Source organism: Burkholderia sp. SRS-W-2-2016 (genome assembly GCF_001931485.1).
In the GTDB taxonomy this organism is placed as follows: Bacteria; Pseudomonadota; Gammaproteobacteria; order Burkholderiales; family Burkholderiaceae; genus Paraburkholderia.
In genome coordinates this window covers 1-57,327 of the sequence record NZ_MSDV01000012.1, presented here as the reverse complement: position 1 = coordinate 57,327, position 57,327 = coordinate 1, and the positions used below count along the sequence as shown (strand labels likewise).

Genomic DNA, 57,327 nt, shown 5'->3' with positions numbered 1-57,327 from the left:
GGCAATTCGGATTCGGTCAACAGGCTGCAGGTGACCGCGAGGCGTTCGTGCAGCAGAAAACTCGACGGCGTAATGCCCATTTCCATCTTGAAGCGGCGCAGGAAGTTGCGCTCGCTCATCGCCGCGAACTGCGCGGCGTCGGCAATCGAAATCGACTGCTGGCAGTTTTCCTGCAGCCAGCGCGCGGCCGCGCGCACCTTGTCTCCGGGACTCATCGCGCCGTCCTCGCCGAGCAGCGGCGCGAGGTTCGTGCACGAGTCCGCCAGCAGCCGCTCGGCCGCCATTCGCGCGGTCGCGTTGCCGAGATCGCGCTTGATCATCGCGAGCGCGCTGCGCATCGATTCGAGACGGTCGCCGAGTTCCGTGAAGCCGTGCTCGGGAGCGCGCGCGCCGTTTGCTACACCGCTTGTTACACCGTTGCCTGCGTGATTCGCTGCGTGATTCGCTGCATGAGTCACTGCATGATTCGCCGCGCTCGCGCCGTGCGCAGGTTGCTCCAGTTCCGCGTCATCCCTGCCGTCGGACAGGTAAGCCGCGTCGAGCACCGTGCGTCCTTCGGCGATCGGCCGGATCATCGCGGTATTGCGGCGAACCCGCCGCAGCCAGCCGATCAGCCGCTCGTCGCGCGCCGCCAGCGCCGCGCCCTTGCCGCCGGCGACATACAACGCGTCGAAGCCGCCGTAATGACGCGCGTCGAGCCCATCGGTCCACACCCGCAAACCGGACGACGAACCGACCATGCCGCCATCGACCGACAGAAACGACACGTCGTAAAGCCACGCGCCCGAGCCCGAGGTGGCGAGTTCGTTCGCGGCCTGAAACACTTCGGCGATCACGCCCGCGCTCTGCAGCGAGCAGTCGTTGAACAGCACAATTGCAATGCGGCGCACGCCTTTGTTCGGCGCATGCACCCAGCGCAGCATTGCGGACTCGAGACTCGCGCAGGTCATAGCCATCCTCTCAACGGAACACGATCGACTTCATCTTCTCCGGCCTCAGGGCGTACCGACTCGGTGCACTGGATCATAGCGACGGCTTCCAGCATTTAGCCGCCATGTCCGAAAGTGCGGACATGTTGACGCTTTATTGGGTGGCCGTTCAGTGCAATTCCGCACCTTGGCGAAGCGATCGCCATATCAATGAATTAATGCGAAATTCCGCATATGACTGAATATGCATTCGCGAATGTTAAGGCAATTTAAAAATTGATTGCGTACGCCAGCGCACACTGCGCACCGACTCGAAAAGTGCGCAGCGTAATTCGATCGAACCTTGAATAGGCCTATTTTAAGTGAATCCTTTCCGACGTGAGCGCATCACGAGAGATAGTCTCTCTGGCCGGCTTTTCGCTCGGCGTCCGGTCGCGGCCCGTGCGGTTCTCCTGACGATACCGGCACGGCCCACGGATCAGGGCAATTCCTCATCCAATATAAACACATTGGCAGGTGAATAGATTATTTAATTAGCCGCTATTGAAAACCGCGCAAAATAAAAACGACGATTAATGTTTCAGAGTTGAAACATCGGGGATCAAGCGGTTTTGCTTATCCACCGGCGACGGACCAATGGCGGAATGTGTGGGTAAGAACCAGGTTCGATTCCGCCACCGCGCTGCTGAAATCGACTAGCCGCAAGCGCCGCCTCGCGGCGCACATCGAGGCGCCATGCGATGCTTCGGAATCCAGAACCTCGCGAGCCGCGTCGATAACACGGGCACACGGTTCAATGCTTCGTGCCACCCGCTGGCACGATGTGACGATAGTTCGGCGTGCGCCGACAGCTTTCCGGCGTGCAAGCGCACATAAACTTCAGGCCAGTACGGGTTACGATGCCGCACAAACGCGCTGGAGCCAAACAGATGAACGGGGTTGCTTGGATCATGCTGATACTGGCTGCGTTGATTGGCGCGTTCCTGTTCGCGACGATCAGCGCGGTCCTGCTTACGTTGCTGCTCGCAAACGTATCGGAGCGGCTCGAGCGCACCGACGAAGCGCGGCGCGAACCGTAGCGAACCGTAGCGCCCCGTAGCGACCCGCCGCTCTTCATGGCGGCTCGCCGAAGCGCCGCGCGCCCTTGCCGGCGAATTTCGGCGTGGCTATGCTGGCGTCTCGCGCGAGCACGGGCGCTCCCGCGGCCGATCGATCCTTCGATCCGGCCACGGCCACCCGACCACCCCGCTCACGCGCCGCGCGATCGGCGGGATACCAGCACGTTGCTCCCCGCCGTCGCGCGAGCCGCCGAGGCCGCCGCATCCCGCAGGCCATCGCTTCTAACCAGAACAAGCACCGAGACCCTGCTCATGTCGACCACCAGTCTGTTTTTCACCGCCGCCGGCGTCGGCCTCGCGATCGCCGCGCCGATCGGCCCGATGGGCATGTTGTGCATTCGCCGCACGCTGACCGGCGGCCCCGCCGCCGGGCTCGCGATCGGCTTCGGCATCGCCAGCGGCGACGCCGCCTACGGGCTGATCGCGGCGCTCGGCCTCGTCGGCATTTCGCAGTTCATGCTCGCGTACGACCGGCCGCTGCATCTGCTCGCGGGTCTGTTCCTGCTCTACCTCGGCGTGCGCACGCTGCTGCAGAAGCCGGCCGCCGAACCCGCCGACGGCGCGAACGGCAACGGCGACGGCAAGCTCGCGCGGATCGGCCGCGCCGGCGCGCTGCGCGCGTATGCGAGCGCATTGCTGCTGACGCTGACCAACCCGCAGACCGTGATCATGTTCGCCGCGCTGTTTACGACGCTCGCGCCGCGCGGCGCGTTCTCGCCGGCGATCGCGCTGACCACCGTCGGCGGCGTGTTCGCCGGCTCGATCGCGTGGTGGTGCGTGCTGGTGACCGTGGTGTCGCTCGCGCGCCATGCGATCGGCAGCAAACTGCGCGTCGCGATCGACCGGGTGGTCGGCCTCACGCTTGCCGCGTTCGGCGCCGTCGAGATCCGCCGCGCGCTTTGAAGCGTGCTTTGAAACGTGCTCTGAAGCGCGCGTTGCAGCGCGCGCCAAAGTCCTCCTCAGCCCCGCTCTCGCGGCCTCGCCAGGGCCGCGCTGAACGCCGCGCACACGCTGCGGCGGCAGTTTTGCGACAATAGCGCCTTTCGCCGCGCGGGCGGCGGCCGGATCGGCGTACGGTTGGCGGCGGCGGCAATGCCCGGGGCGGCCGCGCGAGCGCCGTCCCGTCTACGCCGCGGCCCGCCCCGGCGCCCTCGCGCCGGCTTTGCCGGCGTCACCGCGGCCCACCACTTTCACCTGCGCTCCGTCAGCTGTCCGCTCAATGGCACTTCCCCATATCGATCTGCTGTACTCCGTCTCCGGCCTGTTCGTCGGCTTTCTGGTCGGGCTGACGGGCGTCGGCGGCGGCTCGCTGATGACGCCGATCCTCGTCCTGCTGTTCAACGTGCACCCGGCCACCGCGGTCGGCACCGACCTGCTGTACGCGGCCGCCACCAAGGCGACCGGCACGCTGGTACATGGACTGAAGGGCTCGGTCGACTGGCAGATCACGCTGCGCCTGGCAGCCGGCAGCGTGCCGGCCGCGACCGTCACGCTGATCCTGCTGCACCGCTACGGGATGGATACGCCGGGCGCGAGCCGGCTGATTCAGGTCGTGCTCGGCGTCGCGCTGCTGATTACCGCGATCGCGCTGATCTTCCGGCCGCAGCTCACGGCGTTCGCCGCCCGCAAGCAACGCGCGCCGCGCCAGGGGCGCACGCTCGCGCTGACGATGCTGACCGGCGCGATCCTCGGCGTGCTGGTATCGCTGACCTCGGTGGGCGCGGGCGCGATCGGCGTGACGGTGTTGCTGCTGTTGTATCCGCTGCTGCCGACCACCCGCATCGTCGGTTCCGACATCGCGCACGCGGTGCCGCTGACGCTGCTCGCGGGCGCCGGGCACTGGCTGCTGGGTTCGGTCGACTGGTCGTTGCTGGCGTCGCTGCTGGTGGGCTCGCTGCCGGGCATCGCGATCGGCAGCTATCTGTCGACGCGCGCGCCCGATGCGCTGCTGCGCAACCTGCTCGCCGCCACGCTGACGCTGGTGGGCATCAAGCTGGTGATGTCGTAACGCGCGTTATTTGAAGAACCGGCAGGTCAGATCGGCCTCGAACTGACGGATCCACTGCCCGCGGCCGTCCTGATACGACTGGGTCCAGCCGCCGCGCCGCACCGTGACGACGCGTTCATGCTCGGGCTCGCCGGCCGGCGCGCTCGCGCTGATGTCGAAATGCACCGGCGCGAAGCCGTGGCGCGCGCAGACCAGCTCGAAGGCCGCGCGATCGCCGATCGGCAGATCGATATAGCGAAACTGCGTAATTCCCATGATGTAGGCTCCAGATCCTTGTCATCACGGTACGCCTCGCCCCGCGCCGGCTCTGTGCCGCAACGCACAAACGCACGGCGACGCCCGCCGGCGGCCGCCACCACTGCATGCCGACCGCAGCACGCCGCCGATTCGCGGCGAAAAAAAAGCCCCGGCGCAATGCCGGAGCTTCGGGTGATGCGGCTCGGTAGCGCGACGACACCGGCCAGCCGGCGCCGCGCGCGACGCGATGCTTACTGCTGCACGACCGTCAGTTTGTTCGACACCGACGACACGCCGGCGACGCCCTTCGCGGCTTCGCCAGCCGCGTCGACCTGACCCTGGCTCGGCACCGAACCGGTCAGCGTCACCGCGCCGCCGCGTGCGCGCACCGCGATGTTCGACACGTCCAGACCCTGGGTCTTGGTGAGCGCGGCGCGGACCTTGCGGCCGAGTTCGTGATTCGCGCGCTTGCCGGCCTTGACGTTGGCGGCAGTCGACGGCGCGGCGGTCGCCGCATCGCTTGCCTGCGCGTACACGTTGCACGCCGCCACCATCGCCACCACCACGCCCAGCGCTTTCAGATAACCGACCGTCTTCATAGCTCTCTTCTCCTTGGTTTCACATTGGACCGCACATTCAGGCGGTTTCGTTACGACTACGGGCGGCCATTGCATCGCGGGCGCGAACGCGCGCGGCTGCAACGGCCGGCTACGGCTGTGACACGCTGTGCAAGAAGCTGGAGAGGCTGACTGCCGGAGCTCCCGTCGGGGTAGCGTCGCAACGACGCCACGCCGGGCGGCTCGGCCGGCACACCGCGAAGTCGGTCGACGCCCCCCGGTCTTGTCCACCCTGCCGGGGTCGCGCCGCGCAAACGTTGGATCGCGGTAGCGATGCACAATTTAATCTAGCGCGCGCAGAATCGCAAAGGGTTTAGCGCAACGCGTGGCGCGCCGACAGCGTTCACTGGCGGCGCTCACCCGGGCATTCACCCGCGGCGCTGACTTAGGTGCTCACCCAGGTGCTCACCCAGACGCTCACGATTTGTTACGGGTTTGTCGACGCAGCGCCCGGCCGCGCGGTTCGCCGTCACGCGAATCTCGGTTACCATCGGGCGCGGCGCGTACCGCCGCGCGGCCGCCGCCCGCCGCGCCCGCGCGCTTCCCGCGCTTTCGCTCACCCTTTGCCCGCCCGACCGTCCCCGTCAGTCAATCCGATGAAGCCAGCCACCGGCCGCCGCCGCACTCCTCACCTCGTCGCCCGTTTCGTCGCGATCTCGTGGCGCGACCTCGCGGTCTCGTTCGGCCCGCTCGTGCTGCTGTGCATCGTCGCGATCTGGGCCGCGGTGCGGCTGATCCAGCCGGCGCCGCCGAGCACACTGACGATCAGCGCCGGCCCGGTCGGCAGCACGTTCTGGAACGCCGCGCAGAAGTACAAGACGATCCTCGCGCGCAACCGCATCACGCTGAACGTGCTGAGCTCGCAGGGTTCGCAGGAGAACCTCAAACGCCTGACCGACCGCCAGACCGATGTCGACGTCGGCTTCGTGCAAAGCGGGATCGCGCCGAACGCGGCCGATAAGGACAAGGGCTTGATGTCGCTCGGCAGCGTCGCGTACGTGCCGCTCGCGGTCTTCTATCACGGCGCGCCGGTCCAGTGGCTGTCGGAATTCAAGGGTCAGCGCCTCGCGATCGGCGCCGAAGGCAGCGGCACCCGCGAACTCGCGCTCTCGCTCTTGAAGTCGAACGGCATCGTGCCGGGCGGGCCGACCAAACTGCTGCCGCTGTCGGGCGACGAAGCCGCCGACGCGCTGATCGACGGCCGCATCGACGCGGCCTTCCTCGCCGGCGATTCGGCCCAGCCGGCGGTGATGGGCAAGCTGTATCGCACGCAGAACATCCGCTTTTACGACTTCACCCAGGCCGAAGCGTACACGCGGCGCTTTCCGTATCTGACCAGGCTGACGATCCCGATGGGCTCGCTCGACCTCGGCAAGAATCTGCCGGCAACGTCGGTGAGCATCGTCGCGCCGACCGCCGAACTGGTCGCGCGCGACTCGCTGCATCCGGCGCTGTCGGACCTGTTGATCGAAGCGGCGCGCGAGGTGCACGGCGGCGCGACGGTGATGCAGCGGGCCGGCGAATTCCCGGCGCCGACCGCGCACGACTTCCCGTTGAGCGACGACGCCGCGCGCTACTACAAGTCGGGCAAGAGCTTCCTGTACCGGATCCTGCCGTTCTGGGTCGCGAGTCTCGCCGACCGGCTGCTGGTGATCGTGGTGCCGCTGATCGTGCTGCTGGTGCCGGCGCTGCGGATCGTGCCGGGGCTCTACGCGTGGCGGGTCAAGTCGCGGATCTATCGCTGGTACGGCTCGCTGATCGCGATCGAGCGCAGCGCGCTCGGCGAGCATTCGGCGGCCGAACGGGCATCGCTGATCGAGCGGCTCGACGCGATCGAGGACTCGGTCAATGGGCTGAAAATGCCGCTCGCATATGCGGACCAGTTTTATGTGCTGCGCGAACACATCGGCTTCGTGCGGCGACGGCTCACCGAAGACCGCGAGCTGCAGGAGCGCGATGAGGCGGACGAGCCGGCGCGCGAGCCCGCCGATGCCGGTGCCGGTGCCGGTGCCGGTGCCGGTGCCGATGCCGATGCCGGTGCCGATGCCGACACGGGCGCGGGCGCCGCCGCCAAACCCTGACGCGCCGGCCCGCGCGGGCGCCCTAAAACCCGCGCCCGCCGCACCGCCACCAGGGGATTCCGACCGGTGCAAGCAGGAGCCGCACCGCGTAAGATCATGACAATTTTGATGGGATCGCGGACGCACCGTCCGCGCTCCGCAACGGGTACTCGGGAGACATTCATGACCGTTGGCATCGACGCCAAACAGCCGCTGTGGTTTTACGACTTCGTCTCGCCGTTCACCTATCTGTTGCTCGAGCAACACGACAAATGGCCCGGCTTCGATTTCGCGTTCACGCCGGTCGTGCTGAGCGAGCTGTATCGCTACTGGGGCCAGCGCTCCGCGTACAGCGTGCCGTCCAAGCGCGCGTTCATGTACCGGCACGCGCTGTTTCGCGCGGAACAACTCGGCATTCCGTACAAGATGCCGCCCGCGCATCCGTTCGACTCGACCAAGCCGCTGCTGCTCGCGACCGCCGCGAACGGCGACGTGCAGTTCGTGCGCGAGATTTTCCGCTTCATCTGGCGCGAGGGGCGCGACCCGTCGAGCGATGAAGCGTTCGCCGAGCTGTGCGAACGGGTCGGCAAACCGGACGGGCCGGAGCTGATCGAGCGCCCGGAAGTGAAGGCGCAACTGCAGCGCAATACCGAAGACGCGGCCGACCTCGGCGTGTACGGGGTGCCGACGTTCCGTCTGAACGACCAGCTGTTCTGGGGCGAGGACGCACTGCCGATGGTGCTGTACTGCGCGCGCACGCCGAACTGGCTGGAGTCGCGCGAAGTGAAGCGGATCAGCTCGCTGCCGTGGGGTCTGGACAAGCCCGCTGAAAAGCCCTGAAGCGCGGCAACGCGCGGCGCGTCGACGCACGCCGCGCGCCGCTCGCGCTGGCGCTGATCCCCGCCATACCGCCCACGCTATGCCGCTCGCCGGCAAACCGGCCTAAGGTTATAACTTCGCATCCCCGCGCGCGGACCCCGCGCCGGACGGCCATTGCCGTTCGCGCCGCCGCGCTTCGATCATGGACGACACCGCCGCCTCCCTCGATATCTGGCTCGTGCGCGTGCTGCGCACGCTGCTGGTCGAGCGCAGCGTCACGCAGACCGCATTGCGGCTGAACCAGACCCAGCCGGCAATCAGCACCGCGCTGCGCAAGCTGCGCGAAACGCTCGGCGATCCGATCCTCGTGCGCGGCAAAGCGGGCATGGTGCCGACCGAATACGGCGAGTCGCTGCTGGCGGCTGCGCAACGGGTGCTGCGCGACGTCGATTTCGTCGCGACGCCGCACGGCGATTTCGATCCGGGCCGCTCGCGCCGCACCTTCCGGGTCGCCGCGCCCGATTATCTGAACGACTTCTTCATGCCGACCGTGATCGCGCGCTTTCGCGAGGCGGCGCCGCATGCGCGGCTCGAAATCGAATCGCTCGGGCCATTGCTCGATCATTCGGCCGCGCTGGAAGCGGGCGAACTCGACCTCGTGATCGGCAACTGGCCGAAGCCCGATCCGCGTTTCGAGCGCAGCGATCTGTTCGCCGATACCGTCGTGTGCATGATGCGCGCCGATCATCCGCTCGCGCAGGCGCCGCTGACCCGCGACGCGTATCTGGCCGCGCCGCATCTGGCGCCGGCTCACTACAGCGGTGCGCGCGGCGGTGCGATCGATACCGGTTTCGCGCGCGCGCACGCGGCCCGGCGGATCGTCGCGACGCTGCCGTATTTCGGGCTGGTCGCGCAGACGCTGCTGCAAACCGACCTGATCTTCACGACCACGCGCCGCTTCGCGCTGCACTACGCGAGCATGCTGCCGCTCGCGGTGGTCGAGGCGCCGATCGCGTTTCCGCGTATCAAGTGCTATCAGATGTGGCATCCGCAGCCGGACCGGCCGAGCGATATCGGCTGGCTGCGCGCGTTGATGGCGGGTGTGTCGGGGGAATTGGTGGCGCGCAAGGCGCCGCGGGGGAAGGCGCGCCGACCTGGACGCTAGACGGTCACCTGCTCGATCACGCGTGGCGCCCCCGCCTGCCGCGCGGACCGCAGCCGCAACAACTGCGCGCACACCGCAATCGCAATCGCCGCGGGCGCCTTATCGACGATCCCTTCGACGCCGATCGGACACGTCATCTCCGCGAGCCGCTCCGGCGCCACCCCGCGATCGACCAGGCGCCGCTCGAACTTCACCCGCTTGGTCTTCGAGCCGATCATCCCGAAGTAGCTGAAATCGCGCCGCCGCATGATGCGCGCGGCCAGCGAAAAATCGAGCGCGTGGTTGTGCGTCATCACCAGAAACCATGCGCCGGGCGGCGCCGCGTCGACGATCGCGTCGGGCGTGTCGGTCGCTTCGACCTGCACGTTCGGCGGGGTTTCGTCGGGGAACAGCTCGTCGCGCTCGTCGACCCACTGGACCACGCACGGCAGGCTGCCGAGCAGTTGCACCAGCGCATGGCCGACGTGACCCGCGCCGAACAGCACGATATGCATCGGCGCCGCGCGCGGCGGCTCGACCGCGCTGCGCCGGCCGATCCGCACCGGTAAGCCGTGGTCGTCGAGGCGGCCGGTGCCGCCGGAACAATCATTCACGCGTGCCTGCATGCTTCACCCCTGTCCGTTCGGCGCGTGCCGTCAAACCCGCGCCGCGGCCACAGCCGCGCTCGCGGAGCGCACCGCGCCGACCGCCTTGAGAATTTCCTCGCTGGTCGCCGGCGCATTGAGCGGCGGATTGAGCTTGTGCCCGCCGACCGCCGACACCGCGTCGCGCACCGCGAAAAACACCGAGAACGGCAGCAACAGCGGCGGCTCGCCGGTCGCCTTCGAGCGATGGATGCTGTCCTCGACGTTGCGGTTCTTGAACAGCTTCACGTTGAAGACCGGCGGCACGTCGTTGACGGTCGGAATCTTGTAGGTGGACGGCGCGTGCGTCATCAGCTTGCCGCCCGCGTTCCACCACAGCTCCTCGGTGGTCAGCCAGCCCATTCCCTGGATGAACGCGCCCTCGACCTGGCCGACATCGAGCGCGGGATTGAGCGACGCGCCGACGTCGTGCAGCGCATCGGCGCGCAGCACGCGCATTTCGCCGGTCAGCGTATCGATCACGACTTCCGACACCGCCGCCCCATACGAGTAGTAATAGAACGGCCGCCCTTGCAGCTTCGACTGATCCCAGTACAGCTTCGGCGTCGCGTAGAAGCCGTCGGACCACAGCTGCACCCGCGCGAGATACGCCTTCGCGATCACTTCGCCGAACGGCACGACCGCCTCGCCGACGATCACCCGGTCATGCGCGAAACGCACGTCGCGCGCATTCACGCGGCCGTCGCCGAACTTCTCGGCGGCGAACGCGGCGAGCCGTTCGCGCAACTGCCGCGCGGCATCCTGCGCGGCCTTGCCGTTCAGATCGGAACCGGTCGACGCCGCGGTCGCCGACGTATTGGCGACCTTGCTGGTATCGGTCGCGGTCACGCGGATGCGGTTAAAGCCGACGCCCAGCTCATGCGCGACGACCTGCGCGACCTTGGTGTTCAGCCCCTGGCCCATTTCGGTGCCGCCGTGATTCACCAGCACCGAGCCGTCGGTGTAGATATGCACGAGCGCGCCGGCCTGGTTGAAGTGCGTGACGTTGAACGCGATGCCGAACTTCACCGGCGTCAGCGCGAGCCCCTTCTTCAGGACCTCGTTGTTCGCGTTGAATTCGTCGATTTCCTTGCGGCGCGCGCGGTAGTCGCTGGTCGCTTCGAGCTCGTCGATCAGTTCGTGAATCACGTTGTCCTCGACCACCTGACCATACGGCGTCTGGTTGCGCTCGGTCTTGCCGTACAGATTGCGACGGCGCACGTCGAGCGAATCCATCCCGACCGAACGCGCGACGTTGTCGATGATGTATTCCATCGCGAACGCGCCCTGCGGGCCGCCGAAGCCGCGAAACGCGGTGTTCGACTGCGTGTTGGTCTTGCCGCAGAAACCGTCGATCGATACGTCGGAGAGCCAGTACGCGTTGTCGAAGTGGCACAGCGCGCGGGTCATCACCGGGCCCGACAGGTCGGCGGAAAAACCGCAGCGCGAGGTCATGTCGACCGCGACGCCTTCGATCGTGCCGGCGTCGTCGTAGCCGACTTCGTACGTGTAGTGAAAATCGTGGCGCTTGCCGGTGACCATCATGTCGTCGTCGCGGTCCGGGCGCAGCTTGACCGGGCACAGCAGCTTCCACGCGGCGAGCGCCGCGCAGCACGCGAACAGCGCCGACTGCGATTCCTTGCCGCCGAAGCCGCCGCCCATCCGCCGGCATTCGATCAATACGTTATGCGAAGCGACGCCGAGCGTGTGCGCAACGAGGTGCTGCATTTCGGTCGGATGCTGGGTCGAGCAGTACACGTGCATGCCGTCGTCGTCCTTCGGCACCGCGTACGAGATCTGCCCTTCCAGATAGAACTGTTCCTGGCCGCCGAGCAGCATTTCGCCGGCCTCGCGATGCACCGCGCGCGCGATCTTCGTGCCGGCGTCGCCGCGCGCGAGCTTCATCGGCGGCAGCACGTACTGGTTCGCGGCGCGCGCCTGCTGCGCGGTCAGCACCGCCGGCAGTTCCTCGTAGACCACCTCGCCGCGCCGCGCGCCGAGCCGCGCCGCCTCGTGCGAGCTGGCGACCACGATGAAGATCGGCTGGCCGACGTACTGGACCACGCCGTCGGCAAGAATCGGATCGTCGCCGTGGACGATCGGGCCGACGTCGTTCGCGCCCGGGATGTCGTCGGCGGTGAATACCGCGACCACGCCCGGCGTCGCGCGCACCTTGTCGAGCGAGATCGACACGAGCTTCGCGTGCGCCTTCGCCGACAGCCCGAGCGCCGCGTGCAGCGTGCCGGCCACTTCGGGGATGTCGTCGGTGTAAGTGGCGCGGCCGCTCACGTGCAGATGCGCGGACTCGTGCGGACGCGACACGTGCACCTGGGTGAAAACATCGAGGTCCTGAACTTCTTTCAGGAACGGTTCGGCTTGCTGGTTCATCGTTCGGTTCTCCGTATCCTCGTTGGCCCGCTCAAACGCTCGCGCCGGCCGGCTCGACCGCGCGCACGTCGAGCAGGTTCTTCGGCAGCGGATTGTGCGGGCGCGTTTCGAGCCAGAAGCGGTACAGCGTGTTCTTCGCGGCTTCGAGCCGGTAGTCGCTGGTCGCGCGCATGTCGCTAAGCGGCGCGTAGTCGTTGCCGAGCGCGAGCATCGCGGCCTGCGCGGTCGCCTCGTGCCATTCGGCGTCGCGCAGCACCGCTTCCGCCTGCGGCGCGCGCTTCGGCGTCGCGGCCATTCCGCCGAACGCGATGCGCGGCTCGCGGATCGCGGCGCCGTCGGCGATATAGGAGAACGCCGCGCACACCGCCGAGATATCCGAGTCGAAGCGCTTCGACAGCTTGTAGGTGCGAAAGCGCAGATTCGCGCGCGCGCCGGTTCGGGTGGGCACCTTCAGTCCGACCACGAACTCGTGCTCGGCCATGTCCTTCTTCTGATACGCGAGATACAGGTCTTCGAGCGGCAGTTCGCGCTCGATCTCGCCGCCGCGCACGATCACGCGCGCGCCGAGCGCGATCAGCCCCGGCATCGAATCGCCGATCGGCGAACCGTTCGCGATGTTGCCGCCGAGCGTGCCGGCGTTGCGGATCGGCAGCGACGCGAAGCGCTGCCACATTTCGGTGAGCTCAGGATATTGCTTCGCGATCTCCGCATAGGCTTTCTCGACGCTGACGCCTGCGCCGATCTCGATCCAGTCGTCGTTGGTTGCGAGCTTCTGCAACTCGGCGATCTGGCCGACGTAGACGACGTTGCCCAGTTCGCGCATCTGCTTGGTGACCCACAGCCCGATATCGGTACTGCCGGCGAGAATCCGCGCGGCCGGCTCGGCCTGTTTCAGCCCGGCGAGCGCGGCGACCGTGCGCGGCGCGGCGAAGCGCTGGCCCTTGTGTTCGTAGTGGAAGGTGTCGCCGCGCTCCAGCGTAGCGAGCTTATCGGCCAGCGCCTGCACGTCGAGCGGCGCGACCGGCGCGGGCGCGTCGAACATTTTTTCGGCCGCCTCCACGATCGGCCGGTAGCCGGTGCAGCGGCACAGGTTGCCGGTCAGCGCGTTATTGATCGTGTCGCGCGACGGCACCGTGCGGTTCGCGCAGCTATGCTCGTGGCCGTGCTTTTCGTACAGCGCCCACATCGACATCACGAAACCGGGCGTGCAGAAGCCGCACTGCGAGCCGTGGCAATCGACCATCGCCTGTTGCACCGGATGCAGCGAGCCGTCCGGCTGGCGCAGGTCCTCGACCGTGAACAGCGCGCGGCCGTCGAGCGTCGGCAGAAACTGGATGCACGCGTTGACCGCCTTGAAGTCGACGCCGCCCGCCGCGTTGCGCTCGCCGATCACCACCGTGCAGGCGCCGCAATCGCCTTCGGCGCAGCCTTCCTTGGTGCCGGTGCAATGCGCGTCCTCGCGCAGGTACTGCAACACGGTGCGGGTGACGGGCGCGTCCTCGATTTCGCGGATCGCGTTGCGGTGATAGAAGCGGATCGGCTCGGTCATGTCTCGTTGCTCTCGGCTGTTCTGGGGTCACGCGGAACACGCCGCGTCGATGGTTTGAAAGCTATCACCGTCAATAAACGCAACCCATAGCGCGACTCGCATGCGGGACATATTCGCCAAACGATATATGGGTCGATTTACGGGTCGCCGCGCTTATGTTGCCAAGGAATTTTTGCCGCTTTTAATTGTTTTGTGCGGAATAAAAGCCACGCTCGATGCTGCCGCACGACAGCCCGCCGCCGTCAAGCACGTCAAAAAAGCGGGTCCCGGTGCTGGCCGCGCTCACCCGCGCCCAATAAAAAAGCGCTGAGCGGCGCCAGTAGCGGCTTAAATGCCGTTAAGCCGCCTATTAAATCGGCCAGAAAGTGTCTCCAATCCGACTAATAATTAAGCGAGTCCTGCATCGGAATCGGTTCCATGTGACAATCACGCACTCCTGCCGATTTCAAGTCTCGTTTTCCCGATGTCCACCGACTCCGCGCCTTCCCGCAGCGAATTTGCGACGACCCTGCAGATCATTCCCGTCGTCTTTTTCACCTTTATCTGTTACCTGACGATCGGCATTCCGCTCGCGGTGCTGCCCGGTTACGTGCACGACGACCTCGGCTATAGCGCGGTGCTGGCCGGCGCGGCGATCAGCGTGCAGTACCTCGCGACGCTCGCATCGCGCCCGCTCGCCGGCCGCGCGGCCGACACGCTCGGGCCGAAGCGCACGGTGTCGATCGGCTTGCTCGGTTGCGGCGTGAGCGGCGTGCTGTTGCTGCTCGCCGCGCTGACCGGCCACTGGCCGGTGCTCAGTCTCGTGCTGCTGGTGTGCAGCCGCCTCGTGCTCGGCTGCGGCGAAAGCCTGTGCGGCACCGGCGCGATTCTGTGGGGGATCGGCCGGGTCGGCACCTCCAACAACGCGCGGGTGATTTCGTGGAACGGCATCGCGACGTACGGCGCGCTGGCGATCGGCGCGCCGCTCGGCGTCGCGATTGCGCGTTCGATCGGCTTTACCGCGCTCGGCATTCTGGTGGTCGCGCTGGCCGGGCTCGGCTACTACCTCGCGCGCCTGATCGCGCCGGTGCCGCTGGTGCACGGCGAACGGATGTCGTACCGCAGCGTGTTCACCCGCGTGCTGCCGCACGGGATCGGCCTTGCGCTCGGCTCGGCCGGCTTCGGTTCGATCGCGACCTTCATCACGCTGTTCTATGCGGCCAAACACTGGCCGAATGCGGCGCTGTCGCTGACGGTGTTCGGCACGCTGTTCATCGGCTCGCGTCTGCTGTTCGCGAACACGATCAAGACTTATGGCGGCTTTCGCGTCGCGATCGCGTCGTTCGCATTCGAGTGCGTGGGTCTGCTGATGCTGTGGCTCGCGCCCGAGCCGCATATCGCGCTGGCCGGCGCGGCGCTGACCGGCTTCGGCTTCGCGCTGGTGTTCCCGGCGCTCGGCGTCGAGGCGGTCGGGCTGGTGCCGCCCGCGAGCCGCGGCGCGGCGCTGTCCGCGTATTCGGTGTTTCTGGATCTGTCGCTCGGCATTACCGGGCCGCTGGCCGGCTGGATCGCCGGCGAGTTCGGCTACGCTTCGGTGTTCCTGTTCGCCGCGCTCGCGGCGGCCGCGGCGGTCGTGCTGTCGACCGTGCTGTATCTGCGCAATGCGAAGCCGAGCGGGCTGTCCGCCGCGCAGTAAGCCTGCAATAAGCCGCGCAGTGACTCGCGCACTGGGTCACGCAATAAGCCGCGCACTGAGCCGCGCACTGAGCCACGCACTGAGCCACGCAATAAGCCGCGCCTGAGCCGCGCGAGTCGCGAAGCGTTACGACGCTCCCCCGCCCGCGCTGAACGCAGGCCTCGCCAGTCGGCTTCCTCCTCGAAAAGCAGCAACGCGCGCGATGTTTCCATCGCGCGCGCCGCTCCCTCCCTTTCCGCCCCTCCCGCCTGTTCCAGCCTGTTCCAGCCGGCTAATCCTGTTCAGCCGCCGCCAGGTCCTGCTTGAGCGAGGTCTGCGCGCGCACCGCGATCTGGCCGTGATTGATCCGGCTCGACAGGTTGTACACGCCGATCAGCATGAACAGTTCGGTCGCCGCGACCGAGCACGCGGTGCCCACGCCGCCCCAGAAGTAGATGCTGATCGGTGCCTGCACCAGATGGAACAGCGCGCCGTACAGATAGATGCGCTTGAGCAGCGACTGGTTGCCCGACGCGATCACGGTCAGCATCACGTGGGTCGTCGTCATCCCGACGATCGCCGGCACGAACACGAGAATGCGCAGAATCCGGAACGTCTCGCCGAACGCCTCGCCGAGAAAGCGGCCGACGAACCATTCGCCGAGCACCGTGAAGCCGACCAGCAGCAGCACCGCCGACGCCGCGAACGCGACCATGAAGCCGCGATTGACCTTGTGGATATACGGGAAGTCGTGCCGTTCGTAAGCGACGCAGATCTTCGGAAAGAACGCCTGAATAGCCGGCGCGGTGCACGCGCGCAGCGCATTGGTGAGCCGCTCGGCCGCCACGTAATAGCCGACCGCGCCCGGGCCGCTGATCATCCGCAGCAGGATCACGTTCGCGTACATATAGACCGACGTGAGCGCCGAGCCGAGAAAGATGTGATACGCCTCTTTCGCCTCGTCCATCACGTCGGACCAGCCGACCCGCACGTTGAGCAGAATTTCGCGCTTCCAGATCAGCACGCCCATCAGGATCGCGCCGCACACGAAGGTCGGCGCGAATTGCAGCGCGGACGCGAGCATCACGTCGTCGTGGTCCTTCACGAGCAGGAACAGCGGAATCAGCAGAGCGACGCGCGTCGCGAGCAGCGTGCCGGCCAGCACCGGCAGGCGCTGCGTGCCTTCGTAGAAGCAGCCGGGCGTGAGCACGCCGCCCCAGATCACCAGCGCGCCGAGCAGCGTCGCGCCGCGTTCCTGCGGCGACATATGGGCGGCGAACGCCCACACGATCAGCACCAGCGAACAGCCGACCGCGAGAATCGCGCGGCCGACCGTGGTCGCCCAGTAAATACGGTTGACCTTGATCGGATCGGAGATATGCACCGCGACCTTGCGCGCGCTCGACAGCCCGAAGCCGAAGTCGACGATCACCAGCAGAATGTTCGAAATGGACTGCGCGTAGCCGATCACGCCGAGCCCCGCCGGCCCGAGCACATGGGATAGATAGGGCAGCGTAACGAGCGGCAATACGTAGTTGAGCGCGTACACCGAATACAGCGCAATGATGACGTTTCTCGTCGACACAAATCCGTCCTGTTCGCAGTACGCGGTTGAAAATCAGGTCGAAAAAACAGAATACGACACGAAACACGGTTCGCTTAGTGCGATATCGATCCTGTTGTAGCGATCATCCGAGTTATTTGCCGCCAATACCGCGCTCTTGACCGCATTGCCGATCAGATTGCTGACCACGGTTTTGTAACCGCTGTCGGCCGCGTCGGTTGCGAACAGGATTTCGGCGAGCAGCGCATTGCCGCGCGTCGCCGCGCGCAGCACCACGCGGCCCGAGGTCGAGCGCAACACGTTGATCGAGACCCGCGTGGTCTCCGCCGACACCGTCTGGTCGCCGCAATGCAGCGCGCTCGCAATCCCGCCGCGCTCGTAGCCGACGCCGAGGTTCAGCGCGCGCGCGAGGTTGCTGTCCTTGCCGCCCGCGAGCGCGCCGCCGCCCGGATAGGCCTTGTTGAAGCCCGGCACCGAATCGTGCGCGCGGTCGCCGAAATTGCCCTGAATCGTGATGCCGTCGAGCGGCGTGCTGCCCGACGCGGTCGTGCTGCCATACACGAACTGCGGACCGTTGCAGCCGCCGTCCTCGTCGTCCTGACCGTGCCGGTAGCGGTTGCCGACGATCGTCGCGGCCTGCTGGTAATCGATCTGGATGTGACAGCTCTGCCCCGGCGGCACCTCGAGATACGACGGATGCCCGCGCGTCGAAAACGTCCAGCGGCCGAGTTTGCCGTCGCCGGCCGCGCCGTTGCGCGAGAAGTAGTTGCCGTTCACCACCTTGCCCCAGTTGCCGTTCTTCATATACACACCGGCAAAACCGTTGCGATCGAACACCGTGCCGACAATCACCGACTCCGCGCCGAGAATCACGCCGTAGCGCGCATTCCACTCGTAGCGTCCGCCGATCACCTGCCAGTAGTTCGACACCAGATCGGCGCCGGCCGTATGACAGAACATGCCGATGCAATTGAGCAGCGAGCCGTCGGTGTGCTCGATTGCGTAGAAGCCGCGATCGCACATGTACGCGTAGCAGCGATCGAGCGTCGACGTGGTGCCCAGTTCGAAGCCCGCGCGCGAGAAGCCGACCGCGGTGCAGCGGCGCGCGCCGGCCGACGTATCGAAACGGATGCCGATCGAGGTGTTGCCGGTGCGCGCCGGATAGTTGGCGAGGTAATAGATCACCTGCTCGAAGTGCGCGGGCCGCACCTGCACGTGCTCGATGAACGACGACACGCCGAGCGACAGCGCCGCCGAAGTCGGCCCGCCCGCGTCCTGACGTTCGAGGATCGTCGAGCCCGACGCGGCGTCGCTGATCACGATGTATTCGCCGCCGCCGTCGCCGCGGATCCGCGTGCCGGTCGCGGTGGTCAGCTCGCCGGTGTAGCGCCAGATGCCGCGCGGCAGATAAAGTCCGCGCGCGCCGCTCGTGAGCGCCGCGCGCAGATCGTTGCCGCAGTCGTAGCCGGACGCGCCGCGCTGGATCGCCGCGAACTTGCGCGGCTCGACGAAGCGCGCGGCGCTCACCTCCATGCCCGCGACGATGTCGCTGAGCGTCTTCAGATAATTCGGCGCGACCGCCTCGGCCGCGCCGCCACGTTCGGGCACGCTCGCGGCGACCCGCATCACGCCGCCGGCGCCCGGGTCCGCAGCCGCGCCGGAACCCGCGAGCGGGTCCCGCTCCCGCAGTGCGTGCCCCGCCGCGCGCGCGAAGCCCAGCTCGGCCGTGCTCGCGCCGGCCCCGGCCAGGCTGCCGAGCAGGAACGTCTTGAGCGCCTGTCGTCGGCTCTTCATCTACCCCACCCCCATCGCGTCACTCCGTTCTTGTGATGAGCGCCACCGCGAGTTACATCACTCGACGGTTTGCGCTCGCTCAGCCGCCGGGCGTGCCGCCCCGACGCCGACCGGAACCGCCACCGGCACCGGGACCTGCAGCCCCACTGTCGGCGCTCGCGCTTTCGCGCCGCGCATCAGGCCCTGCACGCCGGGCGGTGTGAACAGCGGCACCCGGTACTTGCGGCTGAAGCGCCACAAGCTGTTCATATGCCGTCGTCCCGCCTTGCTCAGAAAGCCCGCCGCCGACGCGCGCTGATGCTCGTGCGTGAGCCGCGCGCCAGGCACGCACAGCACCCGGTAGCCCGCCTGCCAGATGCGCGCGCAGAAATCGACGTCTTCCATATAGAGAAAGAAATGCTCGTCCATTCCGCCGAGCTCGCCGAACAGCGAGCGGCGCACGATAAAGCCCGTGCCCAGCACCCATTCGGCTTCGAACGGCAAGCCCGCGCCCCACGCCTCGCGCATCATGTGGTTATCGATGCGGCGCTTGAACGCATCGAGCCGCCCGAGCGGCGAACGCCGGCCGAGAATATCGAGCAGCGAATAGAAACGCCGCGCGGAAAACTGCCGCTCGCCGTCCGGGTACATCAGGTCGAGACCGACGAGACCGACGTCCGTCTGGTTTCTGAACAGCGTCACCGCGTTTTCGAGCGATGCATCGACGAAATAGGTATCCGGATTCAGCACGAGCACGAGTTCGCGCATGCACCCCACCATCCCAAAGTTCACGCCCGCGGCGAAACCCCGATTAATAGACGTCCTGACGAGCCGGACACCCGTCGGCAAAGTCTCTTTCAGATAGGAAAACGAATTGTCGGTGGACGCGTTATCCACGACGACGATATCTTCCTTATCCGCAATCGAAAGTTCGAGTACGGAACGCACACAATTGCCTACCAGTTTTGGCGTGTTGTAATTGACGATTACCACGCTAAACGTTCCCATCAGGTTCATCCCCACCTCCTGCTTTACATCAGGTGTTCGTGGAAACCCCCAGATACTGATTCTTGTTGTTTGCCCCGCCGACTACTCACTACCGCACTGCCTCACTACGGCGCGCGCAACGCGCGCGCTTCCCCGCCCCGTTTGCCCTTGCAAACGATCTGACATGCACTGCCCGGCTGTTCGCGACGTGCTTAACTGCGACGCGGTCCGCCCACGTAATCGAACACCGGCAATGTCATCAGGATGAAAACAAACGGCACCACCTCTATCGACTGATAGAACAGGGTTTGAAATAAAGCCGCCCATACGCACAGCGAAATCCGGCTGTCGCGACCGATCAGTTTCGTAATCGAAAACAGCACGCCGTAATAAAACAGCGCGCCCATCAGGCCGACGTTGAGAATCTGTTGCAGCACGCTCGATTCGACGATGCCGAATTCCTGCTTGACCGCATCGGGCGCGGAATTGGTGACCAGCCCGAAATACGAACCGGCGATCAGGTTGACCGGCTGCGCGAGCATCACGGCCTTGTCCCACGCTTCGGTGCGGCCTTCGTTGCCGTCCGACTGCAGGTTGGTCGCGCCCATCATCCGTTCGGTGCCGACGTTCACGACACTGTCGTTGTGACTGCTGAGCGCGCCGCCGAACACCATGATCGCCAGCGTTGCGAAGGTGCCGGCAATGATCAGCTTGCCGTTCCTGACGATGAAGCGGACCGGCCCTTGCAGGAACGCGAGCCCGAACGTGCCGAGGATGATCAGCATGCCGCTGCGCGACAGCGCCGAGAAAATCGCGAAGCTCAGCAGCGCACACGCAAGGCCCGACAGCACGCTCTTGCGCACCAGATAATCGACGCCGCACAACGACGCGACGATCGCGACGAACAGCGGGTAATGCAGATAGCTGCCGGTCAGCGACGGCGCGCGCAGATTGTCGAAGCCGTAGGTCGCGCCGGGCAGGTCGATCGGGAACACGTTCTGCTGCTGCGCGAGCGCGACACCCGCCTCGATCAGCGCGATCAGCACGACGCCCCAGTAGGCGAAGCGCGGCCGGATAAAGCGCTTCTGATAGTTCGAGATCGCGTAGAAATAGACGAACAGCGTGAAGATAAACACGAACAGATAGGACAGCCCGAGCTGGCCGGTCTGCGCGAGCGTCATCACGATCGACAGCAGCACCGAGAACAGCGTGCCGAGCACCAGCGCGAGCGAGCGGCGCCCTTCGCTGCCGAAATACGCGGCGATCGCCGACGGCGACACGTACCACACCAGCAGGCCGACGATGCCGCCGACCTGCACCAGATACGCGGCCTCCTTGCCGATCAGGAATTCGAGCACGCCGCGGGTCGCGCACAGCGCGACGGCAAGCAGAAAGGCGAGGGTCGCAATCATCGCATCACGCCTGGTAAGCCATCGACGGCGCGCTCACGCTCGCCGGACCGCCGCGGTAGAGCCGCTCGATCACGTCGGCGAACGCGTCGATCTCGCAGACGTTCAGCAGGTTGCCGTCGTATTCGACGCCTTCCGCGCCGAGCGGAGTCGACACGACCGGCACTTTGGCCGCGAGCATTTCGAGCGTCTTCAGCTTCACGCCGGCGCCGGACAGAAGCGGCACCACGCCGATGTCGGCGGACTCGAAATACTTGCCGGGGTTCTCGACGAAACCGGTCACGCAGATATCGTCGCCATGCAGGCGTTTGACCCGCTCGCCCGGATCGGAGCCGACCACGAACAGCTTCAGTTCCAGCCCGCGGCGGCGCAGCGGCAGAAAGGTCGAGTCGACGAAATGCAGCAACGCCTCTTCGTTCTCGCGGCGCTGCATCGCGCCCCAGAACAGGATGTTGCCTTTCTTCACGGTCTCGGCGGAGCGCCGCACGTCTTTCAGGAAACCCGGCAGCGGAATCGGCACCACCTGCACGTTGCCGATCCCCGGATAGAGGCCGTTGATCAGCTGCGCGTCCTTGTGCGACAGCACCAGCACCTTGTCGGCGAGCTTGAGCAGGCGCTGCTCAAGCGCGAAGGTCTGCCGCGTGAACAGCCAGCCTTCGATGCTCTTGATCCGCAGCACCACCTGCAGCTGCACGTCGTGCACGCCCATCACGATCTTCAGCCGATCGCCGAAGCGTTCGCGCAATCCCGGCGCATACGGAAAGCACTGCGAAAATTCGAGCCGCACCGTGCTGTAGCGATTGCGCTCGACGAGCTCGCCGAGAAACGCATCGACCGATTTTGTATAACGCGAGAAAAAGCGCGGCGTAAAACCCAGCGGATTGGCGAGCAACGACGGCAGCATGTCGAAACGGCTGACCGGTTTCACATACACGTTGCGCACGTTCGCGCGAAACTCGATGTCCTTCTCGTCGACCGGTGCGCGCGACAGGATCAGCACGTCCAGTTCCGTTTCGGCCGCGAGCCGGGTCAGGTAATCGTAGGCCAGACGGTGGCCAGCTTGTGGCGCGTTTTTCTGAGGCAGAAAAGGCGTAACGAATAGCTGTTTCATCCGAGCAACCCCTAAATCCCTTCGACTGATGGTGTTGTTGTGATGTCGCGTACTGTGGCCCGTGCGCCGCGCCCCTACCCCCGGCGCACGGCGCGCGACACGCCGGTTTCAGTTCTCGTAAGGCTTGTAGATGTAGCTCGCGTGGCGATAGCGTCCGTAGCCGTAGCTGTAGCGCCCGGGCCGCATGCGCAGGCCGTTCATGATCACGCCGCGCACCGGCAAGCCGACCTTCTGCATCTGCCGCACCGACTCGCGCAATTCGCCGATCCCGGTCACGCCCTGACGCGCGACGAAAAACGTGGTGCCCGCCACGCAGGCCAGCCGCATCGCGTCCGAGGCCAGCAGCACCGGCGGCCCGTCGAGCAGCACGACGTCGTAGTTGCTCGCGACCTGGCGCACCAGCGCTTCGAGCCGCGGGTTCGACAGCACGTCGCTCGGGCTCGCGACCGGACGGCCGCTGGCGAGGAAGTCGACGCCCGGGAAGCGGGTCGCGCGAATCAGTTCGTCGGCCGGCTGCGTGCCCTGGATCAGATCCGACAGACCCGGGCCGCGCTCGCCGCCCAGGTGGCGGTGCAGGAAACCGCGCCGCAGGTCCGCATCGACGATCAGCACGCGCTTGCCGGTCGCGCCGATCACCGCGGCCAGATTCAGCGCGACGAACGACTTGCCGATCCCCGGCGTCGGACCGGTCACCAGCACGACGCGATTGCGCGCCTTGGTCATCGTGAATTCGAGCGCGGTGCGGAAACCGCGCAGACTTTCGATCGCCGGATCGATCACCGCTTCGCCGGCCAGCACGAGGCTTTGCGACGGCGAATGACGGCGGCTATTGGCGAACTTCTCTTCCTGACGGCTGAACGGCACGCTCGCGAACACCGGCAGACCGGTGCGCAGCTCGACTTCGTACGGATCGTCGATCGCGTCGAACAGACGCTGGCGCACCAGCGCGATCACCACGCCGACGAACAGGCCCAGCATCAGCGCCGCGGTGATGATCAGCAGCGGCTTGGGCCGCACCGGCGTATCGGGCGCGACCGCGCCGTCGACCACCCGCACGTTGCCGGCCTTGCCCGCCTTGATCAGCTTCAGCTGTTCGAGCGTGTTGCGCAGCGTGGTGTCGAGTTCGGTGCCCACCTGCACGTCGCGCTGCATGCGCAGCACGTTCTGTTCGAGCGGCGGCAACGATTGCGTGCGGCTCGCGATCTGTTGCGCTTCCTGGCGCGCGGCGGCCAGTTGCGCGTTGACCGATTGCACGGCCGGGTGTTGATCCGTGAAGCGCGACAGCAATTCGTTGCGCTTCTGTTCGAGTTCGGCCTGGCGGGTCTGCGCCTGCACCGACAGTTGCAGCAGGTTGGTCGCTTCCTCGCCGAGGTCGACCGTGCCGTGCTTCGCGCGGAACTGGTTGAAGCGGGTTTCCGAATCGGACAGTTGCTGGCGCAGTTCCGGCAGCTGCATTTCGAGGAAGCGGATCGAACGTTCGGCTTCTTCCGATTTGCGCTTCACGTTCTGGCTGACGTACTCGCCCGCGATGGTTTCGAGAATCGCGCTGATCTGCTTCGGATCGCTACCTTCGAGCGACACGCCGAGAATGTCGGACTCCTTGCCTTTTTCGGCGATCGACAGATCGTGGCGCAGCTTTTCGGTGGTGGTCAGCGCCGACTGGCGGCGCAATTCGAACGTCGCGCCCGGATGCGCTTCGATCTTGTCGACCAGCAGCGTAATCGGGCCGTAGTTGGTGGTCGCGGTGAGCGGCTGACCGACGGTGCCGTCGAGTCTGAGCTTGCCGTATTGCAGCTGGTAGCTCGAGCCTTCGCCCATCCGCAGCACGAACGATTTATCGAACAGCTCCTCGGGCACGTCGAATTTCGACACGCTGATGCTCTCGCTGCCGTACACGTAGCCGTGCGGTCCGGGGGTCGACAGACTTTCCGAATGGCGCGCGAGCCAGCGGCCGAACAGCGGGTAGTAGCGCGGCGTCGCTTCGATCGACAGGTTGAGCTTGTCGACCGCGCGGCCCACCACCATGCGCGAGCCGATCACCTGCGCTTCGCCGGAGGTCGCCGTCTTCACGTCGAACATCGCCGACACGTCGCCGAGCACGCTCTTAGAAGAAGTGTTCGCGTTTTCCTCGACCTGCACGAGGATGTCCGCGCGATACACCGGCTGGGAGAAGATCGAATAACCGACGCCGAGCGCGAGCGCCACGGCGGTGGTGATCGCAATCAGCTTGCGATTGTCGTACAGCGCATCCAGATAATTCGCGAAGCCTGCCGGCGGATGTTCGCTGTTGTTGTTCCGGCTATCGAACGGTGCACTGCTCGGATTCATGCGCGTTCTCCCTAAGTCTCGACGGTTGCCACTTCCGACCGGCGCCGCGAGGCGCTGCGCCTCGTCATCGACTGCCGTTGCCGCATCCAGTTAAACCCGCTCCGTGTCGTCCACCCCGTGGGAGCCGAACCGGACCAGGCGATTTACGCCATTTCAATTGCTTTTTGTTCAAAAACACCTATGCGATTTCAGGTGGTTTTCCTATAACATCGCTTCACACGCTTTTTACGGAGACCGAAATGAAAAAACTACTCGCCGCCGTTATTCCGGTACTGCTTACTGCGCAGGCGGCATTTGCGCAAAGCACTGTATCCGCCGCCTCATCGCCTTACGCACCGCGTTATGTCGAAAAACAGTCACAACTCGATGCGATGAAACCTCATGCCGCCAGCGCCACTACCACTACGCTTTACGGTTCGGCGCCGGATTTCGCGTACGCGAAAAAGAATCGTTATGTGGCGCCCAACATCTACACCGAAACCCAGAACAGCCGGCCGAAACAGAAACGTTCACGCGTCAGTCAGCCTGCCCGCACGAAAAACGCAGCGGACCCGTACAGCAACGATTTGTGGAATTCAGACCAGACCTACGCGTCTCCCCAGACCTCCGATCCGTACAGCGTGCGCTGAGCGCTAACTGTCGGATCCCCCGTTTCACCGTGGCCGCTCTTGCGGCCACGCTCTTGTTTAGATCGACTAACTGCGGGCCCTGGTGATGAGGTTTCCCCGCTCAGTCGATTTCCGTCCGCCTTGTCACGCAAACGTCACGACCTGCACATGCGATTGTTCTGATAACCGCTGGCCTTCTTTCGGCCATTAATCCGACCATTGCCGGGGTCGGCGCCGCGCTTGCGGCATTGCTATTGCTTTTTGCTATTGCTGTGTCACGCCTCGTACTTCAGCGCGTGAATAACGCCTTTCTCTGGCGATCATAATATTCAGAGTTACCCTGATTCCAACGTTCGGCAGCGCACACAAAAGCCATTACCAGAGCCGCTTGCTTCAGACGAATAGCGCAATAAGAAAATGGCGTGATTCCGCGGCTAATATCGCCCCGTTTATCGACGCCATTTTTCCTATCATCTGCAAATACTTTTTTATGGTGCCGGACGCGGATTATTGGCAAAGCGCGGCGGCCGGCCGCTCGCCGCAAAAGGGGCCGGTTTGTCGCCGATGTGCATGATTTCCGCGAGCCGCTGCGCGTAATGCGCGGGCAGATAGTCGCCGACGTTGTAGCTTCGCGTGTCGTCCGCCAGATGCACGGCCAGCTCGTCGAGCGCGCGCGTGAGGCTCGCCGGATCGAAGTGGAACTTGATCTTGTTGCCGACCCCTTCCGCGGTATTGGCCATCGCGCCGCCGTCCCGGATCAGCACCGGCAGCCCCAGCATCGCCCCTTCGATCACGACCAGCGGCGCGTTTTCCGCGCCCACCGACGACACCACGATCGCATCGGCGAACTCGCGGATCGCGGGAAATAGCTGCTGCTGCGGCATGCTGCCGAACAGGATCAGCTTGCGCTGCTCGATCAGTTGCGCGTAGCGCTGCTCGATCGTCGCGCGATCGGGCCCGTCGCCATATACGCCGATACAGCCGATCCGCTCGAAGCCGGCCGCCTCAGCGAGCTGCAGGAATTGCAGCAGGCCCTTTTCCGGCGAGATGCGGCCGACGAACGCGATATTGAAGCGCTGCTTGTCGCGCACCACCACCGGCGGCAGCGCGTCCGGCACCGCGGACGGATTGCGCACCAGCTCCGTGTTGCGAATGCCGCAGCGATGCAGCGCCTCCTCCATGAACTCGCCCGGACAGATGATCGTGTCGAACACGCGGGCCGGCTGATACATCGCGCGGATCGCGTGCCACCACGCCTTGGTCATCAGATCGTGCACCAGCCCCTTCGGGGTCGGCCGCAGCATGAAGATCGCGCGGGTGCGCAGCGCGTCGAGCGGCAGGATGATCGGGTGTCCCTGGCGATCGAAGTACTGCAGCGACGGGTTGTAGTACACGAGGTGGTAATCGTGGCAGGTGTGATACGCGAGATAGCGCAACTCGCGCTGATGCCGCGCGATCACCGCGAGAATCGATGGCGACAGCAGGTTGTGATAGTTGTGCACCATGATCCGGTGCGGCCGGAAGCGCAGCAGCGTCTTTTCCAGCGCGCGCGCGGCGGTCGTGTTCCACGAGCGGGTCAGCTTGGTCGAGCGCGCGGAAAACTGGCTGTCGTCGAATTGCTCGACTTCGACGCCCGGCAGTGTGGCCAACAGCGCGGCGGATTGTTGATAGACCACCTCCGCACCGCCCTTCTCGACGAAATCGTTGATCACCAGTACCCTGCAACGCTGCATGTTGCTCTCCTGTCGAATGCCCCTGCAACCGTCGGCCGAAGGCCCGGACGGTCAAGCGAACGGACTGTCTGTTCAGAACTGCGGAAACTTGCCGCGCCAGCCCCCGCCGGCTTTCAGATACCGCAGAAACAACGCGACCCCGCTCAGCTGCGCGGCAAAGCGCAGCGTCGATGCGCTGTCGTCGATGATGATCGTGGGCAGCCGCAGCGGATCGCTGCGCTGGTCGCACCAGCCGATGTCGCAGGTGCGCGCGCTCGTGAAGCCGGCCCGGCGCACCAGTTCGACTTCGCGCTCGCCGTAGTTGCCGTTCGGATAGGCGAAGTGCTCGCACGGCTGCTGCAGCATCGCCTCGATTTCATGGCGGCTTTCGATGATTTCGGTCGCGCTCTCGGCGTCGCTGCATTTGGTCAGGATCGGATGAAAGCGGGTATGCGCCTGGAAGTCGATGTGCGCGCGCATCGCCTGCATCTGCTCGATCGACAGACCGGTCGCGCGGTCGTCGCCGTCCTGCTGATAGCCCTGCGCGGCCAGCGCGGCGAGGCGCTGGTCGTTGCTCATCTGCTTGAGCTGCTCGTGGCCGGCGCGCAGCGAACCGGGATGCAGCCACCAGTGACTGCGGTTGCGCCCGACGATGCGGCTGCATAGAAAGATCGTCGGCCGCACGTTGTGCTTGACGAACACCGGCAGCAGCGCGGCGTTGCCGGCGTGGCCGTCGTCGAGCGTGATCGCCGCGCGGCGGCGGCCCCGGCTGGGCGCACTGACATCGGTCAGCGGCACCAGCTCGCAGACGGTCTTCAGATAGGTCAGATGGCGGTCGAGCGTGGCCGGATCGGGATCGTGATAGAGCAGCACCGCGACGCGGTCGCGCCACAGCACGACCCGCGTGAGCCACGCGAGCCCCGAGGTCACCACGAGGCCCGCCAGCATTTCCTTGACGAGACCTTTGAACCGTTTCATGCGGCTGCGGCGATAGCCGTCGTGCGGGCCCATCGCCGGGCGGCTCTCGCCGCCCATTGCATCGGATTTGCTCACCTGGATACTCCGGCAGCGGCGCGCGGACGGCGGGCCAACGCGCGCTGCCGCGCATCCGCCTTCAACGAGCCGTTAAGGTGGCGCGCCACCGTCGGCGACGCGTGCTTGGTGCCATACACGAAGCGCATCACCGGCCCGAAGCTGTGCGCGGACGCCGGTCCGATCACATACAGGCCGTGCACGCGGGTTTCGTAGTGCGAGCTAAGTTCGGGCATCCCGCCCTGGGTCGACAACGCCTCCGCCAGTTCCCGCGACAGGAACGCGTGCTGGCGCATGTCGGTGCGAAAGCCGGTCGCGGCGATCACGTGATCGGCGCTCACCCGCTCCTGCCTGCCGTCGCTGAGCACGCTCAGCACGACCCGCCCGTTTTCGATCGCCGCGCCGTTCACCACGGTGCGATGCGAGATCCGCACCTTGTCGACGACCCGGTCGCGCAGCCACCACGCGCCGGACGCGCCATACGAGTGATCCATGATCTGGCGGCGCCGGGTCGGATCGAGCATGTGGAACAGACCCGGGCATTCGGACAGGAACAGCGAGCGCCAGCCGCGCCCGAGCCCCGCGTCGGGCGTCTTCAGACGCGCGAGCAGATGGCGGCCGCCCAGCGGACGTTCATGCCAGACCACGAGGTCTTCGCGCATCAGCACGTGCGCGCGCGCGCCGAGTTCGTGCAGCAGCGCGGACAGGCCGAGCGCCGACTGCCCGCCGCCGACGATCGCGACATCGTTGCCGCTCGCCCACTCGAGATTGCCGTAGCGTTCCGAATGCGATACGTACCGCTCGGGCAGCCCTTGCAGCGGCGGCGGCGTTTGCGCGAAGCTCTTCAGGCCGAGCGCGATCACGACCTTGCGCGCGCTGAACGCGCGGCCGTCGGTCAGCAACAACTGGAATTCGTCGTTCACGCGACGCAGCGACAGCACGTCGGCCTGCTGGGTTTCGCCGACCAGATTCGCCTGGAACCACAGACCGTAGTCGACGAAGGTTTCGAGCGGCAGCGCCATCCCGAGCGCGCTGTACGGCAGCCCTTTGAGGCGGCAGTAATCCTCGATGGTGAAGCCGCTGCGCGGCGCCTGCAGGCTCGACGCGAACGCTTCGGAGCGCAGCATCATGCCCGGCGGCATGTAGTGGCGCCACGCGGCCATCGGCTCGCCGATGATCTGATGCTCCATGCCCGCGGCTTTCAGATGCGCGGCCAACGACAACCCGTAAGGCCCCGCACCGATAATGATCGTATCGGTCATTGCTGGTCTCCAGTCAGGCTTTTGCCTGGCGCGATTCTGGCGCTCTTAGCGCTTTTTTGAAGCTGCGCTTCATACGTCGCAGCGGGTTCATCAACACGTAATGCTGCAAGGCCGGAAACGGATCGCTCCAACGGAAATAGCCGTCGACGATCTTCGTCTGCGCGCTCAGCAACTCGCGCGGCGGCCGGTCGGTGAAAGTCGCGCGCCACGCGACCGGCACCCGGCTCTGACGCTCCGGTAACTGCGGCAAACCGAGTTCGTGGCGGTACGCGGCGAGCGGAATGTTGACGCCGCACAGCGTCGCGATTTCCTCCTGCCAGTCCGTCCGGCCGACCGTCGGCTCGACGATCACGAACTCGTTGTAGTTGTCGTCCCACTTGTATTCGATACTGCCCATCCCTTCGAAACCGGCCTGTTCCGCGAACGCGCGCGTGAGCGGCTCGAGCTGCTCGCGCGCCTCGGGCGCGGCCACGCAGATCGCGGTATTGCCGGTGCCGGGCGGTGAGCTCAACACCTTGCGGCCGGTGAACATGCTGACCATGCGCCCGCCGCTGCCGCGATAAAACAGCGTGAAATGGATGTTGCTGTCAGGCCCTTCGATCCATTCCTGCGCGATGATGCCGCCCGGCGTCGCCAGCATCGCGATCGCGATCGCGCGCGCCGCGGCCAGCGTGTCGACGCGCACCGCGCGTTCCTTCTCGCCGCGCAGCACGTTGCGCTTGTCGTCCGGTTTCAGCACGCACGGGTAGCGCAACTCGGTCAGCCGTTCGATGTCGCCGAGACTGTCGAGCACCACCGAATGCGGCACCCGAAAGTGATGCTGTTGCGCGAATTCATGAAAGCGCGCCTTGCTCGACAGCATCTTCACGGTATCGTCGACCGGCAGGCGGAAGCGAAACCAGTGCGACAGCGCCTCGCGGTTTTCCGATACCGCATGGACCGCGTCTTCGTCGGTCAGAATCAGCACCGGCGGACGATCGAAGCGTTTGCCCAGTTCGATCATCTCGTCGACGAATACCTTGCCGACAAAGCTTTTCACCTGATGCGCGTGAACATGGCGACACCAGGTCCCCGCGCGCGTTCTCGTATCCACAGCCACAACCGGTACATGAGCCCGCGCAAGCGAACGCGCGACCCCCAGTCCATTCAATTCCGCACCAACGATTACTCCCGCCGATTGCTCTGCGTCGTATGCACTCGCCATAGCCTCGATGTCCTTGCTTCGTACGTGTGTGATCCCTCGAAGCCTGGCTCCGAGATACCACACGATCGAAAGTCGAATTGGATAGAAACCCTTTTTATCGCCTCGCGGGGGCGCTTTGGCGTTTCCTGCTTTTTGTGGCGGCGAAATCCTGCATGAGCGCGGCAGGCGCGTGCGGCAACGCGCCGTGTGTCGAATCATGAGCTTTTCGATTACCGCGGCGCGAGCATTGCGCTGCTCCCGTCGTGAATTACTCTACGTTTCCACCCGGGCGGATTACGTGCGGCGGCGCACAGAGAGCAAGCAAAAGTAAGAAAACGTTAAATCCCGACGAAAAGGCCGAGATCCTTATTCCGTATGGGTTTCGAAGGAATACTTAATTGTTATGTAAAAGCATGGAGAAGCGCGCAATTAAAGCCGCGCGATAATGGCGGAATACGACTTTCTTATCCGACTATAAAGTGCTGGATCGCACAAAACCCGCGCCGCGAATACGATCCGCGGCGCGGGTGATCGAAACGTTTATTTTCCTTCCGATAAACCGCGCTCGAGCGCCGCGACGCCGGCCGGCAGATCGACCTTGACGCCCAGATCGATCATCGTGCGGCCGAGCGCGTGCACGGTGCGAAACAGGTTGTGCTCGCGGCACTGCTCGCCCATCTGGCCGATCCGCACGATCGGCAACCCGAACGAGCCGGCGATCTCCACGCCGTGCTGTTGCGAAATGTGCGCGCAGACTTCAGCCGGACTCGGGCCGCCGGGCATCTCGATGCCGACCACCGAATTGAGCCGGCAATGCTCGGGCGCATACAGTTGCAGGCCGAGCGCGGTCACCCCTTGCTGCAGTGCGAGCGAACATTTCAGGTGGCGCGCAAAGCGTTTTTCGAGCGTCTCCGCGCACACCAGCCGCAACGCCTCGTGCAGCGCGAGCACGCCCGACACCGGCGCGGTGTAGTGATAGCCGGCGTTGTGCCAGAAGTTTTCGGCGAGCGACGCATCCAGACACCAGTGCGTGTTCGGCGCGGTGCGGCCTTTCACGCGCGCCCACGCGGCCTCGGAGAACGCGATCAGCGACACGCCGGGAATCGACGACAGGCCCTTCTGGCCGCCGGTGATCACCGCGTCGATGCCCCACGCGTCCATCTCCAGCGGCATCGTGCTGAGCGTGCAGACCGCGTCGACGATCACCAGCGCGCCCGCTTCCCGCGCGAGCGCGGCGATTTCCTTCAGGTGGTGGTTCCACACCGTGTTCGAGGTCTCGCCCTGCACCATCGTGACGATCTCGGGACGCTCGCGGCGAATCGCTTCGGCGACCTGCTCGACGCTGACGACGCTGCGGTCGGCCACTTCGAGCGTGCTCACATGAGCGCCGACGCGCCGGCCCATCTCGCCCATGCGGTCGCTGAAGAAGCCGTTCTTGATGCACAGCACGCGGGTGCCTTCCCACGCGAGGTTGGAAATCGCCATTTCCATCGCGGCCGAACCGGGGCCGGCGACGCCGAGCACCCATTTCGACTCGGTCTGGAACACGTAGCGCGCCATCGTCTTCACCTGATTCACCACCTTCGCCATCGTGCTGCCCAGATGGTTGATCACGATCGCATTGGCCTTGGCGACCGCGGCGGGAATCGGCACGGGACCGGCGCCCATCATCAGCAGCGGCTCTTCGGGCAGGATGGCGTCGAGCGATTCGACAACCGGACAGGGGACGGACGAAGCGAGGGTCGTGGTGGTGGAAATCGGCATGATCGGTACGTGTGAATAGTCTGGCGCAAGGGAACAAACGGCCTCGCGGCGATGAAGCCCGCGAGGCCGTTCGTCCGATCATTCACCGAACCGCGCGCCAGCGCAAGTACCATGCGGCAGGCGGGCCGCCCGATACCGTACCGCGCGGGCCGCCGGTACAGTTACCTCACACGGGTCTTGTCGAGCTTTTCGCCGGTCGCCGCGTTGAAGCGCTCGACGTATTCTTCGATCAGCTTACGGATCGCGCGGCCGATCTGCCGGTAGTCCGACTCGTTCAGATTGGCGAGCGACACCCGCCCCGACGGATGCTGGGTGCCGAAACCGCGCCCCGGCAGCACCACCACGCGGGCCTCGCGCGCGAGCCGGAACAGCAGCTCGGACGGCTCGGTGTTCGCTTTCAGCCAGTCGACGAACTTGCGCCCGAACGCGCGCTCGCCGAGAAACTCGATGTCGAGAATCGTGTAGTAGTCCACCTGATTCGGATCGTCGTCGCTAAACGAAATGCCGACCTCTTCGTAGAGCGCCTGCTTGCGCTTGCGGATCAGCCGCTTGAGCGCGTTCTTGTACGCGTCGGGTGTGTCCATCAGCGAGAACAGCGAAAACAGCACCATCTGCACCTGCTGCGGGGTCGACAGGCCGGCTGTGTGATTGAGCGCGACCGTACGGCTGTCGGCCACCAGCCGGTCGATGAACTTGAGCTTGTCGGGCTCGGTCGTGATCGATTCGTAGCGCGTGTGCAACTGCTTCTTCACGTCCGCCGGCAACTCGCCGAGCAGCCGGTCGAGCACGTTGTCGCGATGCGTGGCGATCGTGCCGAGCCGCCAGCCGGTCGCGCCGAAATATTTGGAATACGAATAAACGAGGATCGTGTTCTTCGGCGCGAGCGCGAACAGCGACACGAAGTTGTCGGCGAAGGTGCCGTACACGTCGTCGGTCAGCAGGATCAGGTCGGGCCGTTCGGCGACGATCTCCGCGATATGCGCGAGGCTCTCGTCGTCGATCCGCACCGACGGCGGATTGCTCGGATTGACGAGGAAAAACGCCTTCACCTTCGGGTCGCGCAGCTTGTCGAGCTCCTGCTTCGAGTACTGCCAGCCGTTTGCGACGTCCGCCTCCAGATTGACGACGTTCAGCTGATAGTCGTTCAGGCGCGGGATCTCGATGTACGGCGTGAAGATCGGCATGCCGAGCGCGATCGTGTCGCCGGCCTTGATCAGATGATTCTCGCGCAGCGTGTTGAAGATATAGGTCATCGCCGCGGTGCCGCCTTCGACCGCGAAGATGTCGAACTCGCCGACGAACGGATGCTTGCCGATCATCTCGCGGCGCAGATACTGGCCGACGATGATCTCGGAGAGCTTGAGCATGCGGTCGGGCACCGGATAGTTCGACGCCAGAATGCCCTCGCACATCTCGTACAGGAAGTCGCCGGCGGACAGCCCCAACTGGTCGCGCACGTACGACACCGCGCCGCGCAGAAAGTCGATGCCCGGCACGCCGCGGTTTTCCCGCAGAAACAGATCGAAGCGCTCTTCCAGACCGTCGCGGCGCGGAAAGCCGCCGACGCCCTCCGGCAGATACGCGAACGAGCGCTCCGACTCGCGCATCGCGAACAGGCCGAGTTGCCAGAAGCCGTGGCGCGGAACCGTCGCGAGAAAGTTCGGGTTGCCGCGGCCCGCGTTCAGCATCGCGACGTTGGCCGGCCGCTCGACCGCGCTGCCGCCCGCCGCCTTGATCAGTTCGTCTTTCAGTTCGAACGGACTGAGCGCGGCCTGCGCCGCGGCCGCGGCCGCATCCGAGCGCTTCTTGTCGCCCTTCTCTTTTGCCATGATGGGTTCTCCAGTGAAGAGGTGAATGGCGCTACACCAGTCCGACCACCAGCGGGCCGAGCAGCGTCAGCGCGACGTTGGCGATTGCATAGGTGATGGCGAACGGCACGGTCGGCACCGCGCTTTCGGCCTTGTCGAGCACGCCGCCGAACGCCGGGTTCGCGCTGCGCGAGCCCGACAGCGCGCCGGCCAGAATCGCCGCGTTGTTGTAGCGCAGCACGTAGCGGCCGAACAGCATCGTCAGCAGCAGCGGAAACAGCGTGACGAAGACGCCGAGCAGGAAGATCGTCACGCCGCTCTGCTTGACCGTGACGACCGCCTGCAAGCCCGAATTGAGCCCGACTACCGCGACGAATGCGGCCAGCCCGAAGTCCTTCAGCAGTTGCGACGCGGCCGACGGCATCGCGCCGTACATCGGATGCTTGCCGCGCATCCAGCCGAACAGCAGGCCGGCGAGCAGACAGCCGCCGCCGGAGCCGAGCGTGAGCGGCACGCCGCCGACGTTGACGACGATCAGCCCGATCAGCAGGCCGAGCACGAGGCCGACGCCCATGTAGATGAAGTCGGTCTTGTTGCTGTACGGCAGCTCGTAGCCGGCGGCCTCGACCGCGCGTTTGACGTCGTTCGGCGAGCCGTAGAAGGTGATCACGTCGCCGTGCTGCAACTCGGTTTCCGGCAGCACCGGCAGCGGCTGGCCCGCGCGCGACACGCTCTGCACGTACACGCCGTGGCGCAGATTGCGATCGACCATCTCGCGCGCGGCCGCGATCGTCGTGTGATTCATGCCCTTGCGCGTGAACACCGCGTCGCGGGTTTGCATCACCGCGCCGAAATCCTCGGCGTCGCCCACTTCGTTGCCGTTCGCGCCGAACGCGACCACCGCCTCGCGGCGGCCCACTACCAGCACGATGTCGTCCGCTTGCAGCACCACGTCGGGCGCGGGTTCGACCGGCTGGCCGCCGCGCTTGATGCGCTCGATCGTCAGGCCTTCCTCGTGCAGCGACTCGACCGCCTGCACGGTCTTGCCGGCGCTGAAGTCGATTTTGTAAGCACGCCCGACCAGTTCCGGCAACGCCAGCACCTGCCCCGGCCCATGCGACGGCGCGCCCGCCGACAGTTCGCGCTCCGCTTCGAGCGACGCTTCGCGCAGGCCCTGCCCCATGAATTTCGGCAGGATGTTCACGCACACGATGATCGCGCCGAGCGAGCCGAACACATAGGTCACCGCGTATGCGATCGCGACATCCGATTGCAGCGACTTGACCTGGTCGGCCGGCAGCCCGAGGCGCGCGATCGCGTCGCCGGCCGTGCCGATGATCGCCGACTGCGTGAGCGCGCCGCCCGCGAGCCCGGCGGCGAGCCCCTTGTTCAGATGGAACAGCTTCGCGCAGACCACCACGGTAATCAGCGCGCTGACCGCGAGAAACACCGCCATCGCGATCTCGCGCAGCGTCTTGCGATTGAGCGAGTTGAAGAAGCCGGGACCGGAGTCGTAGCCGACCGCGTAGATGAACACCGCGAACATCACCGACTTCACGCCGTTGTCGATCGTCACGCCCGCCTGGCTGATCACGACCGCGGCGAGCAGCGAACCGCCGACCCCGCCGAGCTGGAATTTGCCGAAGTTGATCTGGCCGATGAAATAGCCGGCCGCGAGCGACAGGAACAACGCCATTTCGGGCGATTTGTGAAAGATGCTGTGTAGCCAGTCCATCGTGCCCTCGTCGATTAGTTGGCAGTGCCGGTTACTGGAGGCGGCGCGCGCTCGTGGCACGGCCGCCCTGAGTTCCACCTTCGTTGCAGATGCATTGCGCGCGCCGCGCTAGCCGAGCTTGCCGGCGAGTCCGACCACCACCGGCCCCATCAACGGCAGCAGGATGTTCGACAGCGCGTAGGTGATCGTGTAGCCGAGTACCGGCGTCGAGTTGCCGGCCACCCCGACCAGCGCGCTGATCGCCGGCGTGCTGCACTGCTGGCCCGCGATCGCGCCGAGCAGCATCGGCGCTTCGAGCTTCAGGAACGCATGGCCGATCCACAGCGACAACAGCCCCGGCACCAGCACCATCAGAATGCCGGCGAGCGGCAACGCGAGCCCGTACTCGCGCACCAGCCTGATCGCATCGGGTCCGGCCGACAGCCCGACCGCCGCGATGAAGGTGGCGAGGCCGAAGTCCTTCAGGATCTGCGCCGCCGCCGGCGGCAGCGAGCCGACCAGCGGATGACGCGAGCGGATCCAGCCGAACAGCAGCCCCGACAGCAGACAGCCGCCGCCGGTGCCGAGCGCGAGCGTCACGCCGCCGACCGTACCGCCGAGGCGCCCGATCGCCATCCCGACCAGCACGCCCAGGCCGAGATAGACGAAGTCGGTTTTCTGGGTCGCCGGCAGCACGTAGCCGAGCCGCTTCGCGCCGCGCTCGACATCCGCTTTCGCGCCGACCAGCGTCAGCACGTCGCCGCGATTCAGTTCCGTGCCGGGCAGCGCGGGGATCGTCGATTCGAGCCGCGTGACCGCCGCGATATAGACGCCGCGCGCGTTCTCCGGCTTGGCCTGCGCGCGCAGTTGCGCGACCGTCATGTGGTGCGCGTCGGGCCGCGTCATCACGACGTCGACGCGCTCGGCGAACACCTGGCCGAAGCCGCCGGCCACTTCGTCGCCCAGATGCGCCGACGCCGCCACGACCGCCGCGCGGCGTCCCGCCACCAGCACCAGATCGCCGGTCGCCAGCCGCGTTTCCGGGTCGGCCGGCAGCGTCGCGCCGGCGCGCTCGATGCGCTCGACCGTCAGGTCGTAGCCGTACCGCTCCTCGAGCGCGCGCACGCTGACACCGTCGCCGCTGCCGGCGCCGCCGCCGATCCGGAACGCGCGGCCGACCAGCGCCGGCGCGGCCGCATGTTGCCCTTCGCTGAATGCGCCCGCGCCGCCGAGCTTGCGCCACACGCGCTCCGCTTCCTCGCGCAAATCGACGCGCAGCAGGAGCGGCGCGAACTGACTCGTGAACAGCACGATCGTGATCAGCCCGAACAGGTAACTGACGCTGTACGCGGTCACGATGTTGGCCTGCAAACGCAGCGTCTCGGCGTCGCCGAGACCGAGCCGCGCGATCGCCTCGGAGGCGGTGCCGATCACCGCCGATTCGGTCGCCGCGCCCGCCAGCAGGCCCGCCGCGGTGCCGATGTCGAGATGCATCGCGCTGACCGCGATCAGGATCAGCGCGAGCACCGCGACGATTTCGATCAGCGACAACACGCCATAACGCCAGCCGCGGCCGATGTTCGCGAAAAACTGCGGGCCGCCGGTAAAGCCGAGCGCGAAGATGAATAGCGCGAACGCGATGTTCTTCAGATCGGGGGCGAGGCGCGCGCCGCTTTGTCCGAGCACCAGCGCGACGATCAGCGTGCCGCACACGCCGCCGAGCTGGATCGGGCCGAGCCTGACCGAGCCGATCAGATAGCCGATCGCGAGACACGCGAATAGCGCGATTTCCGGCTGCGACCTCAGCAATTCGCCAATCATGTAGGACCGCCGATTAACAGGTTGATAAGCAGAAAGCACGACCGCTGTCGCTCGAAAAACCGTATCAAACCGCCCGATGCCGAATAATTCCTGCTGACGCGTAAAGCTCGGCGCGTACGACGTCACGCGTTGCGAATTTCGTTCTGCGTAACTAACGAAAAAAACCGGCGAGCGGGTGAGGAAGAAAACGGCGACCCGCGAGACGCGAAAGCCTGCGACCCGAGGCCGGGAGCGGCTGATCGCCGGCCGGCACGGCAGTGCCCTTTTCGCGCCGCTTCGCCTACCATCGTGCAACGGCTGATCCACCGCCGGCCCGAACCTGACGGCGCGATATCGCGCTTTGGTTCGGAATACCTGTCAACCGATATTGCAGTTGAATGACGCTGTCAATATGATTTTCGATTCTGAAAGCCGCCTTCGCTAAACACGTTCGAAACACGCCATTTTCGGAGCCTATATGCGCATCATTCTGTTTAGCAGCCGTCAATACGATAACGATACGTTTACAGAAGCGAACGCCGAACACGGCTACGAATTGCATTTTCAGGAATCCAATCTCGACAGCGACACCGCGATCCTCGCGCACGGCTACGAGGTGGTGTGCCCGTTCGTCAACGATCAGGTCGACGCGGCCACGCTGGAGAAGCTGCATGCGGGCGGCACGCGGATGATCGCGCTGCGCTCGGCGGGCTTTAACCACGTCGACCTCGCGGCGGCCGAACGGCTCGGCATGCTGGTCGCGCGGGTGCCGGCCTACTCGCCGTATGCGGTCGCCGAACACGCGGTCGGCCTGATCCTCGCGTTGAATCGCCGCCTGCCGCGCGCGGTCGCGCGCACCCGCGAGGGCGACTTCTCGCTGCACGGGCTGCTCGGTTTCGATCTGCACGGCAAGACGGTCGGCGTGATCGGCACCGGGATCATCGGCCGGGTGTTCGCGCGCATCATGGCCGGCTTCGGGATGCAGGTGCTCGCGTACGATCCGGGCAAGCCGGCCGACGACCTGCTCGCGCTCGGCGCGCGCTACGTGCCGCTCGATACGCTGCTCGCAGAGTCGGACGTCGTCAGTCTGCATTGCCCGCTGCTGCCCGATACCTATCACCTGATCAATGCCGCCGCGCTCGCGAAGATGAAACGCGGCGCGATGCTGATCAACACCGGGCGCGGCGGGCTCGTCGAGGCGAACGCGCTGATCGGCGCGTTGAAGGACGGCCAACTCGGCCACCTCGGGCTCGACGTGTACGAAGAGGAAGGCGGGATCTTCTTCGAGGATCACTCGAATCTGCCGCTGCAGGACGACGTGCTCGCGCGGCTCCTGATGTTCCCGAACGTGATCGTCACCGCGCATCAGGCGTTTTTCACGCGCGAAGCGATGACCGAGATCGCGCAGACCACGCTCGCGAACGTCGCCGCGTGGCGAGCGGGCACGCCGCGCAACGTGGTGCGGGCGGAATGAAGAAGACAGTAAGCGGCCGCTCTCGCAGGCCGCCGCGCCGCTAGACGCTGCCGCTGCCGTTGCCGCCCAGCTGGGTTGCGCGAATCGCGGTGCGGGCGTCGTCGGCCGCGCCGCACAGTTCGCGCAGCAGGCTCGCCTCGCGCTCGTGCACCTCGACAGGGCACCAGCGCGCGCCCGCGTCGGCCAGATAGCGCGCGCGATGCTGGCCATTGCGAAACGCCACCACCCCCTCTCGCTCGATGCCGATCCAGCCGAGCAGCCCCGGCGCGCGCCGCGTCGAGATCGTCACGTACGGCATCTGCGGAATGCGCGCGCTGTCGGGATCGAGAAACTCGCGAATGCCGCGCACCTTGCCCGAATGCCATTCGGCGACCGGCTTGAGCACGTAATCGGTGTTGTCGCGATCCGCGCACAGCAGCAGCTTGCGCAGATCGACGAGCACGACCTGGTGACGCGTGCCGTCGGTGACGAACACCCGTTTCAGGCGCACGTGGTCGTACCACGAATGCTCGTTCAACGGCACGGTCCACACCATTTCGGCGCAGCCGGGCGCGGCGGCCGGCGATGAATTGGGGAAAGACAAGGTCAAAGGCAGGCTCGGCGAGCTGGCGAACCATCGCCAGCGGGTCAATAGAGCGCTCACGCTACGAGCCGAATATGAAAGAAACATGTCAACGTCCCCGATTAATTGCGCGGCATGAAAGTGCTACGACTTACCGTGGATTACGACCGCCGGGCACCGATCTTCAATAGTTATGACGACAACGACTACCCGTCATTTCAACGCGCGGATCGAATCGAACGACGGGCTAGAGGAAGCAACAATCGTGCTCGCTCGGCCCGGGCGGGGTAACGCGGTCGGCCGCCCGATGGCCGGCGCGTTGCGTGCCGCGCTCAGCCGCGTTCAGCCGCGTTCAGCCGCTTCGAGGCCGAGCCCGGCTGATGAGCGGCGGAGCTGTTCGGCCCCCTCAATCCCGGCGCTTTCCGCAAAAAACAACAGCCCCCGCGACGGCCTGCACGCCAGTTTTGTCTTAGGTAGAATCCCCTACTGTTTTGCCCTGATCCGGCGCAGGCGTTCTCGCTCCCGCTTCAACGACGTCCGCGCGCCGCCCGGCGCTCCTTTTTTCGCGCCGCCTCTCGCGTCACCACCCCATCATCGCCATGCCTTTGCCCCTGCTTGCCCTCGCCGTTGCCGCGTTTGGAATCGGTACCACCGAGTTCGTCATCATGGGGCTGCTGCCCGACGTCGCGCGCGATCTGGCGGTGTCGATTCCGGCCGCCGGGATGCTGGTGTCCGCGTATGCGCTCGGCGTCACGATCGGCGCACCGATCGTCGCGATCGCGGTCGCCAACATGCCGCGCAAGAAGGCGCTGATGAGCCTGATCGGCGTGTTTATCGTCGGCAATCTGCTGTGCGCGGTGGCGCCCAGCTACGCGGTGCTGATGGCCGCGCGGATCGTCACCGCGTTCTGCCACGGCGCGTTCTTCGGCATCGGCTCGGTGGTCGCGGCGGGGCTGGTCGCGCCGAACCGGCGCGCGCAGGCGATCGCGCTGATGTTCACCGGCCTCACGCTAGCCAACGTGCTCGGCGTGCCGCTCGGCACCGCGCTCGGTCAGGCGGTCGGCTGGCGCGCGACGTTCTGGGCGGTGACCGGCATCGGCGTGCTGGCGTCGCTCGCGCTCGCCGTGTGCCTGCCCGCGAAGATCGAGATGCAGAAGGCGAGCCTCGTGCGCGAATTCAGCGTGCTGAAGAACCCGCAGGTCGTGATGGTGCTCGGCATCAGCGTGCTGGCGTCGGCGAGCCTGTTCTCGACCTTCACCTACATCACGCCGATTCTCGAAGACGTGACCGGCTTCACGCCGCACGCGGTCACGCTGGTGCTGCTGCTGTTCGGCCTGGGCCTGACGGTCGGCAGCACGCTCGGCGGCAAGCTCGCGGACTGGCGGCTGATGCCGTCGCTGATCGCGTTCCTGATGGCGATCGTGGTGATCCTGTGCGTGTTCGCCGGCACGATGCACGCGCGCATTCCGGCGATGCTGACGGTGTTCGTGTGGGGCGTGCTCGCGTTCGCGATCGTGCCGCCGCTGCAGATGCTGATCGTCGATCGCGCGAGCGACGCGCCGAATCTGGCGTCGACGCTGAACCAGGGCGCGTTCAACCTCGGCAACGCGACCGGCGCCTGGCTCGGCGGGATGGCGATCGGCGCCGGCGCGCCGCTGACGACGCTGCCGTGGGTCGGCGTCGCGACGTCGCTCGGCGCGTTGCTGCTGACGCTGTGGTCGGTGTCGATGGAGCGGCGCATCGCCGTGGCGGGGTAAGTTTTCTCGCTGTTCGCGGCACCGGGCGGCTCCCCCGTAGTAGCATCCCCGCCGATGAAAGTGATCTTCACCCGCGATTTCCTCGCGCTGATTCTGAGCGTCGCCGTGGTCGGACTCGGCAGCGGCGCGACCCTGCCGCTTACCGCGCTGGCGCTCACGCAAGCGGGCTACGGCACCGACGTGGTCGGCCTGCTGACCGCCGCGCAGGCCGGCGGCGGTCTCGCGATCGTGCCGCTTGCCGGCTGGATCGCCGCGCGCTGCGGCGGCCGCCAGGTGATCGTCGGCGCGGTGCTGGTGGTCGCGTGCGCGACCGCGCTGATGCAGTTCACCACCAATCTCTGGCTATGGGCGCTGCTGCGCGTGCTGTGCGGCGCGGCGCTGATGCTGCTGTTCACGATCAGCGAGGCGTGGGTCAACCAGCTTGCCGACGATGCATCGCGCGGTCGCGTGATCGCGATCTATGCGACCAACTTCACGCTGTTCCAGATGTCGGGGCCGGTGCTGGTGAGCCAGATCGCCGGCTACACGCATGGGCGCTTCCTGTTGTGCGGCGCGATTTTCCTGCTCGCGCTGCCGCTGCTCGCGACGCTGCGCGGCATGCCGCACGGCTCCAGCGACGAACACGCCGAGCATGGCGGCTGGCGTCGCGTGTTGCCGCAAATGCCCGCGCTCGTGATCGGCACCGGCTTTTTCGCGCTGTTCGATACGATCGCGCTGTCGTTGCTGCCGCTGTTCGCGATGGCGCACGACATCCCCAGCGAAGTCGCGGTGCTGTTCGCGTCGGCGCTGCTGCTCGGCGATACGACGATGCAGTTTCCGATCGGCTGGCTCGCGGACCGGCTCGGGCGCGAACGCGTGCATATCGGCTGCGCGATCGTGGTGGTCGCGTTGCTGCCGCTGCTGCCATGGGCGGTCGGCTCGCCGTGGCTGCGCTGGCCGCTGCTGTTCGTGCTCGGCGCGGCGGCGGGGGCGATTTATACGTTGTCGCTGGTCGCTTGCGGCGAGCGGTTTCGCGGGGTCGCGCTGGTGTCGGCGAGTTCGCTGATCGGCGCGTCGTGGAGCGCCGCGAGTTTCGGCGGGCCGCTGGTGGCCGGCGCGTTGATGAAGAGTGTCGGTGACGATGCGATGGTCGGCGTGCTGCTGTGCGCGGCGCTCGCGTTTCTGGTGGCGGTGTGGTGGGAGAAGCGCCGCCCGATCCCCGCCTCCACCAATTGACGAATCCACACTAATTGCTGGCGTTGCTCGCCAGACGCCCGGTGCTAACCTTGCTCCCACGTCGCGCGGCATTTCGCTGAACAGCGAAGTTCTGGTCGCGCGCCGCAAGCAATCGGGAGTCCGTCATGGTCACTCTGCGCGTATTGGGTCGTGCCTGCCTGTTGGGCGCGGCGGTTCTGGTGGCCGCGATCACGGCCGCGAACTGCGGCGGCGGCGGAGGCGGAGGCAGCTCAGGGACCGCCTCGGGCACCGGCAGCGGTGCCGGCAGCGCCGCCGCGGGTGCAAGCGCGGCGAGCGGCGGCAGCACCGGCAGCGCGGGCACCAGCAGCGGCGGCACCACCACCGGCAGTACCGACACCGGCAGCCCCGGCTCGGGCACGGGCACGGCGTCGGGCGGCACCACGGTCTCGCCCACGCACGACATGCTTACCTACCACAACGACATCGCCCGCACCGGGCAGAACCTGAACGAAACCATCCTCACGCCCGCGAACGTGAATTCGTCGACGTTCGGCAAGCTCGGCTTTTTCAGCGTCGACGGCAAGGTCGACGCGCAACCGCTCTACGTCGGCTCCCTGGAGATCTCCGGCGGCACGCACAACGTGCTGTACGTCGCGACGGAAAACGACAGCGTCTACGCATTCGACGCCAACAGCGGCGCCACGCTCTGGCAGGTGCGCACGCTGAGCACCGGCGAAACTCCCAGCGACGATCTCGGCTGCAGCCAGATCGTCACGACGATCGGCATCACGTCGACGCCGGTAATCGACCGTTCGCGCGGCGAGCACGGCACGATCTACGTGGTCGCGATGTCGAAGGACGCGAGCGGCGGCTACCATCACCGGGTTCACGCGCTCGACCTCGCGACCGGCGCCGAACTGCTGAACGGTCCGACCGAAGTCGCGGCGACCTATCCCGGCACAGGGGCCGGCAACATCAACGGCACGATGTCGTTCACGCCGGCGCTGTACGCGGAGCGCGCGGGCCTGCTGTTGCAGGGCGACACGCTGTACACGTCGTGGACCTCGCACTGCGACAAGGGCGGCTACACCGGCTGGATCATGGGCTACAACGCCGACACGCTGCAGCAGAGCAACGTGCTGAACGTGACGCCGAACGGCCTCGGCGGCGCGATCTGGATGAGCGGCGCGGGACCGGCGTCGGACGGCTCGTCGATCTATCTGCTCGATGCGAACGGCACCTTCGACACCACGCTGACCGCGAGCGGCATGCCGAACCAGAACGACTTCGGCAACGCGTTCCTGAAGATCGGCACGACCAACGGTCTGACGGTGACCGACTACTTCGCGATGTCGAACGTCGCGGACGAAGCGCGCGACGACATCGATCTCGGCTCGGGCGGCGCGCTCGTGCTGCCCGACCTCACCGACGCGAGCGGCGCCGTGCAGCACCTCGCGCTCGGCGCCGGCAAGGACAACATCATCTACGTGGTGAATCGCGACTCGATGGGCAAATTCAACCCGTCGGGCGACAACATCTATCAGGAGATTGCCGCGCAACTGAACGGCGGCGAGTTCGGCATGCCCGCGTATTTCAACGGCCGCATTTACTTCGGCTCGGTCGGCGATCATCTGAAGGCGTTCACGATAACCAACGCGCTGCTGTCGACGACGCCCACCGCGCAAACCACGATGAGCTTCGCGTACCCGGGCACGACGCCGGGCATCTCGGCCAACGGCAGCACGAACGGCATCGTGTGGGCCGCCGAAAACGGCAGCGTCGCCGCGCTGCATGCGTTCGACCCGGTCACGCTCGCCGAGCTGTACAACAGCAATCAGATGGGCGCCCGCGATCAGTTCGGCGCGGGCAACAAGTTCATCACGCCGACCATTGCGAACGGCAAGGTATATGTGGGGACCACGAACGGCGTGGCGGTGTTCGGACTGCTGAGCAGCGGTTGACGAACGGGGCGCGCAAGTAGGCGCGCGGCCCGGCATCCACAAACGAAGAGGGCCGGCACAACCTGCCGGCCCTCACCTTTTCCGCGTACTGCTCGCTTGCTGCGCTTAAGAATGCGCCGGCAGAATCTCACCCGCGCAGCGACCGAAGCCAACCCGATAGCCGTCGCCCTGGCACCAGCCGCTCAGCGTCAGCTCATCGCCATCCTCGATGAACGCCCGCGTGCCGCCCTCTTTCAGTTCAAGCGGCTTCTTGCCGTTCCACGTCAGTTCGAGCAGGCTGCCGAACGAATCCTCGGTCGGCCCGCTGATCGTCCCCGAGCCCATCAGATCGCCGACCCGCGTATTGCAGCCCGACACCGTGTGATGCGCGAGCTGCTGCGCCATCGTCCAGTACATGTGTCTGAAGTTGGTGCGCGTGATCGTGCTCGCCTCGCGCGCATGCTGCGGCCGCAGCGTCACTTCGAGATGGATGTCGAACGCGTGCTCGCCTTCGTGGCGCAGATACGCGAGCGGCTGCGGCTCCTGCACCGGCTGCGCGACGCGGAACGGTTCGAGCGCGTCGAGCGTGACGACCCACGGCGAGATCGTCGTCGCGAAGGTCTTCGCGTTGAACGGGCCGAGCGGCACGTATTCCCATTGCTGGATGTCGCGCGCGCTCCAGTCGTTGAGCAGCACCATGCCGAAGATGTGCGCCTCGGCATCGGCGCTCGCGATCGGCTCGCCCAGCGCGTTGCCGCCGCCGACGATAAAGCCCGTCTCCAGCTCGATATCGAGCTTGCGGCACGCGCCGAACACCGGCCGCTCCTGCTCCGGCAGCTTCAGCTGACCGTTAGGACGGCGAACCGGCGTGCCGCTCACCACCACCGACGAAGCCCGGCCGTTGTAGCCGATCGGCATCTCCGACCAGTTCGGCAGCAGCGCATTCTTCGGATCGCGAAACATCGCGCCGACGTTGGTCGCGTGTTCCTTCGACGAATAGAAATCGGTGTAGCCCGGAATCTGCACCGGCAGATAGAGACGCGCGTCGGCCTGCGCGACCAGCACCTTCGCGCGCAGCGCGGCGTCGTCGCGCAACGCGGAGGTCTCGCGCGACAGCAGCAGGCTCAACTGGATCCGCACGCTGCGCCACGCGTCGCGGCCGAGCGCGATGAAATCGTTCAGCGCATCGCGCGCGAACACCTGCTGGCCCGGCGCGCTCAGGAGACCCGCGGCCTGCAACGCGGCGAGGTCGACGATCTGATCGCCGATCGCGACACCGACGCGCCGCGCGTCGTTGCGACGGTCGCTGAAGATGCCGAACGGCAGGTTCTGGATCGGGAAGTCGCTGACCGGATCGTTGGCCGAGTCGAGCCAGCTTTTGCGCGACGGCTCGAGCGTCGCCTGGAAATCGTTCACCGCGTTCATGCCTGCTCCGGATTGAAGTGTTTCTTGAGGCCCTGCCAGCACTCGTAGTAATGCGCCTGCAATTGCGCGGTTTCGAGCGCGAAGCGGGTCGGCTTGATCAACGTGCGCGTCTCGAACATGAAGGCCATCGTGTCGGCGACCTTCTTCGGCGTCGACGTATCGCTGTGCGACGCTTTCTCGAACGTGTCGGCGTCCGGACCGTGGCCGGTCATGCAGTTGTGCAGACTCGCGCCGCCCGGCACGAAGCCCTCGGCTTTCGCGTCGTATTCGCCGTGCACGAGGCCCATGAACTCGCTCGCCACATTGCGATGGAACCACGGCGGGCGGAACGTATCTTCGGCGGCGAGCCAGCGCGGCGGGAAGATCACGAAGTCGATCGTATCGACGCCCGGCGTATCGCTCGGCGATTGCAGCACGAGGAAGATCGACGGATCCGGATGGTCGAAGCTGATCGAACCGATCGTGTTGAAGCGGCGCAGGTCGTATTTGTACGGCGCGTAATTGCCGTGCCACGCGACCACATCGAGCGGCGAATGGCCGATCTCCGCGCGCCACAGGTGGCCGTTCAGCTTCGCGATCAGTTCGAACGCGCCTTCGCGGTCTTCGTAGGCGGCGTGCGGGGTGAGGAAGTCGCGCGGATTGGCCAGACCGTTCGAGCCGATCGGCCCGAGGTCCGGCAGACGCAGCAACGCGCCGAAGTTCTCGCAGATGTAGCCGCGCGCGCTGCCGTCCGGCAGGCTCACCGCGAAGCGCACGCCGCGCGGAATCACCGCGATCTCGAACGGCTCGACGTCGAGCCGGCCCATTTCGGTCGCGATCGCGAGACGCCCCTGCTGCGGCACGATCAGCAGTTCGCCGTCCGCGCTATAGAAGAAGCGGTCGTGCATCGATCGATTCGCCGCGTACAGATGAATCGCGCAGCCGCTCATCGCCTCGGCCGAGCCGTTGCCGGCCATCGTCACCCAGCCGTCGATGAAATCGGTCGGCACGTTCGGCATCGGCAGTGGATCCCAGCGCAGCTGGTTCGGCGGCGTCGGCGGAACCTCGGCGAAGTTCGCGACGAGCCGCTCGGAGGCCATCGGCGTGAACGGCTGGTGGACCGCCGCCGGGCGAATCCGGTACAGCCACGAGCGGCGATTGTGCGCGCGCGGCGCGGTGAACGCGGTGCCGGAAATCTGTTCGGCGTACAAACCATAGGCCGCGCGCTGCGGCGAATTGCGGCCGCTCGGCAGCGCGCCGGGCAATGCCTCGGTCGCGAACTCGTTGGCGAAACCGGATTGATAGCCCGGCTCGATTTCCGGCCGCAAGCTCGCGGCCGGGGTGCGTGTTGAGGTGTCCATACAGATTCTCCGCAAAGTCCTCGATTGATACGTAAGCTTTTCCGTCAGGCCAGTTCCGCGCCGCTCGCACCACTCGCGCGGCCGCGTTGCCGCGTCGCGCCCGCGAGCGCGATCACCAGCAGCGCCGGGCACAGCACCGGCACGGCGGCCGCATGAAACAGCGCGGCGTTCGACCAGTTCGGCGCTGACAGGATCGGTTTGATTTAGATCAGTCTGCGCTGAGATTTACGTATAGTAAAACCAATTACTAATAGTGAAACTAACGTATACCCTGAAGACCACCGGCAAACCCGGTCCGGACGGCCGCTCAGCCCCGTCCAACAAGCGTTCGGCCAATAAGGTTATGAGGATTTTGTTAATGTCCGCGCGACGCGGACTGCTACCATCAAGGAATGCGCGACACGGGTCGCGTCGCAGCGGCCGCCGCTTCCGCCGCGCTTTCATCGTCGCCCAACACTCGCCCACATGATTCCGCCGACCATCCCCGATCTGATCGCTCGCGCCGCTCATCACCCGTTTCTGGGCGAGCATCTGGCGATGGGGCAAGGGGCGCACAGCGGCATCGCGCTCGCGCAGTTCGGCGGCATCGAACTGGCGAGCGCGTACGAACCGATCTTCGACATCAGTGTGCACGCGCTCGCGCAGTCGCTGTCATGCGGCGCGGAAGGAGTCGACCGGTTCGGCGACGAGTTGGGGTTTCAGGCGGTCACGCACCGGCTCGACGCGGCGCCGTTCGACGTGTTCGATCCGTTCGACCGGATCGCCGACGATCAGCAGCTGGTCGCACTCGACCGGATGTCGCGCGCATTGCATGCGATCAATTTCTTCGGCTCGCAGCGCCACGGTTTGCTGTTTTTGCGCGTGCACGAGCGGCTGCTAAAGAGCGTGAAGTACGACCACGGCCGGCATTTTTCGAGCGTGCTGACATCGTTCGGGTTGAGCCCGGCGCGCATCGTGATCGAGCTGCCGGCGGCGGCAGTCGCGCACAAGACCTTTCTGGGCTACCTGACGCGCAGCTATCAGCACTATGGGTTCAAGGTGGCGGGCAATCTGTCGAACGCGGGGCAGATTCTGTCGGTATCGGAGACCGCGCGGCTCGACTTCATCAAGATGGATGCGGCGATCGCGCTGCGCGACGCGACCGTCAAGCCGCTGGTCGGCTACGCGAGCCGCTTGCGGGTGCCGCTGATTTTCAATCGGGTGATGGATGAAGCGCAGTTTCTCGCGCTACAGCAGTACGACGTGAGATTCGTACAGGGGCCGTTGTTCACCGCGCATTATCACGACCGGGCCGCGTGAGCGCAGGCCGCGTGAGCGCATTGCGCCATTGCGCCGCGCTCAGCCCGGCTCCCCAAGCCGCCGCGCGAGTTCCTTCAAGCGCGGCGCCACGTTGTTACGAAACACGTCCTCCCCCATCGACGAGGCCGGCCCGCTGCAACTGAGCACCAGCCAGCGCCCCTCGCGCGGCTCGCGAAACGGCACCGCGACCGCGTTGACGTCGTCGTGCCACGAGCGGAACGAGTAGCAGCAGCGCTCGGTCGCGAACGCGGCGATCTCCGCTTGCGCGTCGGCAACCAGTAACGGCCCCGCTTTGCCGGCCGCCTTTTTCAACTCCGCGATGAGCGCGGTGCGCGCGTCGAGCGGCTGCACCGCGAGGTACGCGCGACCCATCGAGCTGGTCAGCATCGACAGTTTCGAGCCCGATGCGAGGCCGAGCGTCAGCACGGTTTCACTTCGGATCGTCTCCAGATAAATCATGTCGAGCCCATCGCGGCAACCCAGCGACACCGCCGCGCCGACCTCGCGCGCAAAGTTGCGCAGGTGCGGGCGCGCAAGCTCCAGCGTGTCGTTGCCCGACAGCAGCGCAAAACCCAGCGACAGCACGCCCGCGTCGAGCGCATATTTACCGTGAGTTTCGTCGAGCCGCAGATAGCCGAGCACCGTCAACGTGTAGGCGAGACGGTTCACGGTGGCCTTCGGCAGCCCCGTGCGCTCGACGAAATCGCGATTGCCGAGCAAGGTGTCGCCCGGCCGGAACGCGCGCAGCAGGTCCAGCCCGCGGGCAAGGGCAACCACGAATTTGCGTTCGTCGAGGGGTTCGGAGAAAGTGGCTGGCGGCGTCATAACGGTGTACACTCGGTCGTCGTTTGCAAAACATTGTTTCGCTAAGCGGAACTCAAGTCAAGCTTGTTCTGAGCAGAAATCAGGAGATACGTCATGGCCGTAGCCGCGCAGTTTCACTGGGAAGACCCGTTGCTGCTGGATCAGCAGCTCACCGAAGACGAACGCATGGTGCGCGACGCCGCTGCGGCTTACTCGCAGGACAAGCTGCTGCCGCGCGTGCTCGAAGCGTTCCGTCACGAGAAGACCGACATCGAGATCTTCCGCGAAATGGGCGAGCTCGGCCTGCTCGGCCCGACCATCCCCGAACAGTACGGCGGCCCCGGCCTGAACTACGTCGCGTACGGGCTGATCGCGCGTGAAGTGGAGCGCGTCGATTCCGGCTATCGCTCGATGATGTCGGTGCAATCGTCGCTCGTGATGGTGCCGATCTATGAATTCGGCTCGGACGCGCAGAAGGAAAAATATCTGCCGAAGCTCGCGCGCGGCGAATGGATCGGCTGCTTCGGGCTGACCGAGCCGAACCACGGCTCCGACCCGGGCAGCATGGTCACCCGCGCGAAGAAGGTCGACGGCGGCTATTCGCTGTCGGGCTCGAAGATGTGGATCACCAATTCGCCGATCGCCGACGTGTTCGTCGTGTGGGCGAAGCTCGAGGAAGACGGCAAGGACTCGATCCGCGGCTTCATTCTCGAGAAGGGCTGGAAGGGTCTGTCGGCGCCGGCGATCCACGGCAAGGTCGGCCTGCGCGCGTCGATCACCGGCGAAATCGTGCTCGACGAAGTGTTCGTGCCGCAAGAGAACATCATGCCGGGCGTCAGCGGCCTGCGTGGTCCGTTCACCTGCCTGAATTCGGCGCGCTACGGGATCGCGTGGGGCGCGCTCGGCGCCGCCGAGGCCTGCTGGCACACCGCGCGTCAGTACGTGCTCGATCGCAAGCAGTTCGGCCGGCCGCTCGCCGCGAACCAGCTGATCCAGAAAAAGCTCGCCGACATGCAGACCGAAATCACGCTCGGCCTGCAAGGCGTGCTGCGCCTTGGCCGGATGAAGGACGAAGGCACCGCGGCGGTCGAAATCACCTCGATCATGAAGCGCAACTCGTGCGGCAAGGCGCTCGACATCGCCCGCCTCGCGCGCGACATGCTGGGCGGCAACGGCATTTCGGACGAGTTCGGCATTGCGCGACACCTGGTCAATCTCGAAGTCGTGAATACGTACGAAGGCACGCACGACGTGCACGCGCTGATCCTCGGCCGCGCGCAGACGGGGATTCAGGCGTTCTTCTGATTGCCTGGTTAGCGAGATGGCGACGCCGATGCCGTTCGATGCATCGGCGGCGCGCTGGTGGCGCAGTTGCGCCGCCCCAATGAAACAGCCCGATCGGCTTACGCTGATCGGGCTGTTTTCGGTCAGGCTAACCATCGCATTCAGGCCGGTTCATTCGAACCGGCTTTCTGCTTTGTGCCTCGCGCGTTACGCCAAGCGTGCCGCGCAGCGCTTCACTTACCTGTTCGGCTGCGGCGTCATCCGCAGATACGGACGCAGCGCCTTGTAGCCCTTCGGGAATTTCTGTTTGATCACTTCCTCGTCCTTCAGCGACGGCACGATCACCACGTCATCGCCCTGCTTCCAGTTGCCCGGCGTCGCGACCGAGTGATGATCGGTCAGTTGCAGCGAGTCGATCACGCGCAGCACTTCGTCGAAGTTGCGGCCGGTGCTGGCCGGATACGTGATGATCAAACGCACCTTCCTGTTCGGATCGATCACGAACAGCGAGCGCACGGTGAAGGTCTCGTTCGCGTTCGGATGAATCATGTCGTACAGCTCGGCCACCTTGCGATCGCCGTCCGCGAGAATCGGAAAGCCGACGTTGGCCGCCTGGGTCTCGTTGATGTCCTTGATCCACTCCTTGTGCGACTCCGCGCTGTCGACCGACAACGCGATCGTCTTCACGTTGCGCTTTTCGAACTCGCCCGCGAGCTTCGCGGTCAGGCCCAGCTCGGTCGTGCAGACCGGCGTGAAGTCGGCCGGATGGGAAAACAGCACGCCCCAGCTGTTGCCGAGCCACTGGTGAAAGCTGATCCGGCCGACACTCGACTCCTGTTCGAAATCCGGCGCAATGTCGCCAAGACGTAGACTCATAGTGCATCTCCTTGTAACTGTTTGACAAATATTCGAAAAATATCCAAACCGCCCTGCAAATCGCTGCCTACGCCGCCCAGCAACGATCGAGCATACGACCGCGGCGCTATATGCCTAACTAATATCGCGTCAGTACTTTATGCGCTTTTGTAATTTTCTCCCATTTCGGAGAAACTTTGCGGGACAGATCAACTCAATTCGATACCGGTCTGGAGCAGACTGCGCTCAAACGGCCGGCCCGACGCCAGGTGGCGCCGGGAACGGTTCGTGCGGCGGCTGGCAGCAACCGGTACTGTGCTCGCCAGCAGCCGTTTCTTTGGTTACGATTCACGCGTAGCGTGAGACAAAGAGGGAGCTGTCTATGTCGGAAGTCAACAAGGAGAGATTGATGTCGGATATCAAAACCGTCCTCGCGGACGCTGAAGACCTGCTGAAACAGGCCGCGAGCGCTACCGGCGAGCGCGCCTCGGAACTGCGCGAGACCGCGCTGTCGCGTCTGAAACAGGCGAAGGAAAAGGCGGCCGACGTACAGGTCGTGGTGGTCGAGAAAGGCAAAAAAGCCGCTCGCGCCACCGACGACTACGTGCACGAGCATCCGTGGGCATCCATCGGCATCGCCGCTGGTGTCGGCGTGCTGGTCGGCTTGTTGATCAATCGCAAGTAAAGCCGCTGTAACTACCGGCCAGGCATGGTCGGTGCATTAGCATGTCGGGCGGACCGGCGCGAGTCTGGCCGGTCCGCTTCCGCTGGCGCGCGTGCGCGCCGATTTGTTCCTCACGCGCAACGCTCACAGCTATGACAACCGAAACACACTCGCAGCGCGCAGAACACAGCCCGCTGCGCCGCATCCTCGGCTCCGTGTTCGCTATTCTGCAAACGCGGCTCGAACTGGTAGGCATCGAACTCGCCGAAGAAAAAGATCGACTGTTAGGTGTCCTGTTTCTCGGCCTCGCCGCGATGATGCTCGTCGGGATGGCGTTGATCGCGCTGACCGCGCTGATCGCGATTGTCTTCTGGGATACCTACCGCTTGCAGGCACTCGGCGGCATCACCGCGGTTTATGCGCTGGCCGGCCTCGCGTGTGGCCTGAAAGCGCGCAGCGGTTTGCGCAACGCGCCGCTGGTGTTCGAGGCAACCATCGCCGAATTCGAAAAGGACCGCGACGCGTTCCGCAGCCGCGACTGACGTCGTGACTGACACCGTGTTTGATCGTCCCATATCCACTGCCGCCGACACGCCATGAACCAGCCCCGTTCCGAAACCTCTGTTCGTCACAAGCGCCATCCGTCGAAGGATCTGAGCGCGCCGCATCTGCGTGCGCTGCGCAAGGAGTTGCTGCTGGTGCGCGCGGATGTCGAGCGCGTGGAACTCGCGCAGGCCACCTTCGAGCTGCGTCAGGCGGTCACGCATTTCAGCTGGCTGAAGTTCATCATTCCGGGCTTCGCCGGGGTACGCATGGGCAAGGGCGGCAAGGCGAGCGCACTCAACGCGGGGACGATCGGCGCACTGCTCAAGCAGTATCCGATCGTCAGCTCGATTGCATCGATGCTGCTCGCCAAGCCGTTGCGCGCAACCGTCGTGTCCGGCGCGAAGCCCGTGCTCAAGTGGGGCAGCCTTGCGCTCGCGGGCTGGGAAGCGTTCCGGATCTGGCAACAGATGAAGAACGAAGCGGCTGCGGGTCGCGCGGCGGCAGCGGGTTCCGCAACTTCGGCGGCGGCCGCGCAGGCCGCTGCTGAGCAGGCGGACTCTACGCGGAGCGGGTATTGAGGATTGTGGTGAGCGTTATCGTTGTGGCCGCTTGAGTGCGGCCGTGCCGTGCGAGTCGTCTGCCTGCGGCCTTGCGCCGGATAAGTGCACCGGCGTTCAGCCGATCCCTCTGCCCTTCCAAACCCCTCTGCCTACCTTCCAGCTCATCTAGCTCGTGTTCCAGCATTCGCTGCTCGCGAGCGTCGAACCACCCACGTCGTTTCTATTGCCTCTCGAGCCCGTCGCATCGAGCGTGAACGTGCCGCATGCGTCGTCACGCATCGGCCCGGCTTCCGCGGGTGCCGCTTCGATCGCGTAGCCGCCATTCGTGTCATCCGCGGGCAGTACCCGTAACCGGTACACGGCCGTGCCGAATTGCGGCGCCTGGTCGAGACCGGTGGGCAAGGTCGTCATCGCGCTATCGCTCGCCGCGCCCTCGACGAATTGCGCCGCCCGATACAACGCGGACGCCGCATCGATCCGATGCGTGCGCGCGATATGACTGCGATACGAAGGAATCGCAAAGGCGGCCAGCGTGGCCGCGATCGCGAGCGCGACGACCAGTTCGAGCAACGTGAACGCGGATGTGTTCGACCTCGTCATACCCCTCCCTTCGAAACATCGTCTAGAACGGCCGCGCAGCGACGCGCCGCCAATGACGTTCGATCGCGCCGGTTTCGATCACCAGTTCGCTTTGCAGCCACACCTGCGTTTCGCTGCTGCGGCCGAAGCCGCGCGCGGTCAATAACCAGGCGGTCGCGTCGGTGCGACTCGCGAGACGCCACGGTTCGATCAGGCATTGCGGCGCGCGCGATGATCCGGGCCATGCGGCGATCCGCGTGACGGCACCGGCGTCGAACGCGGTCTCGAGCTGCCATTGACGCGGCTCCCCTTGCGCGAATGGTTCGGCGCTCGCATCGCTACCCGCTGCGAGAACTTCGCGCTCGCATGCGGTCAGCGCAGAATCCGCCGCATGAAAAGCCTGTAGATGGTCACGCACGTTGCTCGCCGCGCGAGCCGACGCTTGCGAGGTTTCGAACCAGATCGCCGAGGTGGTGAGCAGCATTGCCGAGAGCAACAACACGACGGGTAGCACGACACCGCGTTGCAGCCGCGGCCGGGTGCGCTGGACGTCATTTAGTGAACCTGAATAAATAAGCTGGTCGCACCGTGCATCGCACATGCGCTCTACGCGACCGCAACCGCAACCGCAGCCGCACCTGCTCGCAGCATGGCGAACGGTCACAACGACACCTCCGCGCGATTGCCACGCACCGCCACGCGCCGCGCAAACGCCTGCCGCACCCGCAGATCGACACCGAGCGTGCTCACGCCGTCGCAATCGAGATAGCGCGAGCGCTGCCGTTGCGCCGCGCCACGCACGAGCACGCACAGATCGACCGCGACGACCTGCGCCCACTGCTCCGCCGACACCGCCGACGCATTGAGCGCATCCGGCATACCGTCCAGCCAGTAGCGCAGCCGCACGCGTTCGACACCGTCCACCAGCGGCTGCGCCGACCCCGGATTGCCGTTGCCTTCGCAGTACAGCTCCGGCTCGCCGGTCGAGCCGCTGAGCGTCGCGAAGTAGCGGTTGACCACCGGCGCGCCCTGATCGCCAAGCGCCGCATCGCTGGATTTCACCGCCTGGCCGACGCAATCGGTGACCTGCCCGCTCGACGATGGCCACGTCGATACGGTGTCGCCGACATAACGGATCGCGATACCGTCCGAGCCTGTGCTCAACGTCGTGCAGCCGAGGCTGTCGTCGGCGCCTGTCGGGCGGCCGCCCGAGCAGCCGAACAACGCGGGCGGCGTGTTGTAGCCCACCACGTCGGCGGGCACGAAGCCGGCCATCTGCACTTGCTGGCCGATCAGCATCAGCGCGGTCAAGCCGGCTTCGCGAATCCGCATGTCGTCGCTCGCGCGCTCGAACGCTTGCCGCTGCGTGGTGTACAGCGACACGGCGCCCCCGGTCACCAGCAGGCCCAGCGCCGTCGCGATCAGGAACTCGACGAGCGTATGGCCGCGCGCGACAAACCGCCGGCTCATCGCGCGAACGCCAACGCGACGCAGGAAAACCCGGCGGGTGTCTCGACGCCGCCGCACGATTCCGGCTTGTCGATCACCTCGCCGTCAGCCGGCCGGTCGCGGACCGACGCCCACGTGACACGCGCGCTCATCGCCGCGCCGCTGCCCACGATCGATACGTCGCCGCGCGGCAGCAGCACCGCTGCCCGCGTACGCCACTGTTCGAGCGCGGCATCGCCCGTCGCAGACGTCGCGAACGCCTCGGCCACCGCATCGGCGATCCACGCGGCTTGCTCGCGCAGCGCCATCGCGCGGGCTTCGCGCGCGGTCCACAGCTGACCGGCGAGCAGACCCAGCGCCGTCACCGCGATCAGCGCAACGGCCAGCATGACCTCGATCAGCGAATTGCCGCCGCAAGCCGGCGCACCGGCGCGCCACCGGAGGTTCAATGAGATGGGCTTCATGATGCCGCTCCGCACGCGCCATCGGAGATGCGTGCGCGTCCACCCGCCGCGATCCGGATGCAGCGTCGCCACGGGTTGCGTTGCATCGCACTGGATGGACTGCGCGGCGCGATCTCGAAACTGCGGAACGAGCCGATCAGTTGACCGGCGGGCGGCGTGAAACTCAGATCCGTTTGCACGCCGCTGATACTCACCGCCGCGAGCGGCGTTTGAGCGCGCAATAGCGAGAGCTTGCCGCCGCGCTCGGCGAACACAGCCCAACCGCAGCCCCAGTCGGCGACGCCATCCGCGCAGGGCTGCCCCGCGGCGAGACAGGAACGCGCCGCATCGACCCGGCACACCGTCACGCGCGTGCCGCGTCGGAGTACCTCGCTGCGCGCATAGGCGAGCGTCGACAACAACGCTTTCGCGCGCGCATCGACCTGATCGCGCGCGTGCCATGCGGCGAACGACGGCATCGCCAGCACGGCCATCAGCGCAAGCAGCGCGATCACGGCCAGCGTTTCGACGAGCGTGAAACCGACGCATGTCGGCCGGCCAGTCACATAGCATTTCATCTGCACTCCCGAGCATTCGAACGGATGCAGTCAATCTAGCGATTTGCGAATGAAGCCGCCATCGGCCGAACGGCCAGGTGGCGCTCAGAAGCTATCGCACGCAACAATGCACGCGATGCTCGATCACGGAAGCGGGGGTAGCGATGCGGAAAACAACGTCGGAATTGCGCGCAACGGCGCAGCCGAAGACGCGCGGGCAATACGCGGCGCGCGCGTCTTTAACGTTTGCGGGAAGGCTTTGGAGGAGAAGCGGCGCGGCGGAATTCTTCGATCACGTCCTCGAACTCGGAGACGTCTTCGAAGCGCCGGTACACGGAAGCAAAACGCACGTAGGCGATCGTATCGAGCGCGCGCAACTCGTTCATCACGAGTTCGCCGAGCCGCTCGCTGCGCACCTCGCGCTCGCCGCTGCCGAGCAGTTGATCCTCGATACGGACGACCGCCGCTTCGATCGCGTCCGCCGCCACCGGGCGCTTGCGCAGCGCCAGTTGCATGCTCGCGACGATCTTGCGGCGATCGAATTCCGTGCGGGTGCCGTCCTTCTTGACGACCGACGGCAACGCCAGCTCGACCCGCTCATACGTCGTAAAACGCTTGTCGCAGGCCGGGCAGCGGCGGCGCCGGCGAATCGTCGCGCCGTCTTCGGATACGCGCGAGTCGACGACCTGCGTATCGGCGTGGCGGCAGAACGGGCAATGCATGACGACTTAGCCGTAGACCGGGAAGCGCTGGGTCAGCTCGGCGACCTGAGCCTTCACGCGCTCGATCGTCGCTGCGTCTTCCGGGTTGTCCAGCACGTCGGCGATCAGGTTACCGACCTGCTCGGCTTCCTTCACACCGAAGCCGCGCGTGGTCATCGCCGGCGAGCCGAGACGGATGCCCGAGGTCACGAACGGCTTTTCCGGATCGTTCGGAATCGCGTTCTTGTTGACCGTGATGTGAGCCGCGCCGAGCGCTGCTTCCGCTGCCTTGCCGGTGATCTTCTTCGCGCGCAGGTCGACCAGCATCACGTGGCTTTCGGTGCGGCCAGAAACGATGCGCAGACCGCGCTTGACCAGCGTTTCAGCGAGCACGCGCGCGTTTTCGACGACCTGCTGCTGATACGTTTTGAATTCCGGCGACAGCGCTTCCTTGAACGCGACCGCCTTGCCGGCGATCACGTGCATCAGCGGACCGCCCTGGATGCCCGGGAAAATCGCCGAGTTGATCTGCTTCTCGAACTCGGCCTTCATCAGGATCACGCCGCCACGGGGACCGCGCAGGCTCTTGTGCGTGGTGGTGGTGACGAAGTCAGCGTGCGGCACCGGGTTCGGGTAGACGCCGGCGGCGATCAGGCCCGCGTAGTGCGCCATGTCGACCATGAAGTACGC

General features: G+C 65.7%; 49 protein-coding genes (1 of these 49 only partly in view). 17 read left to right on the top strand and 32 right to left on the bottom strand.

The features are described from left to right. Positions 1–950, bottom strand: partial view of a helix-turn-helix domain-containing protein gene (locus BTH42_RS03215; RefSeq protein WP_178392111.1) — the 5' portion only. The gene continues 127 nt to the left of window position 1, outside the view; 950 of the gene's 1,077 nt are visible here — the first part of the coding sequence; the start codon lies at positions 948–950; its stop codon lies beyond the left edge, outside the window. Between the two features lie 908 nt (positions 951–1,858). Between BTH42_RS03215 and BTH42_RS35335 the strand changes: the two genes are divergently transcribed. The 3 genes from BTH42_RS35335 to BTH42_RS03205 all read left to right on the top strand — a co-directional run bounded on the left by BTH42_RS35335 (position 1,859) and on the right by BTH42_RS03205 (position 4,055). Continuing rightward, the gene (locus BTH42_RS35335) at positions 1,859–2,008 is read left to right on the top strand and encodes a hypothetical protein (RefSeq protein WP_178392110.1); all 150 of its coding nucleotides are present in this window, start codon (positions 1,859–1,861) and stop codon (positions 2,006–2,008) included. 291 nt (positions 2,009–2,299) lie between these two features. Next, positions 2,300–2,950, top strand: a complete 651-nt coding sequence (locus BTH42_RS03210) for a LysE family translocator (RefSeq protein WP_075295700.1) — start codon at positions 2,300–2,302, stop codon at positions 2,948–2,950. A gap of 316 nt (positions 2,951–3,266) precedes the next feature. Then, positions 3,267–4,055 (top strand): sulfite exporter TauE/SafE family protein, encoded by a 789-nt coding sequence (locus BTH42_RS03205; RefSeq protein WP_075295698.1) that lies wholly within the window; start codon positions 3,267–3,269, stop codon positions 4,053–4,055. 6 nt (positions 4,056–4,061) lie between these two features. On the opposite strand, the gene BTH42_RS03200 is transcribed toward BTH42_RS03205, so the two are convergent. Then, positions 4,062–4,310, bottom strand: a complete 249-nt coding sequence (locus tag BTH42_RS03200) for a hypothetical protein (protein WP_075295696.1) — start codon at positions 4,308–4,310, stop codon at positions 4,062–4,064. Positions 4,311–4,543: 233 nt separating this feature from the next. After that, positions 4,544–4,891, bottom strand: a complete 348-nt coding sequence (locus BTH42_RS03195; RefSeq protein WP_075295694.1) for a BON domain-containing protein — start codon at positions 4,889–4,891, stop codon at positions 4,544–4,546. Between the two features lie 614 nt (positions 4,892–5,505). On the opposite strand from BTH42_RS03195, the gene BTH42_RS03190 reads away from it, so the two are divergent. The 3 genes from BTH42_RS03190 to BTH42_RS03180 all read left to right on the top strand — a co-directional run bounded on the left by BTH42_RS03190 (position 5,506) and on the right by BTH42_RS03180 (position 8,953). Next, a complete protein-coding gene (locus BTH42_RS03190) occupies positions 5,506–6,990 on the top strand; it encodes a TAXI family TRAP transporter solute-binding subunit (protein ID WP_083654649.1) in 1,485 nt (494 codons plus the stop codon). A gap of 162 nt (positions 6,991–7,152) precedes the next feature. Next, entirely contained in the window at positions 7,153–7,809 is a 657-nt protein-coding gene (locus BTH42_RS03185) for a 2-hydroxychromene-2-carboxylate isomerase (protein WP_075295692.1), read from the top strand. Positions 7,810–7,990: 181 nt separating this feature from the next. Then, entirely contained in the window at positions 7,991–8,953 is a 963-nt protein-coding gene (locus BTH42_RS03180) for a LysR family transcriptional regulator (protein WP_178392109.1), read from the top strand. On the opposite strand, the gene xdhC is transcribed toward BTH42_RS03180, so the two are convergent. The 3 genes from xdhC to xdhA are packed head-to-tail and all read right to left on the bottom strand — an operon-like array spanning position 8,950 to position 13,513. Then, a complete protein-coding gene (xdhC, locus tag BTH42_RS03175; protein ID WP_075295688.1) occupies positions 8,950–9,558 on the bottom strand; it encodes a xanthine dehydrogenase accessory protein XdhC in 609 nt (202 codons plus the stop codon). The genes BTH42_RS03180 and xdhC overlap by 4 nt on opposite strands. Positions 9,559–9,588: 30 nt before the next feature. Next, entirely contained in the window at positions 9,589–11,964 is a 2,376-nt protein-coding gene (gene xdhB, locus BTH42_RS03170; protein ID WP_075295686.1) for a xanthine dehydrogenase molybdopterin binding subunit, read from the bottom strand. 31 nt (positions 11,965–11,995) lie between these two features. Beyond that, positions 11,996–13,513, bottom strand: coding sequence for a xanthine dehydrogenase small subunit (xdhA, locus tag BTH42_RS03165; protein ID WP_075295684.1), 1,518 nt, complete (start codon positions 13,511–13,513; stop codon positions 11,996–11,998). Between the two features lie 463 nt (positions 13,514–13,976). Between xdhA and BTH42_RS03160 the strand changes: the two genes are divergently transcribed. Then, entirely contained in the window at positions 13,977–15,188 is a 1,212-nt protein-coding gene (locus tag BTH42_RS03160; protein ID WP_075295682.1) for an MFS transporter, read from the top strand. Between the two features lie 271 nt (positions 15,189–15,459). On the opposite strand, the gene BTH42_RS03155 is transcribed toward BTH42_RS03160, so the two are convergent. The 6 genes from BTH42_RS03155 to BTH42_RS03130 form a co-directional block, all read right to left on the bottom strand. Then, positions 15,460–16,752 (bottom strand): oligosaccharide flippase family protein, encoded by a 1,293-nt coding sequence (locus tag BTH42_RS03155; RefSeq protein ID WP_075295680.1) that lies wholly within the window; start codon positions 16,750–16,752, stop codon positions 15,460–15,462. A 33-nt stretch (positions 16,753–16,785) separates the two neighbouring features. Next, the gene (locus BTH42_RS03150; RefSeq protein WP_075295678.1) at positions 16,786–18,525 is read right to left on the bottom strand and encodes a hypothetical protein; all 1,740 of its coding nucleotides are present in this window, start codon (positions 18,523–18,525) and stop codon (positions 16,786–16,788) included. Positions 18,526–18,582: 57 nt separating this feature from the next. Next, complete coding sequence (locus BTH42_RS03145; RefSeq protein WP_256701767.1) at positions 18,583–19,512, bottom strand: glycosyltransferase family 2 protein; 930 nt, start codon at positions 19,510–19,512, stop codon at positions 18,583–18,585. Between the two features lie 191 nt (positions 19,513–19,703). After that, the gene (locus BTH42_RS03140; protein ID WP_075295674.1) at positions 19,704–20,903 is read right to left on the bottom strand and encodes a hypothetical protein; all 1,200 of its coding nucleotides are present in this window, start codon (positions 20,901–20,903) and stop codon (positions 19,704–19,706) included. A 4-nt stretch (positions 20,904–20,907) separates the two neighbouring features. After that, entirely contained in the window at positions 20,908–22,011 is a 1,104-nt protein-coding gene (locus BTH42_RS03135; protein WP_075295672.1) for a glycosyltransferase, read from the bottom strand. A 108-nt stretch (positions 22,012–22,119) separates the two neighbouring features. Beyond that, positions 22,120–24,339 (bottom strand): GNVR domain-containing protein, encoded by a 2,220-nt coding sequence (locus BTH42_RS03130; protein ID WP_075295670.1) that lies wholly within the window; start codon positions 24,337–24,339, stop codon positions 22,120–22,122. Between the two features lie 239 nt (positions 24,340–24,578). On the opposite strand from BTH42_RS03130, the gene BTH42_RS03125 reads away from it, so the two are divergent. After that, a complete protein-coding gene (locus tag BTH42_RS03125; protein WP_075295668.1) occupies positions 24,579–24,968 on the top strand; it encodes a hypothetical protein in 390 nt (129 codons plus the stop codon). A 467-nt stretch (positions 24,969–25,435) separates the two neighbouring features. Here the strand turns inward: BTH42_RS03125 and BTH42_RS03120 are convergent, their stop codons facing one another. From BTH42_RS03120 to aspT (BTH42_RS03085), 8 genes are all read right to left on the bottom strand, one after another. After that, positions 25,436–26,680, bottom strand: a complete 1,245-nt coding sequence (locus BTH42_RS03120; protein WP_075295666.1) for a glycosyltransferase — start codon at positions 26,678–26,680, stop codon at positions 25,436–25,438. Positions 26,681–26,752: 72 nt separating this feature from the next. Next, positions 26,753–27,637 carry a polysaccharide deacetylase family protein gene (locus BTH42_RS03115; RefSeq protein ID WP_075296098.1) on the bottom strand — a complete coding sequence of 295 codons (885 nt, stop codon included), beginning with the start codon at positions 27,635–27,637 and terminating at the stop codon, positions 26,753–26,755. A 71-nt stretch (positions 27,638–27,708) separates the two neighbouring features. After that, positions 27,709–28,953: an FAD-dependent oxidoreductase gene (locus tag BTH42_RS03110; protein WP_256701741.1), complete on the bottom strand. Its 1,245-nt coding sequence runs from the start codon at positions 28,951–28,953 to the stop codon at positions 27,709–27,711. Between the two features lie 13 nt (positions 28,954–28,966). Further along, positions 28,967–30,157, bottom strand: coding sequence for a carboxylate--amine ligase (locus tag BTH42_RS03105; protein ID WP_178392108.1), 1,191 nt, complete (start codon positions 30,155–30,157; stop codon positions 28,967–28,969). Between the two features lie 519 nt (positions 30,158–30,676). Next, positions 30,677–31,900 carry an alanine--glyoxylate aminotransferase family protein gene (locus BTH42_RS03100; protein WP_075295664.1) on the bottom strand — a complete coding sequence of 408 codons (1,224 nt, stop codon included), beginning with the start codon at positions 31,898–31,900 and terminating at the stop codon, positions 30,677–30,679. 161 nt (positions 31,901–32,061) lie between these two features. Beyond that, entirely contained in the window at positions 32,062–33,729 is a 1,668-nt protein-coding gene (locus BTH42_RS03095; protein ID WP_075295662.1) for a bifunctional aspartate transaminase/aspartate 4-decarboxylase, read from the bottom strand. A 31-nt stretch (positions 33,730–33,760) separates the two neighbouring features. Beyond that, positions 33,761–35,443, bottom strand: a complete 1,683-nt coding sequence (aspT, locus tag BTH42_RS03090; RefSeq protein ID WP_075295660.1) for an aspartate-alanine antiporter — start codon at positions 35,441–35,443, stop codon at positions 33,761–33,763. 108 nt (positions 35,444–35,551) lie between these two features. Then, on the bottom strand, positions 35,552–37,243 hold the full coding sequence (aspT, locus tag BTH42_RS03085; RefSeq protein WP_075295658.1) for an aspartate-alanine antiporter: 1,692 nt from the start codon (positions 37,241–37,243) through the stop codon (positions 35,552–35,554). A 457-nt stretch (positions 37,244–37,700) separates the two neighbouring features. Between aspT (BTH42_RS03085) and BTH42_RS03080 the strand changes: the two genes are divergently transcribed. After that, complete coding sequence (locus BTH42_RS03080; RefSeq protein ID WP_075295656.1) at positions 37,701–38,696, top strand: 2-hydroxyacid dehydrogenase; 996 nt, start codon at positions 37,701–37,703, stop codon at positions 38,694–38,696. Between the two features lie 40 nt (positions 38,697–38,736). On the opposite strand, the gene BTH42_RS03075 is transcribed toward BTH42_RS03080, so the two are convergent. After that, the gene (locus BTH42_RS03075) at positions 38,737–39,366 is read right to left on the bottom strand and encodes a hypothetical protein (protein WP_075295654.1); all 630 of its coding nucleotides are present in this window, start codon (positions 39,364–39,366) and stop codon (positions 38,737–38,739) included. Positions 39,367–39,857: 491 nt separating this feature from the next. Here BTH42_RS03075 and BTH42_RS03070 point away from each other — a divergent pair, with 491 nt between their 5' ends. From BTH42_RS03070 to BTH42_RS03060, 3 genes are all read left to right on the top strand, one after another. Continuing rightward, positions 39,858–41,015 carry an MFS transporter gene (locus BTH42_RS03070; RefSeq protein WP_075295652.1) on the top strand — a complete coding sequence of 386 codons (1,158 nt, stop codon included), beginning with the start codon at positions 39,858–39,860 and terminating at the stop codon, positions 41,013–41,015. A 54-nt stretch (positions 41,016–41,069) separates the two neighbouring features. Further along, a complete protein-coding gene (locus BTH42_RS03065; protein WP_075295650.1) occupies positions 41,070–42,230 on the top strand; it encodes an MFS transporter in 1,161 nt (386 codons plus the stop codon). Positions 42,231–42,355: 125 nt separating this feature from the next. Next, positions 42,356–44,152 carry a PQQ-binding-like beta-propeller repeat protein gene (locus BTH42_RS03060; protein WP_075295648.1) on the top strand — a complete coding sequence of 599 codons (1,797 nt, stop codon included), beginning with the start codon at positions 42,356–42,358 and terminating at the stop codon, positions 44,150–44,152. Positions 44,153–44,257: 105 nt separating this feature from the next. Here BTH42_RS03060 and fahA read toward each other — a convergent pair whose 3' ends face one another. Together fahA and hmgA are read right to left on the bottom strand one after the other, a co-directional pair. Next, a complete protein-coding gene (gene fahA / locus BTH42_RS03055; protein WP_075295646.1) occupies positions 44,258–45,556 on the bottom strand; it encodes a fumarylacetoacetase in 1,299 nt (432 codons plus the stop codon). Further along, on the bottom strand, positions 45,553–46,896 hold the full coding sequence (gene hmgA / locus BTH42_RS03050) for a homogentisate 1,2-dioxygenase (protein ID WP_075295644.1): 1,344 nt from the start codon (positions 46,894–46,896) through the stop codon (positions 45,553–45,555). The genes fahA and hmgA overlap by 4 nt, the downstream gene beginning before the upstream one ends. A 465-nt stretch (positions 46,897–47,361) precedes the next feature. On the opposite strand from hmgA, the gene BTH42_RS03045 reads away from it, so the two are divergent. Further along, complete coding sequence (locus BTH42_RS03045; RefSeq protein ID WP_075295642.1) at positions 47,362–48,195, top strand: EAL domain-containing protein; 834 nt, start codon at positions 47,362–47,364, stop codon at positions 48,193–48,195. A 39-nt stretch (positions 48,196–48,234) separates the two neighbouring features. Here the strand turns inward: BTH42_RS03045 and BTH42_RS03040 are convergent, their stop codons facing one another. Beyond that, positions 48,235–49,020, bottom strand: coding sequence for an IclR family transcriptional regulator (locus BTH42_RS03040; RefSeq protein WP_075295640.1), 786 nt, complete (start codon positions 49,018–49,020; stop codon positions 48,235–48,237). A gap of 93 nt (positions 49,021–49,113) precedes the next feature. Here BTH42_RS03040 and BTH42_RS03035 point away from each other — a divergent pair, with 93 nt between their 5' ends. Further along, on the top strand, positions 49,114–50,304 hold the full coding sequence (locus BTH42_RS03035; RefSeq protein WP_075295638.1) for an acyl-CoA dehydrogenase: 1,191 nt from the start codon (positions 49,114–49,116) through the stop codon (positions 50,302–50,304). A gap of 216 nt (positions 50,305–50,520) precedes the next feature. Here the strand turns inward: BTH42_RS03035 and BTH42_RS03030 are convergent, their stop codons facing one another. Then, positions 50,521–51,159, bottom strand: coding sequence for a peroxiredoxin (locus BTH42_RS03030; protein WP_075295636.1), 639 nt, complete (start codon positions 51,157–51,159; stop codon positions 50,521–50,523). A 361-nt stretch (positions 51,160–51,520) separates the two neighbouring features. Between BTH42_RS03030 and BTH42_RS03025 the strand changes: the two genes are divergently transcribed. The 3 genes from BTH42_RS03025 (at position 51,521) to BTH42_RS03015 (ending at position 52,926) form a co-directional block, all read left to right on the top strand. Next, positions 51,521–51,823 carry a YqjD family protein gene (locus BTH42_RS03025; RefSeq protein WP_007584918.1) on the top strand — a complete coding sequence of 101 codons (303 nt, stop codon included), beginning with the start codon at positions 51,521–51,523 and terminating at the stop codon, positions 51,821–51,823. 131 nt (positions 51,824–51,954) lie between these two features. After that, complete coding sequence (locus tag BTH42_RS03020; RefSeq protein ID WP_075295634.1) at positions 51,955–52,344, top strand: phage holin family protein; 390 nt, start codon at positions 51,955–51,957, stop codon at positions 52,342–52,344. Between the two features lie 54 nt (positions 52,345–52,398). Beyond that, positions 52,399–52,926, top strand: a complete 528-nt coding sequence (locus BTH42_RS03015; RefSeq protein ID WP_075295632.1) for a DUF3318 domain-containing protein — start codon at positions 52,399–52,401, stop codon at positions 52,924–52,926. A gap of 147 nt (positions 52,927–53,073) precedes the next feature. Here BTH42_RS03015 and BTH42_RS03010 read toward each other — a convergent pair whose 3' ends face one another. From BTH42_RS03010 to BTH42_RS02980, 7 genes are all read right to left on the bottom strand, one after another. Next, positions 53,074–53,508 carry a type IV pilin protein gene (locus BTH42_RS03010; RefSeq protein ID WP_075295630.1) on the bottom strand — a complete coding sequence of 145 codons (435 nt, stop codon included), beginning with the start codon at positions 53,506–53,508 and terminating at the stop codon, positions 53,074–53,076. A 22-nt stretch (positions 53,509–53,530) separates the two neighbouring features. Then, a complete protein-coding gene (locus BTH42_RS03005) occupies positions 53,531–54,001 on the bottom strand; it encodes a pilus assembly protein (protein ID WP_075295628.1) in 471 nt (156 codons plus the stop codon). A 146-nt stretch (positions 54,002–54,147) separates the two neighbouring features. After that, on the bottom strand, positions 54,148–54,957 hold the full coding sequence (locus BTH42_RS03000) for a PilW family protein (RefSeq protein WP_075295626.1): 810 nt from the start codon (positions 54,955–54,957) through the stop codon (positions 54,148–54,150). After that, positions 54,954–55,400, bottom strand: a complete 447-nt coding sequence (locus BTH42_RS02995) for a hypothetical protein (protein WP_075295624.1) — start codon at positions 55,398–55,400, stop codon at positions 54,954–54,956. The genes BTH42_RS03000 and BTH42_RS02995 overlap by 4 nt, the downstream gene beginning before the upstream one ends. Continuing rightward, a complete protein-coding gene (locus BTH42_RS02990; RefSeq protein ID WP_178392107.1) occupies positions 55,397–55,957 on the bottom strand; it encodes a GspH/FimT family pseudopilin in 561 nt (186 codons plus the stop codon). Before BTH42_RS02990 ends, BTH42_RS02995 begins: the two co-directional genes overlap by 4 nt. A gap of 218 nt (positions 55,958–56,175) precedes the next feature. Continuing rightward, positions 56,176–56,658, bottom strand: coding sequence for a transcriptional regulator NrdR (gene nrdR / locus BTH42_RS02985; RefSeq protein ID WP_075295620.1), 483 nt, complete (start codon positions 56,656–56,658; stop codon positions 56,176–56,178). Positions 56,659–56,664: 6 nt separating this feature from the next. After that, positions 56,665–57,327, bottom strand: a 663-nt coding sequence (locus tag BTH42_RS02980) for a serine hydroxymethyltransferase (protein ID WP_143751958.1), incomplete at its 5' end; no start/stop codon positions are given.

Bases quoted from the DNA above. Each gene is read 5' to 3' on its own strand.
- BTH42_RS35335 (WP_178392110.1), top strand. From the start codon at position 1,859: ATGAACGGGGTTGCTTGGATCATGCTGATACTGGCTGCGTTGATTGGC.
- BTH42_RS03210 (WP_075295700.1), top strand. From the start codon at position 2,300: ATGTCGACCACCAGTCTGTTTTTCACCGCCGCCGGCGTCGGCCTCGCG.
- BTH42_RS03205 (WP_075295698.1), top strand. From the start codon at position 3,267: ATGGCACTTCCCCATATCGATCTGCTGTACTCCGTCTCCGGCCTGTTC.
- BTH42_RS03200 (WP_075295696.1), bottom strand. From the start codon at position 4,310: ATGGGAATTACGCAGTTTCGCTATATCGATCTGCCGATCGGCGATCGC.
- BTH42_RS03195 (WP_075295694.1), bottom strand. From the start codon at position 4,891: ATGAAGACGGTCGGTTATCTGAAAGCGCTGGGCGTGGTGGTGGCGATG.
- BTH42_RS03190 (WP_083654649.1), top strand. From the start codon at position 5,506: ATGAAGCCAGCCACCGGCCGCCGCCGCACTCCTCACCTCGTCGCCCGT.
- BTH42_RS03185 (WP_075295692.1), top strand. From the start codon at position 7,153: ATGACCGTTGGCATCGACGCCAAACAGCCGCTGTGGTTTTACGACTTC.
- BTH42_RS03180 (WP_178392109.1), top strand. From the start codon at position 7,991: ATGGACGACACCGCCGCCTCCCTCGATATCTGGCTCGTGCGCGTGCTG.
- xdhC (WP_075295688.1), bottom strand. From the start codon at position 9,558: ATGCAGGCACGCGTGAATGATTGTTCCGGCGGCACCGGCCGCCTCGAC.
- xdhB (WP_075295686.1), bottom strand. From the start codon at position 11,964: ATGAACCAGCAAGCCGAACCGTTCCTGAAAGAAGTTCAGGACCTCGAT.
- xdhA (WP_075295684.1), bottom strand. From the start codon at position 13,513: ATGACCGAGCCGATCCGCTTCTATCACCGCAACGCGATCCGCGAAATC.
- BTH42_RS03160 (WP_075295682.1), top strand. From the start codon at position 13,977: ATGTCCACCGACTCCGCGCCTTCCCGCAGCGAATTTGCGACGACCCTG.
- BTH42_RS03150 (WP_075295678.1), bottom strand. From the start codon at position 18,525: ATGAAGAGCCGACGACAGGCGCTCAAGACGTTCCTGCTCGGCAGCCTG.
- BTH42_RS03145 (WP_256701767.1), bottom strand. From the start codon at position 19,512: ATGGGAACGTTTAGCGTGGTAATCGTCAATTACAACACGCCAAAACTG.
- BTH42_RS03140 (WP_075295674.1), bottom strand. From the start codon at position 20,903: ATGATTGCGACCCTCGCCTTTCTGCTTGCCGTCGCGCTGTGCGCGACC.
- BTH42_RS03135 (WP_075295672.1), bottom strand. From the start codon at position 22,011: ATGAAACAGCTATTCGTTACGCCTTTTCTGCCTCAGAAAAACGCGCCA.
- BTH42_RS03130 (WP_075295670.1), bottom strand. From the start codon at position 24,339: ATGAATCCGAGCAGTGCACCGTTCGATAGCCGGAACAACAACAGCGAA.
- BTH42_RS03125 (WP_075295668.1), top strand. From the start codon at position 24,579: ATGAAAAAACTACTCGCCGCCGTTATTCCGGTACTGCTTACTGCGCAG.
- BTH42_RS03120 (WP_075295666.1), bottom strand. From the start codon at position 26,680: ATGCAGCGTTGCAGGGTACTGGTGATCAACGATTTCGTCGAGAAGGGC.
- BTH42_RS03115 (WP_075296098.1), bottom strand. From the start codon at position 27,637: ATGAAACGGTTCAAAGGTCTCGTCAAGGAAATGCTGGCGGGCCTCGTG.
- BTH42_RS03110 (WP_256701741.1), bottom strand. From the start codon at position 28,953: ATGACCGATACGATCATTATCGGTGCGGGGCCTTACGGGTTGTCGTTG.
- BTH42_RS03105 (WP_178392108.1), bottom strand. From the start codon at position 30,157: ATGGCGAGTGCATACGACGCAGAGCAATCGGCGGGAGTAATCGTTGGT.
- BTH42_RS03100 (WP_075295664.1), bottom strand. From the start codon at position 31,900: ATGCCGATTTCCACCACCACGACCCTCGCTTCGTCCGTCCCCTGTCCG.
- BTH42_RS03095 (WP_075295662.1), bottom strand. From the start codon at position 33,729: ATGGCAAAAGAGAAGGGCGACAAGAAGCGCTCGGATGCGGCCGCGGCC.
- aspT (WP_075295660.1), bottom strand. From the start codon at position 35,443: ATGGACTGGCTACACAGCATCTTTCACAAATCGCCCGAAATGGCGTTG.
- aspT (WP_075295658.1), bottom strand. From the start codon at position 37,243: ATGATTGGCGAATTGCTGAGGTCGCAGCCGGAAATCGCGCTATTCGCG.
- BTH42_RS03080 (WP_075295656.1), top strand. From the start codon at position 37,701: ATGCGCATCATTCTGTTTAGCAGCCGTCAATACGATAACGATACGTTT.
- BTH42_RS03075 (WP_075295654.1), bottom strand. From the start codon at position 39,366: ATGTTTCTTTCATATTCGGCTCGTAGCGTGAGCGCTCTATTGACCCGC.
- BTH42_RS03070 (WP_075295652.1), top strand. From the start codon at position 39,858: ATGCCTTTGCCCCTGCTTGCCCTCGCCGTTGCCGCGTTTGGAATCGGT.
- BTH42_RS03065 (WP_075295650.1), top strand. From the start codon at position 41,070: ATGAAAGTGATCTTCACCCGCGATTTCCTCGCGCTGATTCTGAGCGTC.
- BTH42_RS03060 (WP_075295648.1), top strand. From the start codon at position 42,356: ATGGTCACTCTGCGCGTATTGGGTCGTGCCTGCCTGTTGGGCGCGGCG.
- fahA (WP_075295646.1), bottom strand. From the start codon at position 45,556: ATGAACGCGGTGAACGATTTCCAGGCGACGCTCGAGCCGTCGCGCAAA.
- hmgA (WP_075295644.1), bottom strand. From the start codon at position 46,896: ATGGACACCTCAACACGCACCCCGGCCGCGAGCTTGCGGCCGGAAATC.
- BTH42_RS03045 (WP_075295642.1), top strand. From the start codon at position 47,362: ATGATTCCGCCGACCATCCCCGATCTGATCGCTCGCGCCGCTCATCAC.
- BTH42_RS03040 (WP_075295640.1), bottom strand. From the start codon at position 49,020: ATGACGCCGCCAGCCACTTTCTCCGAACCCCTCGACGAACGCAAATTC.
- BTH42_RS03035 (WP_075295638.1), top strand. From the start codon at position 49,114: ATGGCCGTAGCCGCGCAGTTTCACTGGGAAGACCCGTTGCTGCTGGAT.
- BTH42_RS03030 (WP_075295636.1), bottom strand. From the start codon at position 51,159: ATGAGTCTACGTCTTGGCGACATTGCGCCGGATTTCGAACAGGAGTCG.
- BTH42_RS03025 (WP_007584918.1), top strand. From the start codon at position 51,521: ATGTCGGAAGTCAACAAGGAGAGATTGATGTCGGATATCAAAACCGTC.
- BTH42_RS03020 (WP_075295634.1), top strand. From the start codon at position 51,955: ATGACAACCGAAACACACTCGCAGCGCGCAGAACACAGCCCGCTGCGC.
- BTH42_RS03015 (WP_075295632.1), top strand. From the start codon at position 52,399: ATGAACCAGCCCCGTTCCGAAACCTCTGTTCGTCACAAGCGCCATCCG.
- BTH42_RS03010 (WP_075295630.1), bottom strand. From the start codon at position 53,508: ATGACGAGGTCGAACACATCCGCGTTCACGTTGCTCGAACTGGTCGTC.
- BTH42_RS03000 (WP_075295626.1), bottom strand. From the start codon at position 54,957: ATGAGCCGGCGGTTTGTCGCGCGCGGCCATACGCTCGTCGAGTTCCTG.
- BTH42_RS02995 (WP_075295624.1), bottom strand. From the start codon at position 55,400: ATGAAGCCCATCTCATTGAACCTCCGGTGGCGCGCCGGTGCGCCGGCT.
- BTH42_RS02990 (WP_178392107.1), bottom strand. From the start codon at position 55,957: ATGAAATGCTATGTGACTGGCCGGCCGACATGCGTCGGTTTCACGCTC.
- nrdR (WP_075295620.1), bottom strand. From the start codon at position 56,658: ATGCATTGCCCGTTCTGCCGCCACGCCGATACGCAGGTCGTCGACTCG.